At 70.0% G+C, this 49,941-nt stretch carries 42 protein-coding genes and 1 pseudogene; 21 read left to right on the top strand and 22 right to left on the bottom strand.

The window, feature by feature from the left end; genetic code table 11:
• Positions 1-38: 38 nt before the first annotated feature.
• Positions 39-1,004, bottom strand: coding sequence for an amidohydrolase family protein (locus ACWGDB_RS39335; RefSeq protein WP_453826857.1), 966 nt, complete (start codon positions 1,002-1,004; stop codon positions 39-41).
• A gap of 35 nt (positions 1,005-1,039) precedes the next feature.
• On the bottom strand, positions 1,040-2,671 hold the full coding sequence (locus tag ACWGDB_RS39330; protein WP_453826856.1) for an FAD-dependent oxidoreductase: 1,632 nt from the start codon (positions 2,669-2,671) through the stop codon (positions 1,040-1,042).
• A gap of 157 nt (positions 2,672-2,828) precedes the next feature.
• Between ACWGDB_RS39330 and ACWGDB_RS39325 the strand changes: the two genes are divergently transcribed.
• The 5 genes from ACWGDB_RS39325 to ACWGDB_RS39305 all read left to right on the top strand — a co-directional run bounded on the left by ACWGDB_RS39325 (position 2,829) and on the right by ACWGDB_RS39305 (position 7,150).
• A complete protein-coding gene (locus ACWGDB_RS39325) occupies positions 2,829-4,097 on the top strand; it encodes a cytochrome P450 family protein (protein ID WP_453826855.1) in 1,269 nt (422 codons plus the stop codon).
• A gap of 14 nt (positions 4,098-4,111) precedes the next feature.
• Positions 4,112-4,417: an antibiotic biosynthesis monooxygenase family protein gene (locus ACWGDB_RS39320; RefSeq protein ID WP_453826854.1), complete on the top strand. Its 306-nt coding sequence runs from the start codon at positions 4,112-4,114 to the stop codon at positions 4,415-4,417.
• A gap of 74 nt (positions 4,418-4,491) precedes the next feature.
• Complete coding sequence (locus ACWGDB_RS39315; protein ID WP_328423301.1) at positions 4,492-5,001, top strand: MarR family winged helix-turn-helix transcriptional regulator; 510 nt, start codon at positions 4,492-4,494, stop codon at positions 4,999-5,001.
• Positions 5,002-5,044: 43 nt separating this feature from the next.
• Complete coding sequence (locus tag ACWGDB_RS39310) at positions 5,045-5,377, top strand: DUF3817 domain-containing protein (protein WP_453826853.1); 333 nt, start codon at positions 5,045-5,047, stop codon at positions 5,375-5,377.
• Positions 5,378-5,449: 72 nt separating this feature from the next.
• Positions 5,450-7,150, top strand: coding sequence for an acyl-CoA mutase large subunit family protein (locus ACWGDB_RS39305; protein ID WP_453826852.1), 1,701 nt, complete (start codon positions 5,450-5,452; stop codon positions 7,148-7,150).
• A gap of 12 nt (positions 7,151-7,162) precedes the next feature.
• Here the strand turns inward: ACWGDB_RS39305 and ACWGDB_RS39300 are convergent, their stop codons facing one another.
• Positions 7,163-7,780: a TetR/AcrR family transcriptional regulator gene (locus ACWGDB_RS39300; RefSeq protein WP_453826851.1), complete on the bottom strand. Its 618-nt coding sequence runs from the start codon at positions 7,778-7,780 to the stop codon at positions 7,163-7,165.
• 211 nt (positions 7,781-7,991) lie between these two features.
• On the opposite strand from ACWGDB_RS39300, the gene ACWGDB_RS39295 reads away from it, so the two are divergent.
• The 5 genes from ACWGDB_RS39295 to ACWGDB_RS39275 all read left to right on the top strand — a co-directional run bounded on the left by ACWGDB_RS39295 (position 7,992) and on the right by ACWGDB_RS39275 (position 12,860).
• Positions 7,992-8,966: a tetratricopeptide repeat protein gene (locus ACWGDB_RS39295; protein ID WP_453826850.1), complete on the top strand. Its 975-nt coding sequence runs from the start codon at positions 7,992-7,994 to the stop codon at positions 8,964-8,966.
• A 662-nt stretch (positions 8,967-9,628) separates the two neighbouring features.
• The gene (locus ACWGDB_RS39290) at positions 9,629-10,267 is read left to right on the top strand and encodes a DUF6230 family protein (RefSeq protein WP_451169582.1); all 639 of its coding nucleotides are present in this window, start codon (positions 9,629-9,631) and stop codon (positions 10,265-10,267) included.
• 141 nt (positions 10,268-10,408) lie between these two features.
• A complete protein-coding gene (locus ACWGDB_RS39285) occupies positions 10,409-10,966 on the top strand; it encodes a DUF6114 domain-containing protein (protein ID WP_453826849.1) in 558 nt (185 codons plus the stop codon).
• Entirely contained in the window at positions 10,956-12,335 is a 1,380-nt protein-coding gene (locus ACWGDB_RS39280) for a hypothetical protein (RefSeq protein WP_453826848.1), read from the top strand. Before ACWGDB_RS39285 ends, ACWGDB_RS39280 begins: the two co-directional genes overlap by 11 nt.
• A 153-nt stretch (positions 12,336-12,488) precedes the next feature.
• The gene (locus ACWGDB_RS39275) at positions 12,489-12,860 is read left to right on the top strand and encodes a hypothetical protein (protein WP_453826847.1); all 372 of its coding nucleotides are present in this window, start codon (positions 12,489-12,491) and stop codon (positions 12,858-12,860) included.
• A gap of 99 nt (positions 12,861-12,959) precedes the next feature.
• Here the strand turns inward: ACWGDB_RS39275 and pyk are convergent, their stop codons facing one another.
• The 3 genes from pyk to pta all read right to left on the bottom strand — a co-directional run bounded on the left by pyk (position 12,960) and on the right by pta (position 17,813).
• Positions 12,960-14,390, bottom strand: a complete 1,431-nt coding sequence (gene pyk / locus ACWGDB_RS39270) for a pyruvate kinase (protein WP_328879244.1) — start codon at positions 14,388-14,390, stop codon at positions 12,960-12,962.
• A gap of 82 nt (positions 14,391-14,472) precedes the next feature.
• Positions 14,473-15,714, bottom strand: a complete 1,242-nt coding sequence (locus ACWGDB_RS39265; protein WP_453826846.1) for an acetate kinase — start codon at positions 15,712-15,714, stop codon at positions 14,473-14,475.
• The gene (gene pta, locus ACWGDB_RS39260) at positions 15,711-17,813 is read right to left on the bottom strand and encodes a phosphate acetyltransferase (protein WP_453826845.1); all 2,103 of its coding nucleotides are present in this window, start codon (positions 17,811-17,813) and stop codon (positions 15,711-15,713) included. The genes ACWGDB_RS39265 and pta overlap by 4 nt, the downstream gene beginning before the upstream one ends.
• A 242-nt stretch (positions 17,814-18,055) precedes the next feature.
• On the opposite strand from pta, the gene ACWGDB_RS39255 reads away from it, so the two are divergent.
• Positions 18,056-19,081, top strand: coding sequence for an ATP-dependent 6-phosphofructokinase (locus ACWGDB_RS39255; RefSeq protein ID WP_453826844.1), 1,026 nt, complete (start codon positions 18,056-18,058; stop codon positions 19,079-19,081).
• An 84-nt stretch (positions 19,082-19,165) separates the two neighbouring features.
• Complete coding sequence (locus ACWGDB_RS39250) at positions 19,166-20,488, top strand: DUF3500 domain-containing protein (RefSeq protein WP_453826843.1); 1,323 nt, start codon at positions 19,166-19,168, stop codon at positions 20,486-20,488.
• 13 nt (positions 20,489-20,501) lie between these two features.
• Here ACWGDB_RS39250 and ACWGDB_RS39245 read toward each other — a convergent pair whose 3' ends face one another.
• Positions 20,502-21,239, bottom strand: coding sequence for a helix-turn-helix domain-containing protein (locus tag ACWGDB_RS39245; RefSeq protein WP_453826842.1), 738 nt, complete (start codon positions 21,237-21,239; stop codon positions 20,502-20,504).
• Positions 21,240-21,435: 196 nt separating this feature from the next.
• On the opposite strand from ACWGDB_RS39245, the gene ACWGDB_RS39240 reads away from it, so the two are divergent.
• The gene (locus ACWGDB_RS39240) at positions 21,436-21,897 is read left to right on the top strand and encodes a TIGR03618 family F420-dependent PPOX class oxidoreductase (protein WP_453826840.1); all 462 of its coding nucleotides are present in this window, start codon (positions 21,436-21,438) and stop codon (positions 21,895-21,897) included.
• Here ACWGDB_RS39240 and ACWGDB_RS39235 read toward each other — a convergent pair.
• On the bottom strand, positions 21,889-22,080 hold the full coding sequence (locus tag ACWGDB_RS39235) for a hypothetical protein (protein ID WP_453826839.1): 192 nt from the start codon (positions 22,078-22,080) through the stop codon (positions 21,889-21,891). The two genes, ACWGDB_RS39240 and ACWGDB_RS39235, sit on opposite strands and share 9 nt — an antisense overlap.
• Before the next feature lie 8 nt (positions 22,081-22,088).
• On the bottom strand, positions 22,089-22,940 hold the full coding sequence (locus ACWGDB_RS39230) for a helix-turn-helix domain-containing protein (RefSeq protein ID WP_453826838.1): 852 nt from the start codon (positions 22,938-22,940) through the stop codon (positions 22,089-22,091).
• 238 nt (positions 22,941-23,178) lie between these two features.
• Between ACWGDB_RS39230 and ACWGDB_RS39225 the strand changes: the two genes are divergently transcribed.
• Positions 23,179-23,706 (top strand): ATP-binding protein, encoded by a 528-nt coding sequence (locus ACWGDB_RS39225; protein ID WP_453826837.1) that lies wholly within the window; start codon positions 23,179-23,181, stop codon positions 23,704-23,706.
• A gap of 1 nt (position 23,707) precedes the next feature.
• Here ACWGDB_RS39225 and ACWGDB_RS39220 read toward each other — a convergent pair whose 3' ends face one another.
• The gene (locus ACWGDB_RS39220) at positions 23,708-25,636 is read right to left on the bottom strand and encodes a tetratricopeptide repeat protein (RefSeq protein WP_453826836.1); all 1,929 of its coding nucleotides are present in this window, start codon (positions 25,634-25,636) and stop codon (positions 23,708-23,710) included.
• Positions 25,637-25,799: 163 nt separating this feature from the next.
• Positions 25,800-26,666 carry a 5'-methylthioadenosine/S-adenosylhomocysteine nucleosidase family protein gene (locus ACWGDB_RS39215; RefSeq protein ID WP_453826835.1) on the bottom strand — a complete coding sequence of 289 codons (867 nt, stop codon included), beginning with the start codon at positions 26,664-26,666 and terminating at the stop codon, positions 25,800-25,802.
• A gap of 113 nt (positions 26,667-26,779) precedes the next feature.
• Between ACWGDB_RS39215 and ACWGDB_RS39210 the strand changes: the two genes are divergently transcribed.
• Positions 26,780-27,316, top strand: coding sequence for a hypothetical protein (locus ACWGDB_RS39210; RefSeq protein WP_453826834.1), 537 nt, complete (start codon positions 26,780-26,782; stop codon positions 27,314-27,316).
• A 105-nt stretch (positions 27,317-27,421) separates the two neighbouring features.
• Positions 27,422-29,803: a tetratricopeptide repeat protein gene (locus ACWGDB_RS39205; RefSeq protein ID WP_453826833.1), complete on the top strand. Its 2,382-nt coding sequence runs from the start codon at positions 27,422-27,424 to the stop codon at positions 29,801-29,803.
• On the opposite strand, the gene ACWGDB_RS39200 is transcribed toward ACWGDB_RS39205, so the two are convergent.
• The 6 genes and pseudogenes from ACWGDB_RS39200 to ACWGDB_RS39175 all read right to left on the bottom strand — a co-directional run bounded on the left by ACWGDB_RS39200 (position 29,793) and on the right by ACWGDB_RS39175 (position 36,936).
• Entirely contained in the window at positions 29,793-30,632 is an 840-nt protein-coding gene (locus ACWGDB_RS39200) for a carbohydrate ABC transporter permease (protein WP_453826832.1), read from the bottom strand. The genes ACWGDB_RS39205 and ACWGDB_RS39200 overlap by 11 nt on opposite strands.
• Before the next feature lie 6 nt (positions 30,633-30,638).
• The gene (locus ACWGDB_RS39195; protein WP_453826831.1) at positions 30,639-31,574 is read right to left on the bottom strand and encodes a carbohydrate ABC transporter permease; all 936 of its coding nucleotides are present in this window, start codon (positions 31,572-31,574) and stop codon (positions 30,639-30,641) included.
• A gap of 10 nt (positions 31,575-31,584) precedes the next feature.
• Positions 31,585-33,003: an extracellular solute-binding protein gene (locus ACWGDB_RS39190; RefSeq protein WP_453826830.1), complete on the bottom strand. Its 1,419-nt coding sequence runs from the start codon at positions 33,001-33,003 to the stop codon at positions 31,585-31,587.
• A gap of 136 nt (positions 33,004-33,139) precedes the next feature.
• Positions 33,140-33,844 carry a response regulator gene (locus ACWGDB_RS39185; RefSeq protein WP_453826829.1) on the bottom strand — a complete coding sequence of 235 codons (705 nt, stop codon included), beginning with the start codon at positions 33,842-33,844 and terminating at the stop codon, positions 33,140-33,142.
• A gap of 908 nt (positions 33,845-34,752) precedes the next feature.
• Positions 34,753-36,384, bottom strand: a pseudogene (locus tag ACWGDB_RS39180) (sensor histidine kinase); the annotation flags it as partial.
• Between the two features lie 261 nt (positions 36,385-36,645).
• On the bottom strand, positions 36,646-36,936 hold the full coding sequence (locus ACWGDB_RS39175) for a hypothetical protein (protein ID WP_453826828.1): 291 nt from the start codon (positions 36,934-36,936) through the stop codon (positions 36,646-36,648).
• A gap of 211 nt (positions 36,937-37,147) precedes the next feature.
• On the opposite strand from ACWGDB_RS39175, the gene ACWGDB_RS39170 reads away from it, so the two are divergent.
• Positions 37,148-38,560 (top strand): cation:dicarboxylate symporter family transporter, encoded by a 1,413-nt coding sequence (locus ACWGDB_RS39170; RefSeq protein WP_453826827.1) that lies wholly within the window; start codon positions 37,148-37,150, stop codon positions 38,558-38,560.
• 229 nt (positions 38,561-38,789) lie between these two features.
• Here the strand turns inward: ACWGDB_RS39170 and ACWGDB_RS39165 are convergent, their stop codons facing one another.
• Entirely contained in the window at positions 38,790-39,695 is a 906-nt protein-coding gene (locus tag ACWGDB_RS39165; RefSeq protein ID WP_453826826.1) for an aldo/keto reductase, read from the bottom strand.
• Position 39,696: 1 nt separating this feature from the next.
• Positions 39,697-40,611, bottom strand: coding sequence for an NAD-dependent epimerase/dehydratase family protein (locus ACWGDB_RS39160; RefSeq protein WP_453826825.1), 915 nt, complete (start codon positions 40,609-40,611; stop codon positions 39,697-39,699).
• A gap of 45 nt (positions 40,612-40,656) precedes the next feature.
• Here ACWGDB_RS39160 and ACWGDB_RS39155 point away from each other — a divergent pair, with 45 nt between their 5' ends.
• The 4 genes from ACWGDB_RS39155 (at position 40,657) to ACWGDB_RS39140 (ending at position 44,341) form a co-directional block, all read left to right on the top strand.
• Positions 40,657-41,175, top strand: coding sequence for an Lrp/AsnC family transcriptional regulator (locus tag ACWGDB_RS39155; protein WP_383628645.1), 519 nt, complete (start codon positions 40,657-40,659; stop codon positions 41,173-41,175).
• Positions 41,176-41,204: 29 nt separating this feature from the next.
• The gene (locus ACWGDB_RS39150; RefSeq protein WP_453826824.1) at positions 41,205-41,591 is read left to right on the top strand and encodes a MerR family transcriptional regulator; all 387 of its coding nucleotides are present in this window, start codon (positions 41,205-41,207) and stop codon (positions 41,589-41,591) included.
• Between the two features lie 14 nt (positions 41,592-41,605).
• The gene (locus tag ACWGDB_RS39145) at positions 41,606-41,929 is read left to right on the top strand and encodes a thioredoxin family protein (RefSeq protein ID WP_453826859.1); all 324 of its coding nucleotides are present in this window, start codon (positions 41,606-41,608) and stop codon (positions 41,927-41,929) included.
• A gap of 180 nt (positions 41,930-42,109) precedes the next feature.
• Entirely contained in the window at positions 42,110-44,341 is a 2,232-nt protein-coding gene (locus tag ACWGDB_RS39140) for a HelD family protein (RefSeq protein WP_453826858.1), read from the top strand.
• A gap of 100 nt (positions 44,342-44,441) precedes the next feature.
• Here ACWGDB_RS39140 and glgB read toward each other — a convergent pair whose 3' ends face one another.
• From glgB to treS, 3 genes are all read right to left on the bottom strand, one after another.
• Positions 44,442-47,102 (bottom strand): 1,4-alpha-glucan branching enzyme, encoded by a 2,661-nt coding sequence (gene glgB / locus ACWGDB_RS39135; RefSeq protein WP_453826823.1) that lies wholly within the window; start codon positions 47,100-47,102, stop codon positions 44,442-44,444.
• Positions 47,099-48,583: a maltokinase N-terminal cap-like domain-containing protein gene (locus ACWGDB_RS39130; RefSeq protein WP_453826822.1), complete on the bottom strand. Its 1,485-nt coding sequence runs from the start codon at positions 48,581-48,583 to the stop codon at positions 47,099-47,101. The genes glgB and ACWGDB_RS39130 overlap by 4 nt, the downstream gene beginning before the upstream one ends.
• Before the next feature lie 86 nt (positions 48,584-48,669).
• Positions 48,670-49,941 (bottom strand): maltose alpha-D-glucosyltransferase (gene treS / locus ACWGDB_RS39125; protein WP_453826821.1); only part of this gene is annotated, 1,272 nt, incomplete at its 5' end.

The raw sequence follows: 49,941 nt of genomic DNA, 5'->3' as shown, positions 1-49,941 counted from the left end.
CCGAACAGGCGCGGGCGGCGGCTTTGTCGTGCGGCCGGTCACCGAAGGGCGAGTCCCGGCATCAGCCGCAGCGCGTTCTCCCGGTTGATGCCCTGGAGCTGCTGCTCGGTGAGGAAGGGGTCGGCGTCCAGCGCGGGTGTCACGCTGTCGGTGATGACGTGAGCGGGCGTGGGCGGCCAGTCCGTACCGAAGAGGATGCGGTCGGGGTCCACCGTCGCCAGCAGGGTGGGCGTGGCGGACGGCGACATGGGGCCGGCCGTGTCGAAGTAGAACCGGTGCAGGTAGTCACGGACCCGGCCGGGCTCGACCGGGGGGTTGATGCGTCCGCCGAACAGGTCCAGACGGGTGGCCATGTAGGGGAGGAAGCCCCCTCCGTGCGGCAGGACGAAGCTGAGGTTCGGGTAGCGGTCCAGGGTGCCGTTGCGGATGAGGTTGATCGCCGCGCGGGTGGTGTCCAGCAGGAAGTCGCACACGAAGGGCGGCATGCCCGGCAGCCCCGCCTCGCCGTCCTTGCCGGCCTGCACCTCCATGGGGTGCGTGCTGATGACCGCCGAGCGCTCGTTCAGCTCCTGCAGGAGCCGGTCGTGCGACTCGTCGCCCAGGAAGACGCCGTTCACGCTCGTGCGTGTGCTCACCCCGATGGCACCGAGCTCGTCGAGACCGTGGCGCACGCTCCACGAGGAGAGCTCCAGGTCGTCGAGGAAGACGGGCGTGAAGAAGGCGAAGCGGGCGGGGTTGGACTCGACGACGTCGGCCGCCGCCCGCAGGGCGACGCGTGCGCTCTCCTGGCGCTCGGCTCGCTCACGGAGCCGGCCCAGCATCGCGACGGTCATCACGGACGTGGCGATGCCGTTCTTGTCCATGACCTCCAGCGCCGTGTCCAGGTCCCAGCGGGTCCACCAGGGCAGCTTCTCGCGGTTGACGACACCCCGTTCCTCGGCCCAGTCCAGCCAGGCCGGTGCGGTGAAGTGGTGATGGACGTCGATGCGTCCGGCAAGTGTCATGACAACGTCCTCGTCATTCAGTCGGGGGCAGCGGTTCAGTCGCGGCAGAGCACGCTTTGCAGCACGTTCGTCAGGACGCGGTCGGCGTCCGGCATCGCGGCGTCCGCCCGCCAGGCGACGAAGCCGTCGGGCCGCACGAGCACGGCCCCGTCCTCGGCCGTGCCGTGCAGCTCCGCCCAGTCGGCGTCCGTGTCCGGGACGAGGTCGTGGTCGGGTCCCGTGCCCACGAGGTACACCTCGACAGGGGCGCCCAGATTCGCGGAGGCCTTCTCCACCGCGGCCCGCCACTTCTGCCCGCCGGACCCGGCGAGCAGTACGAAGGAACGCTCGTAGAGGTCGAGCGTGGAGATCCTCATGTCGCCGCGCATGACCCACATGTGGGGCGCGCGGCTGCCCGGTTCACCGCCCAGCTGGAAATTCTCGGGGACGATCGGCCGCTCCGGCGGGGCGCCCACCACGGCGTTCGAGGCGTAGCGGTAGCACAGGGCGACGGTCAGCAGGTCCGCCGGGTCGTCGTTGCGTCCGGCGGCGGCGCTGAATCCCGGGTGCTGTTCGTCGGCGGCCTGGACGCACGCGCGCGTGCCGGTCGCGAGGGCGACCGGGCGCCGTTCGAGCTCGTAGCTGTCGAGCAACGACGGGCAGGCCCAGCCGCGCAGTACCGAGGCCAGCTTCCACGCGAGGTTGTGGGCGTCCTGGATTCCGGTGTTGGAGCCGAACGCACCGGTGGGCGGCATCTCGTGGGCCGAGTCGCCGGCCAGGAACACCCGGCCCTCGCCATAGCTGTCCGCCACCCGCTTCGACGCGTGCCACGGCGCCTTGCCCGTGATCTCGACGTCGATGTCCGAAGCGCCGACAGCGGCGCGGATGTGGGTCGCCAGCCTCGCGTCGGTGAAGTCCTCCAGCAACTCACCCCGGCCGGGGTACCAGGGAACGTGGATCACCCAGCGCTCCTCGTTGTCCACCGGCAGCAGCGCGCCCTCGCCGTCGGGGTCGGTGGCGTAGCAGACGACGAAGCGTTTGTCTCCGACGTACTTCTTCAGCGTCCTGCTGCGGAACGTGACGCTGACGTTGTGGAACAGCTCACCCGGCCCCGACTGGCCGATCCCCAGGTGATTGCGGATGGGGCTCCTGGGGCCGTCGGCCGCCACCACATACTCGGCGTTCACGGTGTAGGTCTCGTCGGTTGCCCGATTCCTGATCTGGGCCGTGACACCGTCGCCGTGCTGTGCGAAGGAGAGCATCTCCGAGGAGAAGCGGATGTCGGAGCCCTGCTCGCGGGCATAGGCCAGCAGCACCGGTTCGAGGTCGTTCTGACTGCACAAGCACCAGTCCGACGAGCTCACTCGGGAAATGTCCATGCCGCCGGAGATGTCCCCGATGATCCAGCGGCGCTGCTCCCCGGTGAGGGTGTCCACCTGGAGAATTCCGTCGTTCCCGGCAAGAACGCGCGCCGCTTCCCGGATACGTGACTCCAGGCCGGCGGTCCGGTAGATCTCCATGGTCCGCACGTTGTTGCCGCGGCCGCGGGGATGCGTCGATGTCCCGGCATGCCGCTCGACGAGCATGTGCTCAATTCCGAGGCGTCCCAGGAAAACCGAAGTGGAAAGACCCACCAGGGAGCCGCCGACGATGAGAACTGGTACAGATTCCGCTTCGTGTCCGCTCACGTCGTCGATATTTACCAGTTCGGACTCCGGTCCACACGTCCTCGGGCGACCCGACCCATTTGGCGCAGTGCCGTTTGCGGCGTGGTGCCGCCCGGGAAACGGTGGCACTGACCGACGGAATCCGACCGCCGGAATCCACGCCTACCCGGGGACAGTCATGACGCAAGCGTTCGCATCCGAGGAATCCGGGGCACTGTCGCCCGAAGAGGCCGCGGCCGCGGCCTCGGCGTGCAGCCGGGAGTTCCGCGCCAATCCGCATCCCGTGTACGCCACGCTGCGGGAAACGGCACCCGTCTGCCCGATGAAGCCGCCGCACGGCGTCGACACGTACCTCATCACGCGGTACGACGACGGTCGCGCCGCGCTGGCCGACCCCCGGCTGAGCAAGGACATGTACGGCGCCATCGACGCCTACCACCGCATCTTCGGTGACTCGTCGATCGCGCTGGACGACAACATGCTGTTCTCGGACCCGCCGAAGCACACGAGACTGCGCCGGATCGTCGGCAGTACGTTCACTCCGAAAAGAGTGGAATCGCTGCGCACCCGGATCCAGGAGATCACCGACGGGCTGCTGGACCAATGCCCGACGTCGGGTCCGTTCAATCTGCTCCCGGAGTTCTGCTTCCCGCTGCCGCTGCAGGTGATCTGTGAACTCCTGGGCGTCCCGGAAAACGAGCGCAAACAGGCGCAGGAATGGTCGGCGACCGTCGCGCAGACCGGTTTCGGACCGGAGGCGAGAAAGGCGCTGGAAATCGCCGAGGGAAATCTCCGCGAGTATCTGGTGGAGCTGTGCGCACGAAAGCGGAAGGAGCCGGACTCGGGCCTGCTCAGCGCGCTCGTGACGGCCAAGGACCAGGAAGGCGCGCTCACCGACAGCGAACTCGTGTCGACGGCGTGGGTGCTCCTCTTCGCGGGCCACAAGACGACGGCGTACCAGATCGGCAACACCGTCTACCACCTGCTCAGCCGCCCGGAGCAGAAGCGGCTTGCACTGCGGGACGACGCCTCCCTGGCCGCGGCGATCGAGGAGATCTTCCGGTTCGAGAGCTCCGTGGAGAACTCCACCTTCCGCTGGGCGAAGGAGGACATCGTCATCCGCGACCAGCTCATCCCCAAGGGTGCGCTCGTCCAGATCTCGATCACCGGTGCCAACCGTGACCCGGAGATGTTCGCCGACCCGAACGAGCTGGACGTCCAGCGACCGAACGTCCAGGCCGCGCATCTCACCTTCGGCTACGGCCCGCACTACTGCGCCGGCGCACCGCTGGCCCGGCTGGAGATCCAGCTCGCCCTCGGCACCCTGTTCCGGCGGCACCCGCAGATGGCTCTGGCCGTGGCACCGGAGGAAGCGCGCTGGATGACCGTACCGTTCCCCGCTTTCCGCGGACTCGCGGAACTGCCGGTCGTCCTCGACCCGTCCTGACGGGAGCACCTCGGATGGAACGAGTGCGGGTCATTCGGCTGCTCCATGTGCGCGAGGGCCGGGAAGCGGACTTCGTGGACTCCTACCAGGGCGTGCTCGAACGTGCCGTGCGTGCGCCCGGGCACCTCGGCGAACAGTTGTGCCGCTCCCTCGACGATCCCGCTCGATGGCTGCTGACCAGCGAGTGGGAGAGCATGGACGCCGTCAAGCGGTGGCGGACCGACCCCGACCACCGGACGCTGGTCGAGCCGATGAACGCCTGTCTGCACGACGACCGGTGGACGGGGGTCTTCCAGGTCCGGGACCTGGTGGCCGAGTAGAGCGACGGCAGGGCAGGGGACCGAAGGGCGAGACGGGGCTGACCAGCATGTGACCGGCCGGTAAGGTCGGTCCCGTGCCGAAGCCGCTCAGTCTTCCCTTCGACCCCATCGCCCGCGCCGACGAACTCTGGAAGCAGCGCTGGGGAAACGTGCCGTCCATGGCCGCCATCACCTCGATCATGCGTGCACAGCAGATCCTGCTCGCCGAGGTGGACGCGGTGGTCAAGCCGTACGGGCTGACGTTCGCGCGGTACGAGGCGCTGGTGCTGCTCAACTTCTCCAAGGCCGGCGAACTGCCGATGTCCAAGATCGGTGAGCGGCTCATGGTGCATCCCACGTCCGTGACGAACACGGTCGACCGGCTGGTCAAGTCGGGTCTGGTCGACAAGCGGCCCAACCCCAACGACGGGCGCGGCACGCTCGCCTCCATCACCGACAAGGGCCGGGAGGTCGTCGAGGCGGCCACCCGCGACCTGATGGCCATGGACTTCGGCCTCGGGGCGTACGACGCCGAGGAGTGCGCGGAGATCTTCGCGATGCTGCGCCCGCTGCGGGTGGCGGCCCACGACTTCGACGAGAGCTGACCCCCGGCAAGATCTCCCGGAACGCCTCGTTACGCTCTTACGCATGAAGAAGAGCGTCCTGACCCGCTACCGGGTGATGGCCTACGTCACCGCCGTGATGCTGCTCGTGCTGTGCACCTGCATGGTGTTCAAGTACGGCTTCGACATGGGCGAGGACGTCACCTTCGCCGTCTCCCAGGTCCACGGCTTCCTCTACATCATCTACCTGGTCTTCGCCTTCGACCTCGGCTCCAAGGCCAAGTGGTCGTTCGGCAAGCTGCTGTGGGTGCTGCTCTCCGGGACGATTCCCCTCGCCGCCTTCTTCGTCGAGCGCAAGGTCTCCCAGGAGGTCGAACCCCTGGTCAGCGACCCGGCTCCGGCCGTCGCCAAGGCCTGACGCCACCGCCGTACGCGCGCGTACGGCGGTCTGCCATCGACATTTACTTGGACGTCCTAGTAAATTTGAAGCATGGACGCTGACGCCATCGATGAGGGCCGCCGTCGCTGGCAGGCCCGGTACGACTCCGCGCGCAAGCGCGACGGTGACTTCACCACGCTCTCCGGGGACCCCGTGGAGCCGGTGTACGGGCCCAGGCCGGGGGACAGGTACGAGGGCTTCGAGCGGATCGGGTGGCCCGGGGAGTACCCCTTCACGCGCGGGCTGTATCCGACCGGCTACCGAGGGCGGACGTGGACCATCCGGCAGTTCGCCGGGTTCGGGAACGCCGAGCAGACCAACGAGCGGTACAAGATGATCCTCGGCAACGGCGGAGGCGGTCTCTCGGTCGCCTTCGACATGCCGACGCTCATGGGCCGCGACTCCGACGACCCGCGTTCGCTGGGCGAGGTCGGGCACTGCGGTGTCGCCATCGACTCGGCCGCCGACATGGAGGTCCTGTTCAAGGACATCCCGCTCGGCGACGTGACGACCTCCATGACCATCAGCGGTCCGGCCGTTCCCGTCTTCTGCATGTACCTGGTGGCGGCCGAGCGCCAGGGCGTCGACCCGGCCGTGCTCAACGGCACGCTGCAGACCGACATCTTCAAGGAGTACATCGCCCAGAAGGAGTGGCTCTTCCAGCCCGAGCCGCACCTGCGCCTCATCGGCGACCTCATGGAGCACTGCGCGGCCGGCATCCCCGCCTACAAGCCGCTGTCCGTCTCCGGCTACCACATCCGCGAGGCCGGAGCGACGGCCGCGCAGGAGCTGGCGTACACACTGGCGGACGGCTTCGGGTACGTCGAGCTGGGGCTCTCGCGCGGGCTGGACGTCGACGTGTTCGCGCCCGGACTGTCCTTCTTCTTCGACGCGCACCTCGACTTCTTCGAGGAGATCGCCAAGTTCCGCGCCGCCCGCCGCATCTGGGCGCGCTGGATGCGGGACGTGTACGGGGCGAAGAGCGACAAGGCGCAGTGGCTGCGCTTCCACACGCAGACCGCCGGCGTCTCGCTGACCGCCCAGCAGCCGTACAACAACGTCGTGCGTACGGCGGTGGAGGCGCTCGCCGCCGTGCTCGGCGGGACGAACTCGCTGCACACCAACGCCCTCGACGAGACCCTCGCCCTGCCCTCCGAGCAGGCCGCCGAGATCGCCCTGCGCACCCAGCAGGTGCTCATGGAGGAGACCGGGGTCGCCAATGTGGCCGACCCGCTGGGCGGTGCGTGGTTCGTCGAGCAGCTGACCGACCGGATCGAGGCCGATGCCGAGAAGATCTTCGAGCAGATAAGGGAGCGCGGGCTGCGGGCGCACCCCGACGGCCGGCACCCGATCGGGCCGATCACGTCCGGGATCCTGCGGGGCATCGAGGACGGCTGGTTCACCGGCGAGATCGCCGAGTCGGCGTTCCGGTATCAGCAGTCGCTGGAGAAGGGTGACAAGAGGGTCGTCGGGGTCAACGCGCACACCGGCTCCGTCACCGGCGACCTGGAGATCCTGCGGGTCAGCCACGAGGTGGAGCGGGAGCAGGTACGGGTGCTGGGCGCCCGCCGGGACGCCCGGGACGACGCCGCCGTACGCACGGCGCTCGACGCGATGATCGCCGCCGCCCGCGACGGGTCCAACATGATCGAGCCGATGCTGGACGCGGTACGGGCCGAGGCGACGCTGGGCGAGATCTGCGACGTGCTGCGGGACGAGTGGGGGGTGTACACGGAGCCGCCGGGGTTCTGACCCCGCACAGCTCTACGCGGCGCCGGTGAGGCCGAGGAGCAGCACGCGCGTGAAGCCGTGCACCCACTCCTCGTCGGCGGGCTCCGCGCTGACCAGGGTGCGGTGCACCACCGCACCCGCCACCACGTCGAAGATCAGGTCCGCGGTGCGCGCGGCTTCCTCCCGGTCCGTCTCCGGGGGAAGCTCGCCGCGTTCCTGGGCCCGGGAGCGGCCCTGCAGGACCAGGCCCTTCTGGCGCTCGACGATGGAGTGCCGGATGCGCTCGCGCAGCGCGTCGTCGCGCGTCGACTCGGCGACCACCGCCATCAGCCCGCTCTTCGCCTCGGGGCGCGCCAGAATCGCCGCGAACTGCAGGACCACGCCCTCGATGTCGGCGGCCAGGGAACCTCGGTCGGGGAGCTCCAGCTCGTCGAAGAGCTCGGCCACCGCGTCGACCACCAGCTCGTTCTTGCCGGACCAGCGGCGATAAAGAGTCGTCTTTGCAACCCCCGCGCGTGTTGCCACGTCTCCCAAGGTGAGCTTGGACCAGCCCAGTTCGACCAGAGCCTCGCGCGTCGCGGCCAGGATCGCGGTGTCCGCGGCGGCGCTGCGCGGGCGGCCGGGACGGGGGGCGGCGGTGCGGCTCTGCATCCCATGACCATATCCGGGCAGTTCCTGTGTGGTCGTGAGGGAGATCACGGGATGGTGGTGTTCCGGAACCCCGCACTGCCATTACGCTACGAGTCGTAGCGAAAGCGATGACCACTGACGCCGGGTGGGGACCCGGCGTCGAACAGCAGCGGGCCGGACCGGCTTTCGGGCCGTTTTCACATGCGCGGGCGGAACGGGGGAGGATAGACGCATGCAGCCACGGAACATGTCCATGAGCGGAGTCGTCGACCTCGCCGCGGTGAAGGCGGCCCAGGAGGCCAAGGCGAAGGCGGAGCAGGCGCGTGCCGAGTCCGCCCGGCAGGGCGGGGGAGGGGCCGTGTCGCCCGCCGACCTCGTCATCGATGTGGATGAGGCGGGGTTCGAGCGCGACGTCCTGCAGCGGTCCGCCGAGGTGCCCGTCGTCATCGACTTCTGGGCCGAGTGGTGCGAGCCCTGCAAGCAGCTCAGCCCACTGCTGGAGCGCCTCGCCGTCGAGTACGCCGGGCGGTTCATGCTCGCCAAGATCGACGTCGACGCCAACCAGATGCTGATGCAGCAGTTCGGCGTGCAGGGAATTCCGGCCGTGTTCGCGGTCGTCGCCGGACAGGCGCTGCCGCTGTTCCAGGGCGCGGCCGGTGAGGCGCAGATCCGCGAGACGCTGGACCAGCTCGTCGCCGTCGCCGAGCAGCGCTTCGGCCTGACCGGCCTCACCGTCGACCCGGACGCCCAGCCCGGGAGCGACCAGTCCGCTCCCGCCGCGCCGGCCGGTCCGTACGACGCGTTGCTGGAGGCCGCCGTACAGGCCCTGGACGCGGGCGACTTCGGCGGCGCCGTGCAGGCGTACAAGAACGTGCTGAGCGAGGACCCGGCCAACATGGAGGCCAAACTGGGTCTGGCGCAGGCCGAGTTGCTGCAGCGCGTGCAGGGCGTCGACCCGCAGCAGGTGCGCAAGGACGCCGCCGAGAAGCCGGCCGATGCGCAGGCGCAGATCGCCGCCGCCGACCTGGACCTCGTGGGTGGTCATGTCGAGGACGCTTTCGGACGGCTCATCGAGACCGTGCAGCGCACGGTGGGTGACGACCGGGACACCGTACGGATCCGGCTGCTGGAGCTCTTCGAGGTCGTGGGTGGCGAGGACCCGCGCGTGGCGGCGGCCCGCAGGGCGCTGGCGCGCGCCCTGTTCTGACCGGGGCTTCGAGCGGGGCGGTGGCCCCGTTCTGACCAGTAACTAAACGCGAGGGCGCGTGTTGCCCGAGTGAAAAGTTTGCCGACAAGGCATCAGAGCGGCCGCGCTTTACCAAATCTTGGTAATCGCGGCCGCAGTTACTGCGGGTAAGTCGAAGCCGTCGTTCTGTCGGATTCTGTCCGGTGATTAATGGACTTGTCCGGCCGCCCGGAACCACCCTGCGTCGCTGTCCGAGACCGGCGGGTCGTTGTTCGGTTATCCGCCCGTTACTACCGAGTAACGAAGCCCCTTGTGCGGGCGGCGAGAATGCACCACGATCGGCCACGCTCGGTCCATTCCCGCACCCCGACAGCCGGTTGGGTCACGGGAGTTCCTGGGTCCCCACCGAGCAGAGTCGGCGGCAGTGGCGCCGGCTCTTGGACAGGGGGGTCTTCGCCCACCCGGCGAAGCCTGTCCAGCAAGGTTGTGCGTGATGCGTGTCAGGCGCGACCAGTGGTTGTCGCTCGGGGGTGATCGCCGGTGATTCGGGCGCGGTTCGCGCCACCGAGTGCAGGCGCTCTCCTTCCCGAGGACGTAGCACTTCTCCCATCCCTGCCCGGCTGAGCCGTCGAGCCGACAGCGGCAGTCAGGGCCAGGAGATGTACGTCCGAGAAGGAGGAAATATGGAGTCCCAGGTGCGTGGCGGGACCAGATGGAAGCGGTTCGCTGTGGTCATGGTGCCCAGCGTCGCCGCCACGGCTGCGATAGGTGTCGCCCTCGCGCAGGGCGCTCTCGCCGCGTCGTTCAGTGTCTCCGGCCAGTCGTTCAAGGTCACTACCGACAAGCTCGTCGGTAACGGTTTCTCGCAGTACGGCGCTCTTGACGAGGGTTACACGCTCTCCGGCAAGAAGACGGTTCACCCCGTCGCCGTCTCGGGATTCAAGACCGCGACGATCAACAGCCTGTGCCAGTCCGTGGTCACCCCCGACGTCCCGATCCTCGGGAGCGTCAGCCTGATCCTGCGGGCCGGCCAGGACCCGAACAAGCCGGTCGAGGCCAAGAACCTCTACATCGACGTCGCTGATCTCGAGGCTGATGCCACGTTCGAGAACATCGACATCGGTGTGGCCGCCAAGGACGCCAGCAAGGGTCCGGGCATGAAGGGCGGCGGCGAGCAGGCCAACCCCTTCGGCTTCGCCCAGCAGGCCGACAAGGCCACGCTGGTCGGCGTGAAGCAGACGGCGTGGGCGACCACGGCCGGAACCTTCAAGCTCAGCGGTCTGAAGATGTCGCTGTCGACGGGTGTCAAGGAGTGCTACTAAGCACTCTCTGACGGGCGGGGGAGCCGATGGCGCCCCCGCCCGTCCACTCTCCGCCCGCTTTCTTCACAAGCGGTCACATGCACCACAACTCACCACCACCGCACCACCATCACAGCAAGCAGTAGCAGGGAGCTGTTTTCCATGAGCGCCGAGACTCCTGCCGTATCCGGCCAGTTCACCCTCCGCAGGACGCAGTTCCGTGCCTGGCGGGGCGCGCGGCCGTTCTGGGCCGGTCTGTTCGTCATGCTCGGCGGACTCCCCATCGCCTACTTCCCATACGCGAACCTCCAGATCGGCCACCTGACGCTGGCGATGCAGACCGCGGGGGGCTCCAGCTCCCTGATCATCGGTGTGCTGCTCGTCGTCCTGGGCTTCACTCTCTGGTTCCAGAAGCACGTCCGCACCTTCGCGGGCGTCGCGGCGATCCTGCTGGCGCTGGTGTCCATCCCGCTGTCCAACCTCGGCGGCTTCCTGATCGGCTTCCTCTTCGCCCTCATCGGCGGGGCCATGGCCGTGTCGTGGGTGCCGGGTCAGCCGGCCGAATCGGAGCCGGCGGAGCTGCCGATGACGGGAGCGGGGGACGCGTCCGAAGCTGCGGACCCCGACACCACGATCCTCAAGCCCGTGGTGGGCGAGCCGAACGATCTGTCAGGAACGAGCCCGGCGAACGGGGCGAACGGGAGGCACAGTGCCGGCTGACGAGGTGACCCACGGGACTGAGGTGGACAAGTCCCGTGTGAGAACCGGGCCGCGTCACGCGGCGCCCAAGAAGCCGCTGTTCACCAGGTTTCAGATGCCGGCCGGCAAGGCGATAGCCCTGGCGGCGATGCCGACGGCGGTCCTCATGGGCATGGGCTTCACGCCCACGCTCGCGCAGGCCGACAGCGACAACGCCACGAAGCCGACGTCCAACAGCCTTACCGCGGACGAGTACAAGGAGTGTGTGGCGGCCCTGGAGGACGACGCCTCGGCGTCCGCGTCCCCCAGCGCCAGTGAGTCCACGGACAAGGACGAGACGGCCGAGCCGACGCCGTCGGCCTCCTCCGGCCAGGACTCCTCGGACTCCTCCGGCTCCTCGGAGGACTCCTCGGACACGTCGGGTTCCTCGGACTCCGCGGGCGACTCCTCCTCGTCGGATTCAGGTTCCGACGACGCGGCCGAGCCCACGCCGACCCCGTCGCCGAGCAAGGCGGGCGAGGCCGAGTCCGGCGACTCGGCGACGGCGTCCCCCTCGCCGTCCGAGAGCGGCGGCAACGTGCTGGAGGAGATCGGCGATGCCATAGAGGGCATCTTCACGGGCGGTTCGAAGGACGAGGAGTCCGCGAGCCCGACGCCGGCGCCCTCCGCGAGCGCGAGCGAGGAGACGTCCTCCGGATCCGCCGATTCCGGCACGTCCGGCAAGGACACCTCCGAGGCGTCCGACCCCGTCAAGGAGACCGCCGACAAGGCCACCGACGCGGTGAAGGACACCGTCGAGGGCGCCACCGACAAGGCGTCCGAGGCGGCCGAGGACACCACCGAGGCGGTCCAGGAGGCGGCCGACGAGGCCACCGCCACGCCGAGCCCGTCCGCGAGCTCCACCACGGACCCGGAGAACTGCCCGGCCGCCACGGACGAGGAGGGCGGCGTCGACAACCCCGTGCCGCTGCCCGACGACCCGTGGTTCCTGAACGCCAGCTCGCTGCTGCTGAAGGGCGCCGACTACCAGGGCATCGTCAAGGTGAAGACGGCCGACGGCACCACCAAGAAGGTGCTGAAGTACGTCATCTCCGACGGCACCGACATCGGCGACCTGCACCAGACGGTCCAGGACAAGCAGTCCGGAAAGACCTACCACGTGCAGGCGGCCGAGGGCTCGACGTCCACGATCCGCAACGGCAAGACGGTGATGTACACCGAGAGCATCTCCGGCAACCTGCTGGGCCTGATCCCGGTCACGTTCGACCCGGAGCACCCGCCGCCGCTGAACATCCCGCTGATCTACTTCACGAAGGTGAAGGTCACCCAGGCCGGCCAGTTCGGCGGCACCCTGCACGTGCCCGGACTGCACAACTTCACGACCGACTGAGCCGGGCGCCTCGATCAGGCGCTCCCACAGACCCGTTCGGGAGCCGCACAACCGGCCGTGGCCCGGTCCTCCAAGCGAGGACCGGGCCGCGGCTGTGCACGGCTCACGCCAAGGCCACAGGGGAAGCAGAGCGGTTTGAGAGCCCGGTTGAAAGTGACCCGCGACGGCGACGCGTTCGTCGCCCGGCTCACGCCCCGTCAGGTGTCGGCGATGTACGAGGCGCTGAGCTATCTGCGCGATCGGGACGGCGGCGACACGGTGCTGACCCTGTTGGTCGGCGCGGGCCGGGAGGCGGTCGACGCCCTCGTGGTGCGCCTGGCCGGACGGCACACGGAGTCACGCGACGTCCGCCTCACCATGGCGGAACTCCACATGGTGCACAGCGCGCTGACCGCGGCGCCCACCATGTTCGTCGAGCGCGGTGGCGTCTTCCACCAGGAGCCGTTCCACATCCGGCTGGGCTTCTACCGGGAGAACTTCGACGCCCTGGCGTATGCCGTCGCCCGGGCGGTGGCCGAGGCGTGACGCCCGGCGCGGGCCACTGAGCACACATGGACGAGGGCGCCCCCTGCGATCAGAGGGCGCCCTCGGTGCCGTACCGGGGCCGCACAGCGGCCTGTGCGGTCAGTCCCGCGGGCGGCCGCCGAGGTGGTGGACGCGGACCATGTTGGTGGTGCCGGGGACGCCGGGCGGGGAGCCGGCGGTGATGACCACGATGTCGCCCTCGTTGAACAGGCCGAGCTTGACGATCTCCTGGTCCACCAGGTCGACCATCTCGTCGGTGCTGTTGACGAACGGCACCACATGCGGCTCGACGCCCCAGCTGAGGGTCATCTGGTTGCGGGTGGACTCGTCCGTGGTGAACGCGATGATCTGCTGGGCCGCGCGGTAGCGGCACAGGCGGCGGGCGGTGTCGCCGGACTGGGTGAAGGCGACCAGGCCCTTGCCGCCGAGGAAGTCGGCGATCTCGCAGGCGGCACGGGCCACCGAACCACCCTGCGTACGGGGCTTCTTGCCCGGCACCAGCGGCTGCAGGCCCTTGGACAGCAGCTCCTGCTCGGCCGCGGTGACGATCTTCGACATCGTCTTGACGGTCTCGATCGGGTACGCGCCCACGCTCGACTCCGCGGACAGCATGACCGCGTCGGCGCCGTCCAGGATCGCGTTGGCCACGTCGGAGGCCTCGGCGCGGGTCGGACGGGAGTTGGTGATCATCGACTCCATCATCTGGGTCGCCACGATCACCGGCTTGGCGTTGCGGCGGCACAGCTCGATGAGCCGCTTCTGTACCATCGGGACCTTCTCGAGCGGGTACTCGACGGCCAGGTCGCCACGCGCGACCATCACGGCGTCGAACGCCAGCACGACGTCCTCCATGTTCGCCACCGCCTGCGGCTTCTCCACCTTGGCGATGACCGGGACGCGGCGGCCGACCTCGTCCATGACCTTGTGCACGTCCTGCACGTCGTTGGCGTCGCGGACGAAGGACAGTGCGACCATGTCGCAGCCCATGCGCAGCGCGAACCGCAGGTCCTCGACGTCCTTCTCGGACAGCGCAGGCACGTTCACGGCCGCGCCGGGCAGGTTGATGCCCTTGTGGTCGGAGACGACACCGCCCTCGATGACGATCGTCCGCACCTGCGGGCCCTCGACGTCCAGGACCTTCAGCTCGACGTTGCCGTCGTTGATGAGGATCTGGTCGCCGCGCGAGACATCGCCCGGCAGGCCCTTGTAGGTGGTCCCGCAGATGGACTTGTCACCAGGGACGTCCTCGGTCGTGATGACGAACTCGTCACCGCGCTCCAGCTCGACCGGGCCCTCGGCGAAGGTCTCCAGGCGGATCTTGGGGCCCTGCAGGTCGGCGAGCACGCCGATGGCACGCCCGGTCTCCTGGGCGGCGGCCCGGAGGCGTTCGTACCGCCCCTGGTGGTCCTCGTGCGTGCCGTGGCTGAAGTTGAAGCGGGCCACATTCATGCCCGCCTCGATCAGCGCGACGAGCTGTTCATGGGAGTCGACCGCGGGGCCGAGAGTACAGACGATTTTCGAACGGCGCATGGGGCGATCCTATCGGTTTGTTTCGCTACGGAATATTCCGTCTGGCGGAAGATACAAATGAGCTCCGCATTGCTCAGCCGTGTTACTCGGCGGTGTCGCTCGGCGGAGCCGCATAATCGATGCGGCCGACCAGTGCGTAGGTCTGCGTCGCGATCTCCAGTTCTTCATCCGTCGGCACCACCGCGACCGCCACCCGCGCGTCCGCGGGCGAGATCAGCCGCGGCTCGTCACCGCGTACGGCGTTCAGCTCGGCGTCCACCGCGAGGCCCAGTTGTTCCAGGCCCGCCACGGCGGCTTCCCGCACCGGTGCCGCGTTCTCGCCGACGCCGGCCGTGAACGCGATCGCGTCCACCCGGCCGAGCACCGCGTAATAGGCGCCGATGTACTTCTTCAGTCGGTGAATGTAGATGTCGAAGGCCAATTGGGCCCGCTCGTCACCTTCGTCGATCCGCCGGCGGATCTCCCGCATGTCGTTGTCGCCGCACAGGCCGATCAATCCGCTCTTCTTGTTGAGAAGAGTGTCGATTTCCGCAATGGACATTTCGCCAACACGCGCCAAATGGAAGATGACGGCGGGATCGGTGTCACCGGATCGCGTACCCATCACGAGTCCCTCCAAAGGCGTCAGCCCCATGGAGGTGTCCACGCACCTGCCGCCCCGTACGGCGGACGCGGACGCGCCGTTGCCGAGGTGCAGCACGATGACGTTCACGTCCTCGGGCGCCCTGCCCAGCAGCTTCGCCGTGGCCCGGGAGACATACGCGTGCGAGGTGCCGTGGAAGCCGTACCGGCGTATCCGGTGCCGGTCCGCGGTCTCCACGTCGATCGCGTAGCGAGCGGCCGACTCCGGCATCGTGGTGTGGAACGCGGTGTCGAAGACGGCGACCTGGGGCAGGTCGGGGCGCAGACCCATGGCCGTACGGATGCCGGTGAGGTTGGCCGGGTTGTGCAGCGGGGCCACCGGGATGAGCCGCTCGATCTCGGCGAGTACGGCGTCGTCGATGACGGTCGGCTCGGTGAACCGCTTGCCGCCGTGCACCACCCGGTGGCCGATCGCGGCCAGCTCGGGCGAGTCGAGCCCGAGGCCGTCCTTGGTGAGCTCCGCCGCGACGGCCTTCAGGGCGGCGTCGTGGTCGGCGATGGGCGCGGTCCACTCGCGGGTCTCGCCGCCGCTCGCCAGCGGGGTGTGCCTGAGCCGGGACGTCTCCTCGCCGATGCGTTCGACGAGGCCCACGGCCAGCCGGCTGCTGTCGCGCATGTCGAGCAGCTGGTACTTCACCGACGAGGAGCCGGAGTTGAGGACGAGGACGCGGGTCGCGGTCACTGGGCGGTGGCCTTCTCGTTGGGGGACAGGGCGGGGGTCTGGGCCTGGATGGCGGTGATCGCCACGGTGTTCACGATGTCCTGGACCAAGGCGCCCCGGGACAGGTCGTTGACCGGCTTGCGCAGACCCTGCAGCACCGGGCCCACCGCGATCGCGCCGGCCGAGCGCTGCACGGCCTTGTAGGTGTTGTTGCCGGTGTTGAGGTCAGGGAAGATCAACACGCTTGCCTGACCGGCGACTTCGGACTCCGGCAGCTTGGTGGCCGCGACCGACGGCTCGACGGCGGCGTCGTACTGGATGGGTCCCTCGATCTTCAGGTCGGGACGCCGCTCGCGCACCAGCTCCGTCGCCTCGCGCACCTTGTCGACGTCGGCGCCCGAGCCGGAGGTACCCGTCGAGTACGACAGCATCGCGATCCGCGGCTCCACGCCGAACCGCTGGGCGGTGGCCGCCGACTGGATGGCGATGTCGGCCAGCTGCTCGGCGTTCGGATCGGGGTTCACGGCGCAGTCGCCGTAGACGAGGACCCGGTCGGCGAGACACATGAAGAAGACGGACGAGACGATGTCGGCGTCGGGGTTGGTCTTGATGATCTCGAAGCCGGGCCGGATCGTCGCGGCGGTCGAGTGCACGGACCCCGACACCATGCCGTCCGCGAGGCCCTCCTGCACCATCAGCGTGCCGAAGTAGTTCACATCGGAGACGACGTCGTACGCCAGCTCCACCGTGACGCCCTTGTGGGCGCGCAGCTGGGCGTACTGCTCGGCGAAGGTGTCGCGCAGCTCGCTGGTCGCCGGGTCGATCAGCTGGGTGTCGCCCAGGTCGATGCCGAGGTCGGCGGCCTGCTTGCGGATCCGGTCGACCGGACCCAGGAGCGTGAGGTCGCAGACGTTGCGGCGCAGCAGCACCTCGGCGGCGTGCAGGACACGCGGCTCGGTGCCCTCGGGCAGCACGATGCGGCGCATGTCCGAGCGGGCCTGCTCCAGCAGCTTGTGCTCGAACATCATCGGCGTGAGCCGGTCGCTGCTCGGCGCCGAGACCCGCTTCAGCAGGTCGCCGGTGTCGACGTACCGCTCGAAGAGGCCGAGGGCGGTCTCCGCCTTGCGCGGGGTCGCCGCGTTCAACTTCCCCTCTAGGGCGAAGAGCTGCTCGGCGGTGGGGAAGCTGTAACCGGGCACCGAGAGCACCGGGGTGCCCGGGGCGAGGCGGGCGGCGAGGGTGAGGATCTCGTCGCCGGGGCGTTCGTTCAGCGTGAGCAGGAGGCCGGCGATCGGCGGGGTGCCGGCGCTGTGCGCGGCCAGCGAGCCGACGACCAGGTCGGCGCGGTCGCCCGAGGTGACGACCAGGCAGCCCGGGGTCAGGGCCTTGAGGAAGTTCGGCAGCATCGCGCCGCCGAACACGAAGTCCAGGGCGTCGCGCGCGAGCCCCGAGTCGTCGCCGAGCAGGACCTTCGCGTCCAGGGTCTGGGCGATCTGCCAGACCGTCGGCGCGGCGAGGGCGGGCTCGTCCGGGACGACGTAACAGGGCACCGGCAGCCGCGACCGCAGCGACCGGGCGATCTCGTCCCGGTCGTCCCGGGCGACCCGGTTGGCGACCATGGCGAGCACATCACAGCCCAGGCCCTCGTATGCCCGGAAGGCGTTGCGCGTCTCGGCGAGCACCGACTCGGCGGCCTGCTTGCGCCCGCCGACGACGGGTATCACGGACGCGCCGAACTCGTTGGCGAGCCGGGCGTTGAGGGAGAGCTCGTCCGGGAGCTGGGTGTCGGCGTAGTCGGTGCCGAGGACGAGGACCACGTCGTAGTCGCGGGCGACGGCGTGGAAGCGGTCGACGAGCGTGGAGACCAGCTCGTCGGTGCCGCGCTCGGCCTGCAGGGCGGACGCCTCGTGGTAGTCCATGCCGTAGACCGTCGCCGGGTCCTGGGAGAGGCGGTAGCGGGCGCGCAACAACTCGAACAGGCGGTCGGGGACGTGGTGGACCAGCGGCCGGAACACCCCCACCCGGTCGACCTGCCTGGTCAGGAGCTCCATGACTCCCAGTTCGACGATCTGGCGGCCGTCGCCGCGGTCGATGCCGGTCACGTACACGCTGCGCGTCACGCGTGCTCTCCGTTTCGTCTTCTTCGTCGTCGTCTTCGTGCTTGGCTGCGTCTGTCGAGCGTCCGTCGGCGGCCTGGCGGAGCCTGCGCAAAATCGCCCACCGGGGTGAGCGAAACCCTCTTGACAATACCCTTGCCGGTAGATAAGGCGCCCGTCAGGTTCGTGGGCCCGACATCCCTCTCGGGACATGAAACAATCGGACTGGCTCACCGGTATCAACAGCGAGCAGGAGACACAGCACGATGCGTATCGGAGTTCTCACCGCAGGCGGCGACTGCCCCGGCCTGAACGCCGTGATCCGGTCGGTCGTGCACCGTGCCGTCGCACAGTACGGCGACGAGGTGATCGGCTTCGAGGACGGGTACGCGGGGCTGCTGGACGGCCACTACCGCAGCCTCGACCTGGAGGCGGTCAGCGGCATCCTGGCCCGCGGCGGCACCATCCTGGGCTCGTCCCGGCTGGAGCGCGACCGGCTGCGCGAGGCCTGCGAGAGCGCCCCCGACATCGCCCGCGACTTCGGCATCGACGCGCTGATCCCGATCGGCGGCGAGGGCACGCTGACGGCGGCCCGCATGCTGTCGGACGCGGGCCTGCCCGTGGTCGGCGTACCGAAGACCATCGACAACGACATCTCGTCCACGGACCGGACGTTCGGCTTCGACACGGCGGTCGGCGTCGCCACGGAGGCCATGGACCGCCTGAAGACCACGGCGGAGTCCCACCAGCGCGTGATGGTCGTCGAGGTCATGGGCCGCCACGCGGGCTGGATCGCGCTGGAGTCCGGCATGGCCGCCGGCGCCCACGGCATCTGCCTGCCCGAGCGGCCCTTCGACCCCGCCCTCCTCGTCAAGATGGTCGAGGAGCGCTTCGCGCGCGGCAAGAAGTTCGCGGTGATCTGCGTCGCCGAGGGCGCCCACCCGGCCGACGGCAGCATGGATTACGGCAAGGGCGAGATCGACCAGTTCGGCCACGAGCGCTTCCAGGGCATCGGCACGGCACTGGCCTTCGAACTGGAGCGCCGCCTCGGCAAGGAGGCCAAGCCGGTCATCCTCGGCCACGTCCAGCGTGGTGGTGTGCCGACGGCGTACGACCGTGTCCTCGCCACCCGCTTCGGCTGGCACGCGGTGGAGGCCGCCCATCAGGGGCATTTCGGCAGGATGACCGCGCTGCGCGGGACCGACGTCGTGATGGTGCCGCTGGCGGAGGCGGTGACCGAGTTGAAGACGGTGCCGAAGGACCGCATGGACGAGGCCGAGTCCGTCTTCTGAGGGGTTGTACCGACCCCAGGATGAATGGCCCGTTCACAGACGGTCCATCGGGACGCTTCAGGTGCGTCGCCGAGGTTGGGGTCCATGCACGGACACCGACAACGCACCCCTGAGGCCGAACACAGCCGCCGCTGGTTCATGAACAAGGCGCTGCTGGCCGGCGGCGTCGCCGCGACGGCCACCATGACCGGCTGCTCCAACGGCTCGTCCGACTCGACGAGCACCGCCTCCGCCGCCCCGAGCGCCATGCCCTCGGGCGGGCCGGGTGGAGGCGGCGGCATGGGCCCCGGAGCCACCCAGGTCAAGTACGCCGACGTCAAGGGCGTCACCACCGACGGCGACGTCGTCGAGGACCTGTTCTCGGTCCACTCCACCGGTGTTTCCACGGACGCGCTGGTCAAGGCGGGGCAGGCCTTCCTCGACGGGCTGTCCACCAAGGAACGCCGGTCCTGCACGTTCGACGTCGACGCCGACGAATGGACGGCTTGGAGCAACGTCGACGGCTACGAACGCAAGGGCGTACGGGTGGGCGACCTGACCACCGAGCAGCGTGACCTCGGCTACGCCCTGCTCGGCGCGGCCCTGTCCGCCGAAGGGCTCAAGCAGACCCGCGGCATCATGAAGCTCAACGGACTTCTCGGCGAATCCCGGGGCGGGGGCCAGGAGACCCTCACCGAGGGCCACTACTTCTTCACCTTCATGAGCACCCCGTCGACGACGAAGCCCTGGGGCTTCCAGTTCGAGGGCCACCATGTCGCCATCAACTACTTCGTCCTGGGCGACCAGGTCGTCATGACGCCGACCTTCATGGGGTCGGAGCCGACCTCGGCCACCTACCAGGGCGAGAAGATCACCCTGTTCCGTCCGGAGACGAAGGCCGGCCTGGCCATGGTGCGCTCCCTGAACACCACCCAGCGGGCCAAGGCGGTCTCCGCACAGGCCAACGGCAACGAGGACATGAAGTCCGGCCCCGGCCAGGACAACCTGAAGCTCGCCCACGAGGGTCTGCCCGGGGCCGACCTCACCTCCGCGCAGCGGCAGAAGCTCCTGGACCTCGTCGGTGTGTACGTCGGCTACGCCAACGAGGGGCACGCCGAGGTCAAGATGACCGAGGTCGCGGAGCATCTGGACGACACGTACTTCTACTGGATGGGTGAGACGAAGGACGACTCCGCCTTCTACTACCGGGTGCACAGCCCGGTCATCCTGATCGAGTACGACGCGCAGGCCCCGCTTTTCTGGAACGAGAACTCCTCGGCCGGCCCCACTGCGAGCTCCGGCTCGGGCGGCATGGGCATGGGTGGCGGGGAGCCTTCCCAGCAGCACATCCACACCATGATCCGCACGCCCAACGGCGGCGACTACGGCGTGGACCTGCTGAAGCTGCACCTGGAGAACGACCACTGAAACGACTGAGACGTCAGGTGGCGTCCCCCTGGATGGTCCTCCAGAAGTGCTCCACGATCCGGTCCAGGAACTCACGGCCGGCCGCGCTGGAGTCGCCCCCGCCACCGCCCCAGCTGAGCGTGGCGGTCATCTGCCCCTGGTAGTTCTGGTGCAGCTCCTGAAGGGCGTCCTCCAGGAGCCGCCGGTCCAGGGGCACCATCTTCCCGACCGGGCGCACGTACGCCTGCCAGCGCGTCGTCACGGCACTGCGCAGCAGGTCGGCCAGTTTCGCGTCACGGCCGGTGACGGTGATGAAGTCCGGGACGGTCAGGCCGAGGACGTCGGCGAGGGCGGCGGACTGACGCTCGGTGCCCTGCCAGTCGTCGCTCTCCTCCATGCGGAGGTACGTGCCGAGGTCGTGCCCGACGGTGCGGGCCACGTCCTCGGGGGCGAGGCCACGGGCGATGCGATGTTCGCGCAATGTCCGGGGCTTGCCGAGCAGTTCACTGGGCGAGCACCACAGCACGCCCGCCAGAGCGGTCAGCTCGCTGTTGTCCGGGGCCGCGATCTCGCGTTCCCAGGCGAGGACGAGGTCCTCGGTGACGTAAGGGAGTCCGTACGAGGTCCGCATGCCGTAGGCGACGTGCTCGGGCCGCATGTTGAGGGCGGCGCGCAGTCTGCGGGCGGCGGGGGCGTTGAAGGGGGGAGTGGGCGGGGTACGGCGGCTGGAGCGGTTGTGGGGCTGGTTCGGTTGGGCTTGGGGTCGGCGCACGGGGCACAACGTAGGGCGGCCGGAGTGGGGTGACTACGGTCTGTTCGGCCAGGATCACGGATTGTAGGAAAGTACGGCTACTGGCGGGTTGGACGTCGGTCCGCGCTGGCTGAAGATCGTCTGTCGAGCGGAGCGGGGTGGCGGACAGGATGGCGCGGGGCGTCACGGAGACGGCCTCGAAAGGCGGTGACCGACGGTGAACGGCAAGCTCAATGGGCATATTCGCGAGCGTCTCCTCGCTCCGAACTTCTGGCACCTGGCGACGGTGGACCCGGACGGGATGCCGCAGGTTTCGCCCATGTGGGCGGACATCGAAGACGAGTACGTCATGGTCAACACGTCCATGGGGCGCGTGAAGGTGGACAACCTGCGGCTCAATCCCAACGTTTCGCTGTCCCACATCGACACCGAGCACCCCTACGACCGGGCCGAGATCCGGGGGCGGGTGGTCCGTTTCGTGGCGGGCGAGGCGGCCGAGCGGGCCATGGACCGGCTGGCACGGAAGTACATCGGGGAGGAGCGGTATCCGTGGCTCCTCCCCGGGGAGCGGCGGGTGATGCTGCTGATCGAGCCGGTGCGGGTGCGGAGGGTCGTGGGGGTGGAGCCGTTTCGGGCGGGGGTGCTGTCGGGGGCGGAGACGGAGGTCGCGTCAGAGTAGGTGGTCGGCCTTGCCGGCCTTGATGTCGCGGATGAGAGTGCGGAGGGCTTCGCGGCTGTCGGTGAGGTAGGTGTCTTCCTGGCCGGCGATGGTTATGTAGGCGTTGCCGTGGGGGTCGGTGCCTATGCGGAAGCAGTTGGCGCCCTCGCCGCAGAAGGGGTCTTCCCAGGTGATGTCCGGCATGAGGGCTCCTAGAGGTCGTTGGCGAGCGCGTGGATGAAGGTTCGAGAGTCGTCCGGGGCTAGTGCCACTGCCTCGGTCGCGTCGAGTTGGGCCCGGTACTTGGCGAGCTGTGCCTCCGCGTCGATGAACTCAGCGCCGTGCGTGCTGTCCAGCTGCACGGTGTCAAGGCGGGGGACGGCGGCCTCGGCGTGGATCACGGACTGCCCGGCGCCGGGGAAGCCGCCGACCTTGAACGGGATGACCCGGAGAATGACGCTGTCCCCTTCGGACATGCGCAGGAGGTGGTTGAGCTGCCGCCTGGCCACCTTCGGCCCGCCGAACTCCATACGAAGGGCGGCCTCGTGGACGATCGCGTCGAGTGACGGGGGTTCAGGGCGGTCGAGAACCTGCTGTCGATCGATCCGGTGCGCCGTGCGGAGGTCGATGGCCGCCTGGGGCAGGGGCGGGATGACGGCGGCGAAGACGGCACGGCTGTGCTCCTCGGTCTGGAGGAGGCCGGGCAGGTGCACGGTCGTTGCGATGCGCAGGCGGCTGGCATGCCACTCCAGTTCGGCGATGTCCAGGAAGTCGTCGCGGAGTTGGCCCCGGTAGGACTCCCACCATCCCTTCTCGCGGGACCCTGCCATGGCGGCGAGCGCCTCGATGAGCGCCTGGTCCGTGCAGCCGTAGTTGCCCGCGAGCGTACGTACCCGCTCGGGGCTGATGCCGGAGCGGCCGGACTCCATGTTGGGCACGTTGGTGCGCGGGACGCCGAGTAGTCCGGCGGCGCGCTCGGTGGTCATCCCGGCCGCGATGCGCATCCTGCGCAACTCCTCGCCGAGGCGTCGCTGACGCTCCGTCGGTGTATTCCTCGGCGGCATGTGTCCCCTCGTGTCCGGCTCTTGACGGGGTTAGTTTGCCTCTGGGGTGCGTGGTTGGTCCACCGAGCATTCCGCAAAGGGTAGTACGTGTACTCCCTTCATGCCCTACAGTTGGTGACGAGTCGCTTACGGCCTGGCGTCGTCGGAAGTGCATCGCGCGAGCCTGCCTGAGCCCGCGCGACAGGCCACCGACCTTGTCGTGGTTCGTCAAGTACACATCTGCATCAAGGGAGTTGCCATGCATGTCGCCTTGGCCGCCTCGGCCTGTCCCGCCTCCGACGATGTGAGCGAGGCCGCGCCGCCGTCCCCGGAGTCCCTCGCGTACAGCCTCACCCTGCCTGCCGGGCCGATGAGTTCGCGGGTTGCGCGGGCGGCGACTCGCGTTGCCCTGTACGCACACGGGCTGGAGGACATGACCGACGCAGCCGTACAGGTCGTCGGCGAACTCGCCGCGTGCGCATGCCGGTTCACGCCAGGTGCCGAGGTGTATGTGTCGCTGCGGTTCAGGGACGGCGCGCTGCGGGTGATCCTCTACGACGGACATCCCCGGCACAGCCACCCGAAGGTCGTCGCGGCCTGCGATGCGCGGAGGCGGGCGGCGCTACGACTGTTGGGGTGCGTGGTGCGGGCCTGCGAGGGGGAGTGGGGGTTCGGAGAGGCCCGGGAGCCGGGGGGAGGGACGCGGATGTGGGCTGTGGTGGGGAGGGAGGGGGCTCGGGGGTTTGGGGAGGTGGGGGTGGAGGGGTGGGGAGTGACCGGAGGTTGAGTCAGTCCTGCAATTCCGCAGCCAGGGTGCGGGCTTGGGCAGCTTCGCTGGGGGCGTTGGCGCGGGTGTAGACGTCGGCTGCCTGGAGGTAGTGGGTGCGGGCGGCGGCGGGGCTCCCGGCCCTATTATGGGCGGCTGCCAGGTTGCGAAGGGCGTTGCCTGCCCGGTACCAGTCTTCGAGCCCCTCATAGACTCCCAAAGCCGCGCCATGCGCCTCGATCGCCTCCTCCACCCGGCCCGCCTCCCGCAGGGCGAGGCCGAGGTTGTTCCACGCGATGGCCTCGCGGTGGCGGTCCCCGGCGGCCAGGTGCAGGTTGCGCGCGCGGGTGTGTGCCTCGATCGCCTTCTCCACCCGGCCTGCCGCTCGCAGGGCGAGGCCGAGGTTGTTCCACGCGTCGGCCTCGCCGTTGCGGTCCCCGACGGCTTGGTACAAGTCGCGGGCGCGAGTGAGCCCCTCGATCGCTTCCTCCACCCGGCCTGCCGCCCGCAGGGCGAGGCCGAGGTTGTTCCTCGCTCCGGCCTCGCTCTTGCGGTCCCCGCCAAACTGGTACAGGACGAGGGCGCGAATGTAGGCGTCGGCCCCCTCCTCCACCCGGCCGGCCTCCAGCAGGGCGCTGCCGAGGTGGTCGCACGCCATGGCTTCGCCATCACGGTCCCCGGCACGGTCGGCGGCCTCCCGCCAGGCACTGGCAACGGTGATCCAGTCGTCGAAGTACCGCCGCCAGGTCAGATACTCCCCCAGACTTCCGGCCAGCCGCCCCGCCGCCCCCGCGAACCGCTCCTCCCGCGCCCACGACACCGCCGCCACCAGCCCCGCCCGCTCCCCGTCGAACCACGCCAGAGCCTGCCCCCGGTCCCCGAACCGCTCCGGCTCCGCCATCCCCGGCAACCACCGCAACCGATCATCAGCCGCATCCGCCCACCGCACATAGAACCCCAGCACCCGCTCCCGAGCCCCCTCCCCCTCCTCCCGCAACTCCACATCCCCCGCCACCACACCCACCCCGAACGCCCGCACCAAGTCATGCAACCGCCACCGCAGGGCGGGAGTCGCTCTGTCGTTCCCGTCCCCGCCGACGTATCGCACAGGGGTCACGAGGTGCGTAGCGGCCAGATCCTCCAGCAAGCCCAGCGCGGCCTCCAGGTCGAGGTCGGCCAGGGCGCTGATCGCCTCCGTGCCGGTCTCCGTGCCCGGCGCGAGGCAGAGCAGGCGTAGGAGGCGGGCCTGGTCGGGCGGCAGCCGGTGGTACGAGGTCTCCAGTACGGGGCGGAGAACGAGGGAGCGGCCGTACAGATCCGTTCCGGGGCTTCCCTTGTCCAGGACCGTGGTCGGGTCGCCGGCCGCCTGGATCTCGGTCACCAGCGACGCGATGTCCCGATGCCGTCGTCTGCGGAGCATCGCGGCGGCGATCTGGAGGGCGAGGGGGAGGTGGCCGCAGAGGGAGGCCAGTTCGCGGAGGGCGTCCGGTTCCCGCAGCGGGCGCTCGTCGCGTTCGTCGGCGTCGTGGAGGGCGTGGGTCACGAGGGCGATGGAGTCGTCCGGGGGCAGGGTTTCCAGGTCGATGAGGCGGACGGGGAGGGCGTCCGGGCGGTTCCGGGAGGTGATCAGTACCCGGTGGTGGTCCGTGCCGGGCAGGAGCGGCAGGAACTGGGCGGGGTCCGAGGCGTTGTCGAGGATCAGCAGCGTCCGGTCCCGTCGCTCCGCGAGGAGGGCGCGATACGCGTCGTACTGGCGGGGCGAAGTCGGTGGTAGATCCGGGCCCCGCACGCCCAGCGCGTCGAGCAGCGCCAGCACGGCCTGGTCCGCCGTCACCGGGTTCTCGTCGTATCCGCGCAGATCGACGAAGAGTGTTCCGCCGGGGAACCATCCCTCCCTGCTCGCCCGATGCGCCGCCTCCACGGCCAGCGCCGTCTTGCCGATGCCGCCCATGCCGGTGACGGCGAAGATGAGGAGCGGGAGTGCGGCTGTGTCGGCCTCGGTCGGTGCGAGGTGGGGGAGGAGACGGTCCAGCTCGGCGGACCGGCCGGTGAAGCCGGGCGGCCGGGGCGGCAGTGTCGTCGTCGCTCGCGGTACCGGGCCGTGGACGGTGGGCCTAACGCTCCCGTTCGGTCCGCTTGCCGGTGACGGGTGCGTGGAAGGTGGCGCCCCTGAAGTCGATGTGGTCTCCGCCGTACGTCGCTGAGGCGTCGCTGTCGCGTCGATGGGGACGCTCCTCGGCGTCGGCGGAACCTCCGCGCGGCCGGTGCTTGCGCAGCACCGCCACCGCGACCGACGCGGCCTGCGTGGCGGCGAGTTTCTGTGAGCCCGAGGCGTCGGCCTTGTGCTTCTCGGCGTTGGCGCGGTCGCTGATGCCCCGGATGACCAGGGCATCCAACTGGCCGTTCAGGTGGGCCGCGTGGGCGGCGCCGGAGCCTTCCATCTCGATGGCGCACGCGTCGTTGTAGTGCAGCCGGATGTGCTCGGCGAAGGCCGATCTGTCGTCGGCCAGGACGACGTCGCCGACCGCGATCGGCTTCCGGTGCGCAGTTACATCCCGTACGTCCCGCAGGGCGGATCTGGCCGCCTGAACGAGCCGGTGCGAGCCGTGCCAGACCTCGGGCCGGGCGCGGAAGCCCTCCGGCGTCTGCTTGCCGCCGTGGACGGCGTACACCTTTGTGCCGATCACGACGTCACCGATCTCGATGTCGTCCTTGAGCCCGCCCGCGATGCCGACGAAGAGCAGCACCTCCGGGCTGAGCCAGTCGACGATCTGGGTCGTGAGCGCGGCGGCGTTCAGAGCTCCCTCGCCGAGCTCCGCAGCGGCGACGGTCCAGTCCGTGTCCGCGAGCCGGCCCCGTTCGACCCGGGTGCCGGTGACGGGGTGGACGAGTTCCTCCGGCGCTATGAGGTGGGCGCGCACGGCGTCGTATTCGAGCGCGAGGGCGGTGAGGATCACGGCGGTTGGGTTTGTCTCCGGCACCCTTCCAAGGTACTTGCAAGTCATCGGCCCCGGTGGGGCGTTGACGGACCGTGCACCACTCGCACCGCACGGTCCGTAGGGTGTCCTCGCACGCGGAGGGGGAAGGACGTCGTATGCCGGAACAAGACGTGACCGTAGGGCAATTGCTGCTCGCCGAGTACCAGACAGTCAAGGACGAGCAGAAGGCGCGGATCGGTTTCCGGGACAACCTGCTGTACGTGACTTTGGCCGCCGTGGCCGCCGTCATTGCCGCAGCCGCCCAGGCGGAGCAGCCGTCGATGCTGCTCGCGCTGCCGCCGGTGTGTGTCGTGCTCGGGTGGACGTACCTCGTGAACGACCAGAAGATCTCCGCAATCGGCGCCTACGTGCGCGAGGACCTCGGGCCCCGGCTCGCGGAGTTGGCCGAACCCGGCGGCGGATTCGAGGCGTTCGGCTGGGAGACCGCGCATCGCGTGGACGTGCGGCGCAAGTCCCGGAAGGCCATCCAGACAGTGGTGGACCTGACGGCGTTCTGCTTGGTTCCGTTCGCGGTGCTGGTCGTGTTCTGGGCATCCGGCGGGAGCGGGCTGCTCATCGCGGTGTCGGTACTGGAGGCACTCGCCGTGGCCGGGCTCGGCTCGCAGGTGGTGTGGTACGCGAACGGGGCGTGAACTCGCCCTTGGCGCCCTACCTTTGACGTACGCAGCAGACAGCAGATGGGCGCCGGCTCACCGCGCCATTGGGTGCGGGGTGGGCGGGACGGGGGGTATCAGCGGATGGAGGCGGCGCTGCTGGCGGCCCTCGCCGAGGGCGCGGCCGGGGACGGGGGACGCCGGGCCGTGGAGAGGCTGGCACGGGCGGTGGGGCTGGACGCGGGGGCGTCCGCCGCGGACATCGCCGAGGCCGCGACCGATCCCGCGCGCCGGGACGCGGTACGGGAGTGGGGCGAGACCGTGGCCGACCTGCTCGCCCTCGATCCACGGCGCGTCGCCGGTGCCGTCGCGCGGCGTATGGAACGGCACGCGCCGGGCAGCGGCACGTCGTCCTGGTACGACGGTGACCACTCCGACTTCCGCGGCGGCGTCTTCCTGCGCGAGGTGATCGGCGTACAGGTCGTGATCCAGCGGGGCGGGGCCGCCGTACCCGAGGCCCTGGCGGGCCTGCCCCCCAGGCCCGGCGGGTTCACCGGCCGCGAGGAGGAGACAGCCGCCTTGCTGCGTGCCCTGGACCTGCACCTGGACTCGACGGGCGGCGCGCGGTCGGAGGCGTCGGCGGCCCCGGTCCTCGTCGCCGCCGTGTCCGGCCTCGGCGGCGTCGGCAAGACCGCGCTCGCCGTCGAGACCGCCCATCTCGCCTGTTCACAGGGGCGGTTTCCGGGCGGAGTGCTCTTCATCGACTTGCACGGCTACGACCAGGAGCCCGTCACCGCCGACCGGGCCCTTCAGGCACTGCTGCGCGCCCTCGGCACACCGCCGGAGCACATCCCCGCCACGGCGGACGAGAGGACTGCGCTCTACCGCTCGACGCTGGCCGCGCGCGGCCGGGAACGGGGCGCGGTGCTGATCCTGGCCGACAACGCGTCCTCGCCGGACCAGGTACGGCCCCTGCTGCCGGGTGACCCTCAGCACCACGTCCTGGTCACCTCCCGGGACCGGTTGCCCCAACTGGGCGCGAGACTCATCCCCTTGGGGCAGCTCACGCCGAACGAGGCGTACGAACTCCTCGACCGCGCTCTGCGGATCGCCGACCCGGGTGACAGCCGGGTCACCGACCATCCCGACAGCGCTCGGCAACTCGCCGTCCTCTGCGGGCACCTGCCGCTGGCCTTGCAGATCGCGGCCGCCCTGCTGGCGGAGGATCCGGACAAACCGGTGACCGAACTCGTCGCGGAACTCGCCGAGTTCGACAACCTCGACGACGGCGAGCGCAGCGTCCGCGCCGCCTTCGAGCTCTCCTATCGCCGGTTGCCGCCCGAGCAGGCGCGGCTGCTGCGTCTGCTGGCCCTCGCGCCCGGGCCCGAGGTGGGCGACGAGGTCGTCGCCGCGCTGGTGGGAGCCGAGACTCCGCCACTGCGCGACCTGAGGGCGCTGGCCCGTGCGCATCTCGTCGAGCGGGGGAGCGGGCGCACACGGTGGCGGTTGCATGACTTGGTGCGGGCGTTCGGGGTGGGTGTGGTGGCGGGGGATGTGGAGTTGCGGGAGGAGGGGGAGGGGGCTCGGGAGCGGGTGCTGGGGTTCTATGTGCGGTGGGCGGATGCGGCTGATGACCGGTTGCGGTGGTTGCCGGGGATGGCGGAGCCGGAGCGGTTCGGGGACCGGGGGCAGGCTCTGGCGTGGTTCGACGGGGAGCGGGCGGGGCTGGTGGCGGCGGTGTCGTGGGCGCGGGAGGAGCGGTTTGCGAGGGCGGGGGTGCGGCTGGCCGGAAGTCTGGGGGTGTATCTGGCGTGGCGGCGGTACTTTGACGACTGGATCACTGTCGCTGGTGCCGCGCGGGAGGCCGCCGACCGTGCAGGGTACCGCCACGGTGAGGCCATTGCGTGGGGCAACCTCGGCGCCGCCCTGCGGCAGGTGGGCCGGGTGGGGGAGGCGATCGAGGCGCACACCCACGACCGCGACCTGTGCCAGGCCGCCGGGGACCGCGACGGCGAGGCCAGCGCGTGGCACAACCTCGGCATCGCCCTGCGGGAGGCGGGCCGGGTGGGGGAGGCGATCGAGGCGCACACCCACGAGCGCGCCCTCTACCAGGCCTCCGCAAACCGCCACGGCGAGGCCGACGCTTTGAACAGTCTCGGCAACGCAGTGCGGGAGGCGGGCCGGTTGGAGGAGGCGATCGAGGCGCACACGCGCGCCCGTGACCTGTACCAGGCCGCCGGGGACCGCCACCGCGAGGCCTTCGCGTGGAACAACCTCGGCCTCGCGCTGCGGGAGGCGGGCCAGGTGGAGGAGGCGATCGAAGCGCACAGCGGGGCTTTGGGGGTCTATGAGGAGCTCGAAGACTGGTATCGGGCAGGCAACGCCCTCCGCAACCTGGCCGTCGCCCATGAGCAGGCCGGTCGCCCCGCCGCCACCCGCGCCCACTACCTCCAGGCAGCCGATGCCTACACCCGCGCCAACGCCCCCACCGAAGCCCGCACCCGCGCCGGCAACCTCACCCCTTGACCGCCCCACTCAACGCAAACCCTCCACCCAGCCGCCTCGCCACCAGCACATAGAGCAGAATCACCGGGGTCGAGTAGATGATCGAGAACGCCGCCAGCTGCCCGTACACCACCGTCCCCCGATTTCCGAAGAACTCGTTGATGCTCACCGCGGCCGGCATCTGGTCCGGCGTGAGCAGCAGCATGAACGGGACGAAGAAGTTCCCCCACATCATCACGAACGAGAACACCGTCACCACCGCCACCCCGGGCCCCATCAGCGGCAGCACGACCCGCAGCAACGACTGGAGCGACGATGCCCCGTCCGTCCAGGCCGCCTCCTCCAGCTCCTTCGGTACGCCGTCCATGAAGTTCTTCATCAGCCAGATGGCGAACGGCAGTTGAGAGGCGGCGAAGAAGAAGATCGTTCCTTCCATGGTGTCGATGAGGTTCACCTGCACGAACAGGGCATAGACCGGCACCATGATCGCCGTGATCGGCAGGCTCGTCGCGAACAGGATCGTGAGCAGGAACGGGCGGTTGAAGCGGGACCGGAACCGCGACAGCGGGTAGGCGGCGAGCGCCGCGCACGCGACCGTCAGTGCCGTGCCCCCGCCGCACAGGAGCAGGCTGTTGAGCAGCGGTGTGAAGGTGATGTCCGGGGTGAGGACCGCGTCGAAGTTGTCGAGCGTGACGCCGTCCGGGACCTTCACCTGGAGGTCGGCGTTCGTGTCCAGCGAGGACAGGAGCACCCACGCCAGCGGGAGCACGAAGGCAGCGGCCACCACCAGGAGCCCGGCGTCGGCGGCCAGACGGTGAGAGGTGCGTCGGGACGAGAGAGTGCGAGGCATACGGCGTCACACCTCCGTTCGCAGCAGACGCAGGTAGACCACGGAGAACAACGAGCCCACCACCAGCAGCAGGAGGGCGACCGCCGTGCCGTAACCGATCATGCTTTTCTGGAACGCCTCCTCGTACATGAACAGCGGCAGCGTCTGGCTCTTGCCGCCCGGGCCGCCCCTGGTCATCACCCAGATCAGGCCGAAGACGGACAGCGTCTGGAGGGTGATGAGCATCAGGTTGGTGCCGATGGAACGGCGGATCATCGGGAGGGTGATGTGCCACATGCGGCGCCAGCCGCCGGCGCCGTCGACCTCCGCCGCCTCGGTGATCTCCTTGGGGATCTCGTTCAGCGCCGCCGAGTAGACCAGCATCGAGAACGCGGTGCCGCGCCAGACGTTCGCGAACGACACCGCCAGGATCGGGAGTGTGAACAGCCAGTTCTGGGTGGGGAGATGGAGCCAGTCCAGGACGGCGTTCAGGGTGCCCTCGCGGCGGAAGAAGGCGTAGAGCAGGAAGCCCGCGACGACCTCCGGCAGGACCCACGCCGTGATGACGATGGCGCCCACCAGGGTGCGTACGGGCTTCGACGCGCGCTGCATCAGCGCGGCCAGGGCCAGGCCCAGCGTGTTCTGGCCGAGCAGGGCGGAGATGACGGTGAAGACGAGGGTCAGCCAGACCGCGTTGCGGAACGCCTCGTCGTCGAACGCCGTACGGAAGTTGTCGAAACCGACGAAGGAGTCCTCGGCCTGGCCGGTGAGCTGGAGGTCGGTGAAGGCGATGTAGGCGCAGTAGGCGATGGGACCGGCGAGGAAGAGGACCAGGAGGACGACGGCGGGCGTGACGGGCAGGGCCCGCAGGAACGGCACGTGACGAGGGCGGGCGCCAGGTGCGGCCGGTGCGGGGGCCCGGCCCGGCCTCTTCGCGAGGCCGGGGCCGGTGGCGGTCTTCATGAGCGGTGACTCACTTCTCGATCACCTGGTCGTCCGTCGCGGATTTCAGCTCCTCGTCGTACGACTTGGCCGCGTCTTCGACCGAGGCGTCACCCGTCGTCACGCCCTCCATCGCCTCCTGGATCGCGGTGGACACCTTCGGGTACGCCGGGTAGGCGGGCCGGTAGTGGGTCGACGCGACGAGGTCGGTGAAGAACTTGATGCCTGGCTGTGCGTCGACGTACGCGGGATCGGCCGCGACGTCCTTGCGCACCGCGATGCCCGAGTTGGCGATGTACCACTTCTGGGCGTTCGCCTTGGTCTGCATCGTCTTGACGAACTCGAAGGCCAGGTCGGGGTTGCCCGCCTTGGCCGGGATGGACCAGGTCCAGCCGCCGGACATGCTCACCTTGCCGGGGGCCTGGCCGTTCTGGGTGGGCATGTGGGCGAGCCCCAGTTTCTGCGACCACTCGGGCCATTCGTGGCCGCTGCCCTCCAGCCAGTCCTGCGGGAGCCAGGAGCCGTCGAGGTCGATGCCGAGCTTGCCCTCGGGGAGCAGTTCACCGCGCACGCGGGTACCGAAGTTGGGGTCGAGGGCGTCCGAGACGTCCGGGCCCAGCTTCTCCTTGTACACCGTCTCCACGAACGTGAGGGCGTCCTTGAACCCCTGGCTGCCGGCGATCCACTTCTTGGACGCCTTGTCATAGAGCGGGTCCGTGGTGCCGTCGTTCGTGCCGTAGAGCAGCATCTCGAAGCCCTGCATGGTCGCGGCCTCGCCGGCGGGCTTGCCGGTGTAGACGTTGAGGGGGGTGACACCCGGGACCTTCTTCTTGATCGCTCGGGCGGCTTCGAGGACGTCGTCCCAGGTCTTCGGCTGCCAGTCGGCGGGCAGACCGGCCTTCTTGAAGATGTCCTTGCTGAACCACAGGCCCCGGGTGTCCGTCCCGTCCGGGACGCCGTACGTCTTCCCGTCCTCCCCCTTGGCCGCCGCCTTCGCCGTGTCGATGAACTGGTCCCAGTCCTTCCACTTGGCGAGGTAGGGGTCGAGCGGCTTCAAGTACCCGCTGGTGATGTCCGAGTTGATGAGGAACGTGTCCTCGTAGACCAGGTCCGGGGCGGTCTTGGGGGACCGGAGCATCTGCTGCAGCTTGGTGTAGTACTCCGAGTCCGGGGCCTTGATCGGCACGAACTCGACCTTCTTGCCCGGGTTCGCCTTCTCGAACTGCTTCTTGACGTCCGCGAGGTAGGTGTCCATCACCTTGATGGAGTTGTCCGTGGACTGCTTGAAGGAGACCTTGAGGGTGTCGGGGTCGCTGCCGGAACCCCCGCCACAGGCGGTGAGCGTGCCTGCGGCGGCGAGGGTGAGGGCGAGGAGTGCGGGGAGGGCGGGGCGGGTTCGGCGGGCGGTTCGAGCGGCTCGGACGGGGCGGGCGGTGGGGCGCACGGGCATGACCTCCTGGGGCCTACGTCGTTGTGGCCTGGGGTTGTCTGCCCGGTGAACCTAAGAGGAGTGGTCTAGTCAGGTCAATGAGTGTGCGTGGGATTGGACGGTGGTTCGGGAAGCTGCTTGCGCCGCGGTCACGCCGCTACCGGCCCGACCCCGCCCCCGGAACCCACCGATAGACCAACTCCGGCCTACCCACCTGCCCATAGACCGGCGCCCGCTCGGCCCGCCCCGCCTCCACCAGATGCTCCAGATAACGCCGAGCCGTGATCCGGGAGATCCCCACGGCCTCGGCCACGCCCGCCGCGGTGAGCCCCTCCTCGGCCTCCCGCAGGGCCCCGGTGACCCGCTCCAACGTCGGCCCGCTCAACCCCTTCGGCAACGCCACCGGCCCCGGCGCCCGCAGTGTCGCCAGGGCCCGGTCCACCTCGTCCTGTCCGCTCGCCTCGCCGACCGCCGCATGGAACTCGGCGTAGCGCACCAGGCGGTCCCGGAGCGTGGCGAACGTGAAGGGCTTCAGTACGTACTGCACGACCCCCAGCGACACCCCCTCCCGCACCACGGCGAGATCCCGAGCCGACGTCACCGCGATCACGTCCGCGTGGTGCCCGGCCGCTCGCAGGGACCGCGCCAGCTGCAGCCCGTGCACGTCCGGCAGGTGCAGGTCCAGCAGCAGCAGATCCACCGGAGTACGCTCCAGCGCGCGCCGTGCCTCCGCACCGGTGTGTGCCTTGCCGACCGCGACGAAGCCCGGCACCCGGCCGACGTACATCATGTGCGCGTCCGCCGCGACCGGATCGTCCTCCACGACCAGGACGCGAATCGCCTGCTCGGCCGCCGCCGTCATACGTCACCTCTCGAAACCACCGCATCATCGGAACCCGACCGGGGTTCGGACTGCCGGGATTGCTGAGATCGCCGGGATCGCTGCGCAGGCTCGGCGTCCGGCAGGGCCTCGGCGCGTGACCGACGCTCGCCGTCCGGCTCCGCGCCGGGCAAGGGCTCGGCGGCCCCGGGGGGCTCTGTGCCCGGCTGGGGCCTGCGGTCCGGTTGGGGCTCGGCGTCCAGGTGTGGCTCGGCGCCAGGCAGGTTCTCGCCGTCCGGCGGGGTCTCGGCGCCCCGGGGTGGCTCCGTGTCCGGTTGGGGCTCGGCGTCCAGGTGGGGCTCCGTGCCCCGCAGGGTCTCGCCGTCCGGCAGTGGCTCGGCGCCCGCGGGTGGCTCCGTGTCCGGTTGGGGCTCGGTGTCCAGGTGTGGTTCGGCGCCAGGCAGGTTCTCGCCGTCCGGCGGGGTCTCGGCGCCCCGGGGTGGCTCCGTGTCCGGTTGGGGCTCGGCGTCCAGGTGTGCTTCGGCGCCCGGCAGGGTCTCGCCGACCGGCAGTGGCTCGGCGCCCGCGGGTGGCTCCGTGTCCGGTTGGGGCTCGGCGTCCAGGTGTGGTTCGGCGCCCGGCAGGGTCTCGCCGTCCGGCAGTGGCTCGGCGCCCGCGGGTGGCTCCGTGTCCGGTTGGGGCTCGGTGTCCAGGTGTGGTTCGGCGCCCGGCAGGTTCTCGCCGTCCGGCGGGGTCTCGGTGCCCCCGAGTGGCTCGGGTCGTCCGCCGAGGCCTGCGGGTAGGTGTGGGCGGCGGTCTGCGGCAGGTCCCGGCTGTGGCCCGCCGCGCGGCAGCGGCTCGCCGCTCGGTTGGGGCTCGGCGCCCGGCAGGGTATCGCCGTCAGGCGGGGACTCGGCGCCCCTCAGGTGCTCCGCGCCGGGCACGGGTTCTGCCCCCGGCACGGGCTCCCGCAGGCGCCCCTCGCTCAGCGGCAACCGTGCCTCGAACTCTGCCCCGCCCCCGGCAGCCTCCGTCACCGACAGGGCTCCGTCGTGCCGGTGTACCGCCTGCCGTACCAGGGCCAGTCCCAGCCCGCGGCCCCCCGGCCCCGCCGGCTTCGTCGAGAAGCCGCGTTCGAACACCGCCTCCGCGTGGGCGGGGTCCACCCCGGCCCCCGTGTCGGACACGCGCAGGACCAGCTCTCCGCCCTGCGTGTACGCCGTCACCGTCACTCGTGCCCCCACACTGCCCTGCGCGGCGTCCACCGCGTTGTCGATCAGGTTGCCGAGGATCGTCACCAGATCCCGGGCCGGCAGGGACGGCGGCAGCAGGCGGTCGTCCAGTCGGCTGTCCTGCGAGACGACGAGTTCGACGCCCCGCTCGTTGGCCTGTGCCGTCTTGCCCAGCAGAAGGGCCGCCAGCACCGGTTCGCTGACCGCCGCGACGACCTGGTCCGTGAGTGCCTGCGCCAGCTCCAGCTCGGCCGTCGCGAACTCCACCGCCTCCTCGGCGCGTCCGAGTTCGATCAGCGAGACCACCGTGTGCAGGCGGTTCGCCGCCTCGTGCGCCTGTGACCGCAACGCCTGGGTGAAACCCCGCTCGGAGTCCAACTCGCCCATCAGGGACTGGAGTTCGGTGACATCGCGCAGGGTCACCACCGTGCCGCGGCGCTCACCGCCCGACACCGGTGACGTGTTCACCACCAGCACCCGTTCCGCTGCGAGGTGCACCTCGTCCACCCGCGGCTCGGACGCCAGCAGTGCCCCGGTCAGCGGGGCCGGCAGGCCGAGCTCGGCGACCGACTGCCCCACCACATCACCGGCCACGCCGAGCAGCTCGCGCCCGCCGTCGTTGATCAGCGCCACCCGGTACTGCCCGTCCAGCATCAGCAGCCCCTCACGCACCGCGTGCAGGGCGGCCTGGTGGTAGTCGTGCATATGGCTCAGCTCGGACGCGTTCATGCCGTGGGTGTGGCGGCGCAGCCGGGCATTGATCACATACGTGCCGATCGCCCCCAGCGCCAGCGCGCCCCCCGCCACCCCGAGCAGCGCCGTCAGCTGGTCCTGCACCCGCTTGCTGATCTCCTCGACCCGGATGCCCGCGCTCACCATCCCGACGATCTGCGCGGGCCGGTTCCCCCCGTCGTAGATCGGTACGACCGCCCGGACGGACGGGCCGAGCGTGCCGGTGTACGTCTCCGTGAAGGGCTCGCCGCGCAGGGCGCGCTCCGTGTGGCCGCGGAAGTGCTGCCCGATCTGCTTCTCGTCGGGGTGCGTCCAGCGGATGCCCTCGGGGTTCATGATCGTCACGAAGTCGACCTCTGCATCGCGCTGGACACGGAGCGCGTACGGCTGGAGCTCGGCCGTCGGATCGGCCGTACGAATCGCCTCACCCACGGACGGGGCGTCGGCTATCGACTGCGCCACCGCCATGGCCTGCCGCCCCGCCGCGTCCTCGGCCTGTCCACGGTCACTGACGTACGTGAACACCGCGTACCCGGCGACGAGCACCGCTATCAGCACGGCCTGCATGGCGAACAGCTGGCCGGCCAGGCTGCGGGGTCGGGGGACGGGGAAGCGCATGTCGTCAGTCTGCCCCATGGCCGATTTTGGCCGACCTGCCTGTGGACAAGTGGTTCCCGCGGCCCCAATGCCGTGACTCAATGTGACTCACGTCACTCCATGACGCGGTCTCTGCGGTCAGGTCGTGGACCCCCACGATGATCGAGCCGCGCGAACGCGCGAGCCGCTCCGTCTCCGGGGACAGCGGGATGTCCGGCCGGTGATGGTGGACCTGGCCGCGGCGAACCGTGACCGAGATCCTCCGGCCCTCGATCGAGGCGGTCAGGCCTCGGGTCGGGGCGACGTCCGGCGCCGGCGCGTGCAGCCCACCGCCGAGCCCAGCTCCTTGTGGACCCCCACCGTCCAGAACGGGGCGCCGTCGGAGGCCACGCCGAGCGTCAGGAGGGCCGGCACGGCGAACGTCCCCGCGCGCCACGTCAGATGTGGAATGTCGGAGACCGCCTCCATCGGCCCTTTGTGCCGGCCGGGCGGGCGGCAGCCGACGTGATGCGGCGACGCGTGGGCCGGCTCGCCGTCGGCGTACACGGCGAGCGCGGGCCGCCGCCACCGCACTGCGCGGAACCTGGCCGCGCGTCACCGGGACCGGTCCCGGTGAACTAAATGAACGGAAGGGTGACCGCCCTCACACGACGGGAGATAGTCACCGCATCGCTGAGTACGACCCCGTCTCCCCCCGGGGCTCGCCAGCCGATCAGCGAACCCCCCCACCCCGGACGTGAGCCGCACGCCGGTGATACCGACGAAGACGTCAAGGAGGGCAGCCGTGGCCGCCGCCAGTTCCCCCGACAAGGCACCTGCCGCACCCGTCGCCAAAACCAAACGGGACCGCACGCACTACCTCTACATCGCGGTGATCATCGCGGTTGCCCTCGGTATCGCCGTGGGTCTGGCCGCACCCGACTTCGCGGTCGAGCTGAAGCCCATCGGTACGGGCTTCGTGAACCTGATCAAGATGATGATCTCGCCGATCATCTTCTGCACGATCGTCCTGGGCATCGGCTCGGTACGGAAGGCGGCCAAGGTCGGCGCCGTCGGCGGTATCGCGCTCGTCTACTTCCTGGCGATGTCGCTGGTCGCCCTCGCCATCGGTCTCGTCGTCGGCAACATCCTGGAGCCCGGCACCGGACTCGCGGTCACCGACGCCATCAAGGACGCCGGTCACGCGCAGGTCGACTCCGAGGCCAAGGACACCACCGAGTTCCTGCTCGGCATCATCCCGACCACGATGATCTCCGCGTTCACCTCGGAGTCGGTGCTCCAGACCCTGCTCATCGCGCTGCTCGCCGGTTTCGCGCTCCAGGCCATGGGTTCGGCCGGGGAGCCGATCCTGCGCGGCGTGCAGCACATCCAGCGGCTCGTCTTCCGCATCCTCGCCATGGTGATGTGGGCCGCGCCGATCGGTGCCTTCGGCGCCATCGCCGCCGTCACCGGTTCCGCCGGTGTGGACGCCCTGAAGAGCCTCGCCGTGTTGATGCTCGGCTTCTACGTCACCTGCTTCCTGTTCGTCTTCATCGTGCTCGGCGCGCTGCTGCGGGTCGTCGCCGGCCTCAACATCTTCACGCTCTTCAAGTACCTGGGCCGTGAGTTCCTGCTGATCCTTTCGACCTCCTCCTCCGAGTCGGCGCTGCCGCGCCTCATCGCGAAGATGGAGCACCTCGGCATCAGCAAGCCGGTGGTCGGCATCACCGTCCCGACCGGCTACTCCTTCAACCTCGACGGCACCATGATCTACATGACCATGGCGTCCCTGTTCATCGCCGACGCGATGGGTACGCCGATGTCGATCGGCGAGCAGATCCCGCTGCTGCTCTTCCTGCTGGTCGCCTCCAAGGGCGCCGCGGGTGTCACCGGAGCCGGCCTCGCGACCTTGGCCGGCGGCCTTCAGTCGCACAAGCCCGCCCTGGTGGACGGCATCGGTCTCATCGTCGGCATCGACCGCTTCATGAGCGAGGCCCGCGCCCTGACGAACTTCGCGGGCAACGCGGTGGCGACGGTGCTGATCGGGACGTGGACGAAGGAGATCGACCGCGGGCGGGTCGACGAGGTGCTCGCCGGTCACATTCCGTTCGACGAGGAGACGCTCCTGGACGACGGGCACGGGGGTTCGGTGGATGCCGACGCCGATGCCGCGGCTGTGCCGGGGCAGGGCGGGGAGAAGGAGCTCGCCAAGGCGTGAGCGATTCGGCTCCGCTGGGAGGGCCGATGTGAGCTCGGGGGGTGCTGTTGTCGGCGGGCCGCAGGTCGTCTGTGGCTGGTCGCGTCCACGCGGCGGAGCCGCACATCGAATCAGCCCCGCGCCCCTAGGGGGCCTTCGGCCCCCTCCCCTCTCCGGACGTCCGGCCCCGCCTGAACCGGGGCCGGACGTCCGGCAATTGCGCCGGGCGGCTGAGATGATCCCCCGTCTCTCAGCCGCCCGGTCTCGCTGTTACGGGCGTGCCGTTCAGCCGGGTCAGGTCCTGCGTCCTCAGGGTCAGGTCCGCTGCCGCCGCCGAGTCCCGGATCGTTTCCGGGCGGCTCGCGCCCGGGATCGGGATCACGGCCGGGGACCGTGCCAGCAGCCAGGCCAGGGCCACCTGCTGCGGGCTGACCCCGCGTTCGGCGGCGACGGCGTGGAACGCACCCGGGCGTGCCTCGCCCCCGACCCGTGACGGACCGTCGAGCGAGCTGCGGGAGATGCCGCCCAGCGGGCTCCACGGCAGGAACGCCAGCCCCAGTTCCGCGCACAGACGAAGCTCGGCCTCGCTGTCCCGGACGGCGGGCGAATACCGGTTCTGCACCGAGACCAGACGGTCACCGAGGATCCGGTGGGCCGCGCGGATCTGGTCGACGTCCGTGTTGGAGATGCCGGCCAGACGGATCGTGCCCTCGTCGAGAAGGTCGCGCAGCGCGCCCACCGACTCCTCGAACGGAACCGCCGGATCGGGCTTGTGCAGCTGGTAGAGCCCGATCGCCTCGACGCCGAGCCGCCGCAGCGAGGCCTCGGCGGCCGCCTTGAGGTGGCGGGGGTCGCCGTTCACCGTCCAGCTGCCGTCGGCCGGTCTGCCGCGGCCGCCCTTGGTGGCCACCAGCACGGCGTCCGTGTCGCCGCCGTACGCGGCCAGCGCGCGGGCTGCGAGGAGTTCGTTGTGACCGGGCCCGTCGCCCGGCAGATGGTACGAGTCGGCCGTGTCCAGCAGCGTCACCCCCGAGTCCAGGGCGGCGTGCACGGTCGCCACGGCGCGCTTCTCGTCGGGGCGGCCCTCGATGGACAGTGGCATCAGGCCGAGGCCGATCGCGCTCACGCGCTGGGAGCCGAGCGTGCGGTGGAGCATCTCAGTCGACGTCCTTTCCGAGGGTCTCGGCGACGGCCTCGGGAAGCCACTGCCGGGCGTGTGTGAAGCGGAAACCGAGCCGGGTGGCACGGGAGTTGTCCATGCCGTAGGCGCGGGTGAAGGAGAACGGGGAGACCTCGCCGACCTCGACGCGCTGGAAGACGGCCTGGCCGTTCGGGAGGTGCGCGGCGATGGCGGCGCACACCTCCTCGGTGGTCAGCAGGCCGTGGGAGGCGGCGTTGACCGGGCCGGTGAAGTCCTGGCCGACCGCCCAGAACAGGAAGTCGGCGATCTCCTCGACATGGATGTAGGTCGCCGGGTGATTCACCACCGGCACGGCGATCGGTGTGCCGCTGCGGATGCGGCTCGCGTAGTGGGTCATACGGCCCGTGAAGTCGTCGTCCCCGCCCAGCACATGGGCGACCCGCACCGCCGCGCAGGGGAAGGCCGGGTCGGCGGCGAACACCGCTTCCGCCTGCCGCTTGCCCTCGCCGTAGTGGGCGTCGAGGAACTCCGGCTCGTCCCAGGGGAGTTCGAGGTCCACGGCCACATTCAGCGCGTCCACGTCCGGCTCGCGCACGGGAGCGATCGAGTCCTCGTACTCGTACACCTCGACCGTCGACGTCAGTACGTAGCGACGCGTGCGGCCGGTGAGGACCCGGCGGGCGATCTCGGCCTGGCGCGGCGTGTAGCAGACCTGGTCGACCACGGCGTCGAACGTCCGCGAACCCAGGGCCGTCGTCAGGGACTTCTCGTCGTTCCGGTCGGCGACGAGGTGAACCGCGCCCGGGGGCGGCGCCGACGAGCCGCGATTGAGAACCGTCACCCGGTCCCCGGCGGCCAGCAGCCGCGCGATCAGCCGCTTGCCGAAATAGCGGTTGCCGCCGATGACCAGTACCTCTCGTGCCTGTCGCATGACCATAATTCTCCTGGCCCTGCACCGCGTCCTGAAGGGGAAGACATGGGAGATCAGGCCGCCGCGCCGAAAGAACCGCGGCATCTGCGCCCAGCCGCCAACGAAACATCGGTGGCCTTCGACGCCCTGGACCGGCAGATCCTCGAACTGCTCCAGACCGACGGCCGGATCAAGCTGAGCGAGCTGGGCCGCCGGGTGCGCCTCAGCCCGGCAGCCGTCACCGAGCGCGTACGGCGGCTGGAGGCGGCGGGCGCGATCACCGGGTACGGCGCCCATGTCGCCGCCGCCCGGCTCGGCTACGGCATCCAGGCCTTCATCCGGGTCAACCCGCACGGCGGCTACACCCTCAGACATCCCCGCACCCTGGAACTGCTGGACCGCCCGGAGATCACCGAGGTCCACCACGTCGTCGGCGAGGACTGCTGGATCCTCAAGGTCGCCGTCGAGGACACCGCCCACCTGGAGGAGATCCTCGAACAGACCTCGGCGCTGGGCCGTACGACGACGTCGATCGTGCTGTCCTCCCCGGTGCGCAGAAAGCCTCTCCTGCCACGGTTGCCCTGACGTCGGCGTCAAGGATTACGTTCGTACGCATGCGAATCGGCGAGCTGGCCGCGCGGGCCGGGACCACGACGCGCACGTTGCGCTACTACGAGTCGCGTGGGCTGCTGCCCGCACGACGGGGCGGTAACGGGTATCGGACGTACGACGAGAACGACCTGCAGCTGCTGCGGCAGATCAGGACGTTGCAGGACTTCGGGTTCGACCTGGAGGAGACCCGGCCCTTCGTGGAGTGTCTGCGGGCCGGGCACCCGGAGGGTGACTCGTGTCCCGCCTCGCTCGCGGTCTACCGGCGCAAGCTGGACGACCTCGACGCGCTGATCGGCGAGTTGCAGGCCGTGCGGGCCAAGATCGGGCTGCGGCTGGCGATGGCCGAGGGGGAACCACCGTTGTGCGAACTGGGAGGGCAGGAGCTGTGATCAAGGCGGCAGGTGTGGCCGAGGTGACGGACGCGGACTTCGAGGCGGAGGTGATCGGGGCGGAGCTGCCGGTGCTGGTGGAGTTCACCGCGGACTGGTGCCCGCCGTGCCGGCAGATGGGGCCGGTGCTCGCGGCCCTCGCCAGGGAGGAGGGCGACCGGCTGAAGGTGGTCCAGCTGGACGTGGACACCAACCCCGGGACCACCAACGCGTACAAGGTGCTGTCGATGCCGACGTTCATGGTCTTCCGGGGCGGTGAGCCCGTGAAGGCGATGGTGGGTGCCCGGCCCAAGCGGCGGCTGCTGGAGGAGCTGTCCGACGTGTTCGACGCGGACTGACCTCACGAACTGACCGCGCCCCATACGAAAGAAATCCCCCGAGCAATTGCGCTCGGGGGATTTCTTTCGTATATTCAATGGTTCGCGACTTCAGTGGAATTGAGTCGCGGAGAAGTTCAGTGAGCACAGTATATCCGGGCGGGAGCTGAATTGTCAAACACCGAATTCCAAGACGGTGAAATGCGGCGGGAGCAGGAATTCATCGACGGCCTGTACGCGCGCGTGGACCTGCTGCGCGGCGACACCGAGGACTCCGTCACGGACGCGCTCGGGCAGGGCAACACGCCGATGCAGGCCCGCCTGGAGCGGGACATCCTCGTCGCCGAGCGCTCGGGGCTGCTCGCCGCGCTGAACGCCGTGGACGGTTCGCTCTGCTTCGGCCGGATCGACCTGGCCTCGGGCACCACCCACCACATCGGCCGGATCGGCCTGCGCACCGACGACGCCGAGCGCACGCCGATCCTCATCGACTGGCGGGCCGACGTCGCCCGCCCCTTCTACCTGGCCACCGGCCACACCCCGATGGGGCTCAGGCGCCGCCGGCACATCACCACCGACGGCCGTACGGTCTCCGCCCTGCACGACGAGATCCTCGACCTGGGGGACCGGGAGCGGACCGGCCACGAGGACCCGACCGGCGACGCCGTCCTGCTCGCCGCGCTCAACACCGCGCGCACCGGCCGTATGAACGACATCGTGCAGACCATCCAGGCCGAACAGGACGAGATCATCCGGGCGCCGCACCGCGGCGTGCTGGTGGTGGAGGGCGGCCCGGGCACCGGCAAGACGGCCGTCGCCCTGCACCGAGCCGCCTACCTTCTCTACGAACACCGCGAGCTGCTCGCCAAGCGCGCCGTCCTGATCGTCGGCCCCAACCCCGCGTTCCTCGGCTACATCGGCGAGGTCCTGCCCTCGCTGGGTGAGACGGGCGTCCTGCTGGCCACCGTCGGTGAACTGTTCCCCGGCGTGAAGGCGACGGCTGCCGACACCCGGGAGGCGGCCGCGGTGAAGGGACGCGCCGGTATGGCGGACGTGCTCGCCGAGGTCGTACGGGACTGGCAGGCGCTGCCCGATCCGGTGATCGCGATCGAGCACGACCGCGAGATCCTGATGCTCGACGACGGCCTGGTGAAGGTGGCGCGTGAGAAGGCCCGTGCGGCGCAACTGCCGCACAACGCGGCGCGGGAGCACTTCGAGGGCCACATCCTCAACACCCTCACCGAGTTGTACGCCGAGCGGGTCGGGACGGACCCCTTCGACGGTACGAATCTGCTGGACCCGAGCGACATCACCCAGATCCGTGACGACATCGCCGAGAACCCGGAAGTCTGGGCCGCCATCGACCAGCTGTGGCCGCGGCTGACCCCGCAGCGACTGATCGCGGACTTCCTCGCCGACCCCATCGGCTACCTGCCCGACGAGGACGCGGACGCGATCCGCCGGCCCGTGACCCGGGCGTGGACGGTGGCGGACGTGCCGCTGCTGGACGAGGCCGCCGAACTGCTCGGCGAGGACGACCGGGTGAAGCGGGCGCTGGCCGAGCGGGAGCGGGAGACGCAGGTCGCCTACGCCCAGGGCGTGCTGGACGTCTCGTACGCCTCGCGCACCTACGAGTTCGAGGACAAGGACGAGGAGGACTCCGAGGTCCTGTCCGCGCACGACATCATCGACGCCGAGCGGTTCGCCGAACGCCACGAGGAGGACGACCACCGCAGCGCCGCCGAACGCGCGGCGGCCGACCGGACCTGGGCGTTCGGGCACATCATCGTCGACGAGGCGCAGGAGTTGTCGCCGATGGCCTGGCGGCTGCTGATGCGGCGCAGCCCGACCCGCTCGATGACCCTGGTCGGCGATCCGGCCCAGACGGCCGAGGCGGCGGGCGTCGGCTCGTGGCAGAAGATCCTCCAGCTCTACGTCGAGGACCGCTGGGAGCACACCCGCCTCGGCGTCAACTACCGCACGCCCGCCGAGATCATGGACGTCGCGGCGGCCGTGGTCCGTGCCGAGAACCCCGGCTTCGAGCCGCCGAGCTCGGTCCGTTCCACAGGGGTACGGCCCTGGGTGCGCGCGACCGACGACCTGCCGGACGCCGTCGCCAAGGCGGTCGGGGAGCTGACCCCCGCCGAGGGCCGGCTCGCGGTCATCGCCCCACGCCATCTGCACCGCAGGCTGGCGGCCCGCCTGGACGGGGTGACGGCCGGCGCGGAGCCCGACCTCACGCAGACCGTCGTACTCCTCGACCCGCGTCAGTCCAAGGGCCTGGAGTTCGACTCCGTGCTGGTGGTGGAGCCGGGGCTGTACGGCACGAGCGACCTGTACGTGGCGCTCACCCGGGCCACTCAGCGGCTGGGGGTGCTGCACACGGGTTCGCTGCCGCTGGGCCTGGCCGAGGGCTTGTCGGCGTCGGGGTGACGGCACGCGCTCGCGCCGTGGCCGCCGGGGCGGACTGCGCGACCAACCGCCGCCGGGGGCTGGTCGCGCAGTTCCCCGCGCCCCTGAGGGGCGCTGCCGTCTAGGCCGGCCGCAGCCAGACCGTCGCCAGCGGTGGCAGCGTCAGCCGGATGCTCGCCGGTCGGCCGTGCCAGCTCTGCGGCTCCGGTTTGACCGGGTCGGGGTTGGTGACGTCGCTGCCGCCGTACCTCGCCGCGTCGGTGTTCACCGTCTCGTGCCAGGCCGGGACGTCGTCCGGGACGCCCAGGCGGTACTCGTCGCGGACGACCGGTGACATGTTCGACACCGCCAGCAGCGGCACGCCCTCCGCGTCGTAGCGCAGGAACGCGAGCACGTTGTCGTCGGCGGCGTCACCCACCACCCACTGGAACCCGGCCGGGTCGGTGTCCCGCTGCCACAGGGCCGGCGTGTGCCGGTAGACCGTGTTCAGGTCGCGGACCAGATCCCGCACCCCGCGGTGGTCGGGCTCCGCCCCGTACGCCGGATCCAGCAGCCACCAGTCCGGCCCGTGCGCCTCCGACCACTCCGCCCCTTGCGCGAACTCCTGCCCCATGAAGAGCAGTTGCTTGCCCGGGTGGGCCCACATGAACCCGAGGTAGGCGCGCTGGTTGGCCCGCTGCTGCCACCAGTCGCCCGGCATCTTCGACACCAGCGACCGCTTGCCGTGCACGACCTCGTCGTGGGAGATGGGGAGCACGTAGTTCTCGCTGTAGGCGTACACCATCGAGAACGTCATCTCGTTGTGGTGGTACTTGCGGTGGACGGGCTCCTTCGCCATGTACTCCAGCGAGTCGTGCATCCAGCCCATGTTCCACTTCAGCCCGAAGCCGAGCCCCCCGAACCCACCCGGGCCCGCCACGTGCGTCGGGCGCGTCACGCCGTCCCAGGCCGTGGACTCCTCCGCGATCGTCACGACCCCCGGCACCCGCCGGTACACCGTCGCGTTCATCTCCTGCAGGAACGCCACCGCGTCCAGGTTCTCCCGCCCGCCGTGCTCGTTCGGGACCCACTGCCCCGGCTCACGCGAGTAGTCGAGGTAGAGCATGGAGGCGACGGCGTCCACCCGGAGCCCGTCGATGTGGAACTCCTCGCACCAGTACGTGGCGTTGGCGACCAAAAAGTTGCGCACCTCGCGCCGGCCGAAGTCGAACTCCAGGGTGCCCCAGTCGGGGTGGGCGGACCGCAGCGGATCCTCGTGCTCGTACAGCGCACGCCCGTCGAACTCGGCGAGCGCCCAGTCGTCGCGCGGGAAGTGCGCCGGCACCCAGTCCATCAGGACACCGATGCCGGCCTGGTGCAGGCAGTCCACCAGGTACTTGAAGTCGTCGGGGGTGCCGAGCCGGGCCGTGGGCGCGTAGAAGCCGGTGACCTGGTAGCCCCAGGAGCCGCCGAAGGGGTGCTCGGCGACCGGCATCAGCTCGACGTGGGTGAAGCCCAGGTCCTTGACGTAAGCGGGTAGCTGCTCGGCGAGTTGCCGGTAGGTCAGCCCCGGCCGCCAGGACGCCAGGTGGACCTCGTAGACCGAGAACGGCGCCTCGTGCGTCGGAACCGACCCGCGCCGCGCCAGCCACTGCGCGTCGCCCCACTCGTGCCGCGAGGCGTGCACGATCGACGACGTGTTGGGCGGGGCCTCCGTCCGGCGGGCCATGGGGTCGGCGCGCAGCGTCTTCGAGCCGTCGGGCCGGGTGATCTCGAACTTGTACAGCTCGCCCTCGCCGATGCCGGGTACGAACAGCTCCCAGACCCCGGTGCCGCCGAGCGAGCGCAACGGATGACCCGTGCCGTCCCAGAAGTTGAACGTGCCCGCCAGCGACACGCCCTGGGCGTTCGGCGCCCACACCGTGAACCGGGTTCCGGTCACGCCCTGGTGCGTCATCGGCTCGGCGCCGAGCGCCTTCCACAGCTCTTCGTGCCGGCCCTCGCCGATCAGATGCAGGTCGAGCTCGCCCAGTGCGGGCAGGAAACGGTACGCGTCCTCGGTCTCCTGCACCGAGCCCTCGTATCCCACCAGGAACTGGTAGCCCGCCGGCACCTCCAGCAGGGGCAGCAGCCCCGAGAAGAAGCCCTCCCCGTCGTCGTGCAGCTCGGCCCGCAGACTGCCCACGACGACCGTCACCGACAGGGCGAACGGCCTGAAAGCCCGGAAGGCGACACCGCCGGGCACCGGATGCGCGCCGAGGACGGAGTGCGGGGCGTGGTGGGTGCCGTTGAGGAGGCGGTCGCGGTCGGCCGCGTCGAGGGCGGGGGACACGGCCACGTCCGCGGGGGCGGCCGGGAGTTCGACCGGGACCGCTTTTTGGGCCGGGATCTTCTTGGGCGTCGTCTTCTGCGCGGGGATCTTCTTGGCGGAGGCCTTCTTCGCGGCCGTCTTCTTCGCGGTGTCCGTGCTCTTGGCGGCGGTGGTCTTCGCGCCCGCCTTCTTGGCCACGGCTTTCTTGGCGGCGGCCTTCTTCGCCGGTGCTTTCTTGGCGGCCGTCTTCTTTGCCGGGGCTTTCTTCGCGGCCGTCTTCTTCGCCGCGTCCGCCTTCGCGGTCGCGGCCTTCTTCGTCGTCCCCTTCCTCATGGCGTCCGCGGCCTTCTCGGCGGCCTTGGCCGTCTTCGCGGTCGCCTTCTTCGCGACGCTCGTCTTCTCGGCGGCCTGCTCCTGGGCCTTCTCCACGGCCGGCTTCTCAGCCGTCTTGCTTGAATCCGAACCGCTGGAGGGAGTGGTGCGGGGGGTCACGGGCGGGGCCTCCTAGGCGCAGGTGGGGATGAGGGGATGGAGGGGGTGGCGGGGAAGGCGGGGGACGCGGTGTCGGCTCCGGCGGCCAGCCGGCTTATGGCGGACAGCGGTACCGGGAGCCAGTCGGGGCGGTGGCGGGCCTCGTAGACGACCTCGTAGATCGCCTTGTCGGTCTCGTACGCACGCAGCAGCACCGGATCGGTCCGCGGATCGGCGCCGCCGACCTGTGCGTATCCGGAGCAGTAGGCGGCCCGGCAGGTGTCGGCCCAGCCCGGTACCGGCGGTTCGGCCGAGTGGGCCGCGTAGTCGAAGGAACGCAGCATGCCCGCGACGTCCCGCACCGGCGGCTGCGGCATCCGCCGTTCGGCCAGCGGCTTCGACGGCTCGCCCTCGAAGTCGATCAGCCACCACTGCCCGTCGGGTGAACGCAGGCACTGCCCGAGGTGCAGGTCGCCGTGGATGCGCTGGGCGGTCCAGGTGCAGCCCTCGGCGGCGAGGCCGGCCAGCGCCTCGAAGGCGGAGCGCAGGCCGGGCGCGTACGGCCGCAGCGCCGGCACCGCCTGCGCGGCCGCGTCGAGCCGCTCGACCATGCCGTCGACCAGCTGCTGCACCTGCGTGCGCCCGAGGGTCACGGTCGGCAGCGTGCGGGCCAGCGCCGTGTGGACCTCGGCGGTCGCGCGCCCGAGCGCCCGTGCCGCGGACGCGAAGTCCTCGCCCTTGGCCAGCTCGCGCAGCGCCAGCTCCCAGCCGTCCGCGGCGCCCTGCACGAAGGGCTGCAGCACGCCCAGCACATACGCCTCGTCCGCCGTTGCCGCCCCGGCGGGTGTCAGCTCCGCCCTGATCCACGCCGTCGGCGCGGGCACCCGGTCGCAGCCCTCGCGGGCCAGCGCCAAGGGAAGCTCCAGGTCGGGGTTGACGCCGGGCACGACCCGGCGCAGCAGCTTCAGGATGAACGTATCGCCGTAGACGACCGACGAGTTCGACTGTTCGGAGGTGACCAGGCGCGGCACCAGACCGGACCGGATCTCCTGGCTGTCGTCCCGCTCGAAGCGCAGGCCGCCGATCCGGGCTCCGGTGCGCAGCGCCTCGAGGAGCAGCTCGGTGGGACGGGTGTCGTAAAGGGCGTCGTACACCGTGCGTCCGGCGAGCGGGCCGTCGGCCACGTGTCCGATCAGCGCGGGCGCCAGCCGGGGTGGCAGGGCCTCGCGCTCGCCTATCAACAGCTGGTAGCAGTCGGCGGGCTGCTCGGGTGCGCCCGGCACCGGCGCGATGGCCTGATGCGCGCGCACGAGCAGGTGGTACAGGCCCAGCTTGCCGCCGGGCGGGAGCAGTTCGGTGGCCGCCACCAGTGAGAACCCGGTGACCGGACGGCCCTTGCCCGCGAACCAGCGCTGCCGTGGCAGCCACTCCCGCAGCAGGGGATCCAGCGAGGCGAGGAGACCTGGTGAGGTCGTGAGGGTGCGGGTGACGGCTTTCGACATGGCGTCACGTCCTTTCCCCGGGCCGGGCGGGGTGGTTACTGATGCGTGCCCCGGGCGGGGCGGGAGAAACCGCCCCGCCCGGGCTCTCAGGCGGCGTCCTTGCGCAACCGGAACCAGTAGAAGCCGTGGCCTCCGAGGGTCAGCAAGTACGGCAGTTCACCGATGGCCGGGAATCGCACCCCGCCGAACAGCTCGACCGGATGCCGCCCGTTGAACCTGCGCAGATCCAGCTCCGTCGGCTGCGCGAACCGCGAGAAGTTGTTCACGCACAGCACGAGATCGTCCTCGTATTCGCGCAGGAAGGCGATCACGGCCGGATTCGACGACTGGAGTTCCGTGTAGGAGCCGAGCCCGAAGGCCGGGTTCTGCTTGCGGATCTCGATCATGCGACGGGTCCAGTGCAGGAGAGAGGACGGCGAGGACATGGACGCCTCGACATTCGTCACCTGGTAGCCGTGGACCGGGTCCATGATGGTCGGCAGATACAGCCGTCCCGGGTCGCACGAGGAGAATCCCGCGTTGCGGTCCGGCGTCCACTGCATGGGAGTCCGTACGGCGTCGCGGTCGCCGAGCCAGATGTTGTCGCCCATCCCGATCTCGTCGCCGTAGTACAGAATCGGCGATCCGGGGAGCGACAGCAGCAGGGCGGTGAACAGCTCGATCTGGTTGCGGTCGTTGTCCAGCAGGGGCGCCAGTCGACGCCGGATTCCGATGTTGGCGCGCATGCGGGGGTCCTTGGCGTACTCCGCCCACATGTAGTCGCGTTCCTCGTCGGTGACCATTTCCAGGGTCAGCTCGTCGTGGTTGCGCAGGAAGATGCCCCACTGGCAGCCGGAGGGGATGGCCGGGGTCTTGGCGAGGATTTCCGAGACCGGATAGCGGGATTCCCGTCGCACCGCCATGAAGATCCGCGGCATCACCGGGAAATGGAACGCCATATGGCACTCGTCGCCGCCGCCGGCGTAGTCGCCGAAATAGTCGACGACGTCCTCCGGCCACTGGTTCGCCTCCGCGAGCAGCACTGTGTCCGGGTAGTGCGCGTCGATCTCCTTCCGTACCCGCTTGAGGAGCTCGTGCGTCGCGGGAAGGTTCTCGCAGTTCGTGCCCTCCTCCGCGTACAGATAAGGAACCGCGTCCAGCCGGAAACCGTCGATTCCCAGGTCCAGCCAGAACTTCAGCGCCGAGAGGATCTCCTCCTGGACGGCCGGGTTCTCGTAGTTCAGGTCGGGCTGGTGGGAGAAGAAGCGGTGGAAGAAGTACTGCTTGCGGACCGGGTCGAAGGTCCAGTTGGAGGCCTCGGTGTCGACGAAGATGATGCGGGCGTCGGCGTACTGCTTGTCGTCGTCGGCCCACATGTA

The organism is Streptomyces sp. NPDC055013 (genome assembly GCF_053608645.1).
This window is presented reverse-complemented; position numbering and strand designations above follow the sequence as displayed.

Coding starts and splice junctions, on each gene's coding strand:
- ACWGDB_RS39335 (WP_453826857.1), bottom strand. CDS start 1,004: ATGACACTTGCCGGACGCATCGACGTCCATCACCACTTCACCGCACCG.
- ACWGDB_RS39325 (WP_453826855.1), top strand. CDS start 2,829: ATGACGCAAGCGTTCGCATCCGAGGAATCCGGGGCACTGTCGCCCGAA.
- ACWGDB_RS39320 (WP_453826854.1), top strand. CDS start 4,112: ATGGAACGAGTGCGGGTCATTCGGCTGCTCCATGTGCGCGAGGGCCGG.
- ACWGDB_RS39310 (WP_453826853.1), top strand. CDS start 5,045: ATGAAGAAGAGCGTCCTGACCCGCTACCGGGTGATGGCCTACGTCACC.
- ACWGDB_RS39305 (WP_453826852.1), top strand. CDS start 5,450: ATGGACGCTGACGCCATCGATGAGGGCCGCCGTCGCTGGCAGGCCCGG.
- ACWGDB_RS39300 (WP_453826851.1), bottom strand. CDS start 7,780: ATGCAGAGCCGCACCGCCGCCCCCCGTCCCGGCCGCCCGCGCAGCGCC.
- ACWGDB_RS39295 (WP_453826850.1), top strand. CDS start 7,992: ATGCAGCCACGGAACATGTCCATGAGCGGAGTCGTCGACCTCGCCGCG.
- ACWGDB_RS39290 (WP_451169582.1), top strand. CDS start 9,629: ATGGAGTCCCAGGTGCGTGGCGGGACCAGATGGAAGCGGTTCGCTGTG.
- ACWGDB_RS39285 (WP_453826849.1), top strand. CDS start 10,409: ATGAGCGCCGAGACTCCTGCCGTATCCGGCCAGTTCACCCTCCGCAGG.
- pyk (WP_328879244.1), bottom strand. CDS start 14,390: ATGCGCCGTTCGAAAATCGTCTGTACTCTCGGCCCCGCGGTCGACTCC.
- ACWGDB_RS39255 (WP_453826844.1), top strand. CDS start 18,056: ATGCGTATCGGAGTTCTCACCGCAGGCGGCGACTGCCCCGGCCTGAAC.
- ACWGDB_RS39250 (WP_453826843.1), top strand. CDS start 19,166: ATGCACGGACACCGACAACGCACCCCTGAGGCCGAACACAGCCGCCGC.
- ACWGDB_RS39235 (WP_453826839.1), bottom strand. CDS start 22,080: ATGCCGGACATCACCTGGGAAGACCCCTTCTGCGGCGAGGGCGCCAAC.
- ACWGDB_RS39230 (WP_453826838.1), bottom strand. CDS start 22,940: ATGCCGCCGAGGAATACACCGACGGAGCGTCAGCGACGCCTCGGCGAG.
- ACWGDB_RS39225 (WP_453826837.1), top strand. CDS start 23,179: ATGCATGTCGCCTTGGCCGCCTCGGCCTGTCCCGCCTCCGACGATGTG.
- ACWGDB_RS39220 (WP_453826836.1), bottom strand. CDS start 25,636: ATGGGCGGCATCGGCAAGACGGCGCTGGCCGTGGAGGCGGCGCATCGG.
- ACWGDB_RS39210 (WP_453826834.1), top strand. CDS start 26,780: ATGCCGGAACAAGACGTGACCGTAGGGCAATTGCTGCTCGCCGAGTAC.
- ACWGDB_RS39205 (WP_453826833.1), top strand. CDS start 27,422: ATGGAGGCGGCGCTGCTGGCGGCCCTCGCCGAGGGCGCGGCCGGGGAC.
- ACWGDB_RS39200 (WP_453826832.1), bottom strand. CDS start 30,632: ATGCCTCGCACTCTCTCGTCCCGACGCACCTCTCACCGTCTGGCCGCC.
- ACWGDB_RS39195 (WP_453826831.1), bottom strand. CDS start 31,574: ATGAAGACCGCCACCGGCCCCGGCCTCGCGAAGAGGCCGGGCCGGGCC.
- ACWGDB_RS39190 (WP_453826830.1), bottom strand. CDS start 33,003: ATGCCCGTGCGCCCCACCGCCCGCCCCGTCCGAGCCGCTCGAACCGCC.
- ACWGDB_RS39185 (WP_453826829.1), bottom strand. CDS start 33,844: ATGACGGCGGCGGCCGAGCAGGCGATTCGCGTCCTGGTCGTGGAGGAC.
- ACWGDB_RS39165 (WP_453826826.1), bottom strand. CDS start 39,695: ATGCTCCACCGCACGCTCGGCTCCCAGCGCGTGAGCGCGATCGGCCTC.
- ACWGDB_RS39160 (WP_453826825.1), bottom strand. CDS start 40,611: ATGCGACAGGCACGAGAGGTACTGGTCATCGGCGGCAACCGCTATTTC.
- ACWGDB_RS39155 (WP_383628645.1), top strand. CDS start 40,657: ATGGGAGATCAGGCCGCCGCGCCGAAAGAACCGCGGCATCTGCGCCCA.
- ACWGDB_RS39150 (WP_453826824.1), top strand. CDS start 41,205: ATGCGAATCGGCGAGCTGGCCGCGCGGGCCGGGACCACGACGCGCACG.
- ACWGDB_RS39140 (WP_453826858.1), top strand. CDS start 42,110: ATGCGGCGGGAGCAGGAATTCATCGACGGCCTGTACGCGCGCGTGGAC.
- ACWGDB_RS39130 (WP_453826822.1), bottom strand. CDS start 48,583: ATGTCGAAAGCCGTCACCCGCACCCTCACGACCTCACCAGGTCTCCTC.